Raw genomic sequence first — 47,130 nt, forward strand, 5'->3', positions numbered from 1 at the left:
GGTCGAGCCCCCGCCGCTGCCGTTTCGCAGCGGTGCTTTCGGTTCACGCCGGCCGACTCGCGGTCGTTCACACCGATGCGCATTCTCCTTTCTTCTCTGTTGCTGGCCGTGCTGCTCGCCGGCTGCAAGACCCCGACTGCACTGACCGCGCAAGCGATCGGCTGCAGCCGCACGGGCGTGGACATCGTCGACAGCGAGTTCAAGCGCCAGGGCTCCACCACCGCGTGGTGCGCGCGCTGCGAGGGCAAGGTGTACCAGTGCGTGACCACGCCGGCCCGTGACCGGGTCGAATGCCGCGAAGCCCGGCCCGGGAGCCCGTGCGGCTGACAGCGCTGCGTCATGCCCGACGACGCGCGTGTCCATCTGAGCTTCGCCCCGCTCGGCGACCGGGCGCTGCTGGTGGAGGTGGGCGAAGCGCTCGATCCTGTCGTCACCGCGCGGGTGCGCACCGTGGCGGCCCGCATCACGGCCCGGGCGCTTCGCGGTGTCACCGACGTCGTCCCCGCGTTCTGCTCGGTCGCCCTGCACTACGACCCGGGCGCGCTGCGCGACCGCTCCGGCGAGAAGACGCCCTACGACGCGCTGGTCGAGCAACTGCAGGAACTGCTGGCCGAGGTTGCCGACGCCGAACCGGTGGAAGGACGGTTGTTCGAAATCCCGGTCGTGTACGGCGGTGCGTTCGGCGAGGACCTTGCGCCGCTTGCGCAGGCGAGGGGCCTGGCGCCGGAACAGGTCGCCGAAATTCACTGCGCGCAGACCTATTCGGTGTACATGCTGGGCTTTGCGCCCGGATTCGGTTATCTGGGGCCGGTCGACGAGCGGCTGAGGCAGCCGCGCCGTGAGATGCCGCGCACGCGCGTGGTCGCGGGCAGCGTCGCGCTGGCCAACGCGTTCACCGGTATCTACCCGATGGAGCTGCCGGGTGGCTGGCACGTCATCGGCCGCACTCCGTGGCGCCTGTTCGATGTGGAGCGCAATCCGCCGGCACTGCTCGCCGCGGGCGATCGCGTGAGATTCGTTCCCATCACCCCGGCCGAGTTCGACGTCGCCGCAGCCAGGCAGCCATGGCGCTGAAGATTCTGCGCGCCGGAGTGCTGACGACGGTGCAGGACCTCGGCCGATCCGGCTATCAGCGCTTTGGCGTGCCGGTGTCGGGCGCGATGGATGCCTATTCGCTGCGCATCGCCAACGCGCTGGTGGGCAATGGCTCCGAGGCGGCCGGACTGGAGCTCACGCTGGAGGGCCCGGCGATCGAGTTCGACGAGGACAGCTTGTTCGCGGTGTGCGGCGCGGATCTCGCGCCGCGCGTGGCGGATCGTCCCGTGCCGATGTTCCGTCCGGTCTGGGTTCGCGCAGGCACGCGCGTGGAATTCGGTGCGGCGCGGGTCGGAAGCCGTGCCTACCTCGCGGTCGCGGGCGGCATCGACGTCGCCCCGGTACTGGGCAGCCGCTCCACGTACTTGCGCGCGAACCTGGGGGGCTTGGAAGGCCGGGCGCTCAAGCGCGGCGACCGCCTCGGCGTCGGAGTGCCCGAGGCGACGCTCTATCCGCGGTTGAAGGCGCAAGCGCTGGGCTCGCCCGGCGGCATGGCCGCAGCGCAGTGGGCAGTGCGCGCTCGTGCGGAAAAGCTGCAGCGCACGCCCCAGACGCTGCGCTTCGTGTCCGGCGGATACTGGGAGACGCTCCCCGCCGAAAGCCGCGCGCGTTTCACCGGCTCCGAATACCGCGTCGGCGCGGCCTCCGACCGGATGGGCTACCGTCTGGAAGGTGCGCAGATCGACAGTGGAGCACGCCGGGAAGTGCTGTCGGAGGCGGTTGCCTTCGGTACCATCCAGCTGCCGCCCGACGGCAATCCCATCGTGCTGATGGCCGATCGCCAGGTGACCGGCGGTTATCCGCGGCTGGGCGAAGTCGCCTCCGTCGACCTCGGCCTCGCGGCGCAGCTCAAGCCGGGCGACCGCGTGCGTTTCGAGAGGATTTCGCTGACCCAGGCGCAGCAGTTGTGGATGGCGCAGGAGCGCGCGTTCGCGGAGCTGTGCGAAGCGCTGCGCGGCCACGTGGATAATGCCTAGCAGCGTCGACCTCAACTGCGATCTGGGCGAAGACTCGAGCGCCGAAGGTCGCGCGCGCGAGGAGGCGGTGCTTGCATTCGTCAGCTCGATCAACGTCGCCTGCGGGCTGCACGCCGGAGACGCGCACGTGATGCGCCGGCTCATGCGCCTCGCGGCGCAGAAGGGCATCGCGGTGGGCGCGCACCCGTCGCTCGCCGATCGCGAGCATTTCGGCCGGCGCGAGCTTCCGGTGACTGCAGAGGAGGTCTACGAGCTGGTGATCTATCAGCTCGGTGCGGCGCAGGCGATCGCGCGCTCGGCCGGAACGCGGCTCGCCCACGTCAAGGCGCACGGCGCGCTGTACAACATGGCTGCGCGCGATGCCACGCTGGCACGGGCGATTGCCGAGGCGGTGCGGGACTTCGACGCGCGCCTGGTGATGTTCGGGCTCTCCGGCTCCAGCCTCATCGCGGCGGCCGAAGCGGCGGGGCTCAGGAGCGCTGCCGAAGTGTTCGCCGATCGGACTTACCAGGCCGACGGCAGCCTCACGCCGCGCTCGCGCCCCGACGCGCTGATCCACGACGAGGATGCCGCGGCGGCGCAGGTGCTGCAGATGATCGAACAGGGTACCGTCCGCGCGGTTGACGGGCGCACGGTGAAAGTGCGCGCAGACACCATCTGCATCCACGGCGACGCACCACAGGCTCCGGCGTTCGCGGCTCGGCTGCGGCGGGCGCTGGAGAGTCGCGGGGTGCAGGTCAGGCCGGTTGCGGCGATCCCTGCTTGAATTCTCCGGTCGCGGATCGCGGCGGCGCCCGCTCGGGCAGGCCATGGCCGCGATCCTCCGCTAGTCGCGCACCGCCTCGATGCCGATGGTTATCCGGACCTCGTCGCCGATGCCGGGCAGGTAGGCCGTCATCCCGAACTGGGAGCGCTTGAGGGTGGTCACGGCATTCGCGCCGCAGACGTGCTTCTTGTTGATCGGGTTCTGCCCGCAGTTGAAGTTGGTGATGGTCAGGCTCACGGGCAAGGTCTTGCCCAGGAGCGTCAGCTCTCCGTCTACACCGGCGAGCCTGTCACCCTCGAAGGTGAGCCGCGTGGACTTGTAGCTCATGGCCGGAAAGACAGCGACGTTGAAAAAGTCCTCTGCACGCAGATGCTCGTCGCGCTTGGCGTGGCCGGTATCGATCGAGGCGGTGTCGATGACGATCTCGATGCTGCCGGTCCCTGCGGTGCGGTCGAGCACGATCCGCCCCCGGGTGGAATCGAAGGTCCCGCGCATGTTGGAGAAACCCAGGTGGTTGATCTCGAAACCCGGATAGGTATGCGCGGGATCCACGGTGTAGGACTCGGGAGCCGCCAGTGCCGTGGTGGACAATGCCGCGGCAAAGCTGGCGGCGACGGCTGCTCTGTGCATCGGAAGCCTCCTTGCCTGAACTATCAGAGCGATAAGACGGCGCGGCTCAGCCGGCAGTTCCGGACTGGACGATGCGGAATCGCACCTGGACCTCGTCGGCCACGGTGTCGGTGTCGGACCAGACCCCTTCGCCGATCTTGAACTGCAGCCGCAGCAGCGTGAATCCGCCCTCGTAGGCGGTCGCTGTGCCGGATTTCTTCACCGTGAACGGGGCGGTGATGTCGCGCGTGATGCCCTTGATCGTGAGCTTGCCCTGCGCTTCGAAGCGGTCGGGGCCGAGCTGACGCACGCCGGTGGAGACGAACTTCGCCGTCGGAAAGGCCGCGAGATTGAACCATCCCTTCTTCTTCACCTCGCTGTCCGCCTCTTCGCTGCCGGTGTCGACGCTGCCCAGGTCGACCTCGATCTGCGCCTGCGAGGCGGCGAGGTTCTTCGGATCGAACCGGATCTGCGCGGTGAACTTGCGGAAGCGGCCCTCGACCGGGACGTTCATCTGGGTGGAAATGAAGACGATCTCGCTTCTGGCGTAATCGATCGTCTGGGCCTGGGCCAGCAGCGGCAATCCGGCCGCGGCCAAGCAAAGCAGCTCAAGCGGTCTCATGCCTCCGGTTCCTCTGCTTGACGACCGGCAGCATGCGAACCAGCACGTCGTCCCGGTCGGCGAAGTGATGCTTGAGCGCGGCGGCGACATGCAGTGCAACGATGGTCATCATCGTCATGTTCAGATAGAAGTGCACCGCCTTGAGGGCGTCCGCCGCGTCCTTGTTCTTGGAGATCAGATCCGGTATGGGCACCAGGCCCAGGTAGACCGTCTGGAAGCCCGATGCGGAGCTGAACAGCCAGCCGGAGACCGGAATGGCGAGCGTCAGAATGTAGAGCAGCGCGTGCGAAGCGTGAGCGGCGAGGCGCTGCCAGGCCGGCATCGGCGGCAGCGGCGGCGTGCGATGGGTCAGCCGCCAGATGATGCGCAGCACGACGAGCAGAAAGATCGTCACACCGATCCATTTGTGATACGAGTACAGCCTGAGCTTGAGCGGAGACAGCGGCAGGTCGTGCATGTACAGACCGAGCGCAAAGGTGCCGAAGATCGCTGCGGCGATCAACCAGTGCAGCACGATCGCGACCGTGGTGTAGCGGTTCATCGCGTCTGCTGCGCACCGGCGCGCGGAAGCAGCGCCTGGTTCGCTGTCCATTGCTGAAGCATCAACGTTGTCGGCTCGTCGGCCGCCAGATCGCCGCCTGCACTCAGGCGGGAGCGTTCCACCCTCGCCCTTGCGGGAGAGGGCGGCGCCGCGTGCCGGTCAGGGGAGATGGGCAGAACAAACTCAACCTGGTTGGGTTTCTCTGGAAATCGGCTTCAAGAACGAATTTCACCGGCCGGCGGTTGACTGTCAAGCCGGCCCGGGTGCCTTGACGGTATGGGTTCGTGCCGACACACTGCGCGGCCATGACAACTGCTGCTCTGCGCTTCGGCGCGCCCGCTGCGATGCTGGGGTTGTCGCGCTGCGCGCGGTGGATACATGGCTGAGCGCTCTTTGCCCGGTTCCGCGGGCGACGCGCGCCTGCGCGGTCGCATCCCCACAGGGGCCCCTGCTCCACGCTTCGGCGCGCTCATCATCGGCGACGAGATCCTGTCGGGGAAGCGGCAGGACCGGCATTTCGCCAAAGCGATCGAGATCCTCGGGCGGCGCGGCCTCACACTGTCGTGGAGTATGTATCTGCCGGACGAGCCGGACATGATCGCCGAGGTCCTCACCAGCACCATGGGGCGGCCGGACGTGGTGTTCTCGTTCGGCGGCATCGGCGCCACGCCCGATGATCACACCCGGCAGTGCGCGGCGAAAGCGGCCGGCGTCGCACTGGCCTTGCACCCCGATGCCAAACGCGAGATCGAAGCGCGCTTCGGTGCCGAGGCGTACCCCAAGCGCATCGAGATGGGCGTGTTTCCGGTGGGCAGCCGCATCATTCCCAATCCCTACAACCGCGTGCCCGGCTTCAGCTACCGGCGGCATCACTTTCTTCCGGGGTTCCCGGAGATGGCCTGGCCGATGATGGAATGGGTGCTGGATAACGAGTATCGCGAATTTCACCGCGCCACGCCGCCGGTCGACGTGGCGATCATCGTCAAGGACGCCGGCGAAAGCCAGTTGATCGATCTGATGAACGGCTGCATCGCCCGGTTCCCGGACGTGAAGCTCTTCAGCCTGCCTTCGTTCACCCCGGCCGGCCGCCGCATCGAACTGGGCGTGAAAGGCGAAGCGCGGCTCGCCAATGAAGCGCTCGACTATCTGAAGCAGGGCGTCACGAAGCTGGGATTCGGGTGGGAAGAGAGGGGTGAGGTCTGAGAGATGAGGCGAGACGCGTGGGGGTGCGCGTTTTCTCACCCGGTGACCCCAGCAGCGCGCTTGCGTCGTTTACATCGACATCATTCCGGGCGATGGAGGTTGCGATGAGCGCTTGGTTGTGGCTGGCGCGGCTGCTTGCGCCATTCCAGGTCGCGGCGGCGCCGGCCGTGGGCGCAGCCTCGCGGTGGTGGGGCGCCACGCCGGGTTCGAGCGGGCGACCGGAGCGCCTGAAGAGCTCGTCGTGATCTGCGACGCCAGCTACGAAACTCGGCGGCGCGCGGGGTGATTGCGTCGGTGCGGCGCCGAGCCGCGGCCCTTTCCCGCCGGCTTCCTGCCGGACCCTTCGCGCGGATGAACGGTTTGCGCCGTCGATGATGCGGCTCGCAATGGGTCGCGGCGTGGATGTCTCCGCTACACTGGGGCGCGTGCGGCAGGCGGATTCGGACGAGGCGCTCATGATGGCCTATCGCGACGGCGATGCCGGGGCGTTTGCCGTGCTCTACGCGCGCCATCGCGGCGGGCTCTACCGCTTCGTGCTGCGCCAGTGCGGCAGCCGCGCACTGGCCGATGAGCTGTTTCAGGACGTGTGGACCAACGTGATCGCGGCCCGCAGCCGCTATGCTCCGAGCGCGAAGTTCTCCACCTTTCTGTACCAGTGCGCGCGCAACCGCCTGATCGACCATTTCCGCTCGCAGGGGCGCAGGCTCGAAGATCCAGACGACCCCGATGATCCGGTGGATCCGCCGGCACCGGCCGCTGGCCAGCCGGAGCGGATGATCGAGCGCCGTCAGCTCGCCGCCCGGATTCTGGAAGGCGTCGAGGCTCTCCCGCCGGCGCAGCGCGAAGCCTTCCTGCTCCACGAAGAAGGCGGCCTCGCGCTCGAGGAGATCGCGCAACTCACCGGCGTGGGGCGCGAGACCGTCAAGAGCCGGCTGCGCTACGCGCTCGCGCGGCTCAGACAGAGCCTGGAGGACTGGTCATGAGCGAGCGACCCCGTGACGATGAGGGGCTCGAAGCGTTCCTCGCCCGGCGCTCTACGGTCTCGCAGGCGTACCGGGACGCGGCCCGGGAGGAGCCGGCCGCCGAGCTGGACGATGCCATCCTGGCGGCGTCGCGCCAAGCGGTCGGTACGCGCCCGGGCAGGGGGGGCTGGATTCGCCGCTGGAGCGCGCCGCTCGCGGCCGCGGCCGTGATCGTGCTGGCCGTGGCCGTGACGCTGAACCTGCGCGACCAGGCGGATCTGGTTCCGCGTCACGCGCCGCCGGCGTCCTCGCAACCGAGCCCACCGGTATCTTCGCAGCCTGCGCCAGGGATGGAGCCCGAATCCGGACTCCCCGGCGTACAGGGCCTGCGCGCGCCGCAGTCCCGCCTTGAAAAGAAGGCCGCGGCGCAGCGCGAAACGCAAGCTCCCGTTTCCGAAGGTTCGACCGCGGTCGAGCGCGATCGGGCGGGCGGTGTCGACGAGAATCGGACCGATATCTCCTCGCCGGCGGCGCCGATGCCCGATCTCGAGGGAAGCGCCCGCCCGGCCACGAGTCCGCCTTCGCCGGCTGCGACGGATGCAACGCGCGCTGGCGAGCGCCGAGTCGAGCCGCAGAACGCAAGTGGCGTGAGCGCCGAGAAGGCGCAAGCGCCGCCTGCGCTTTCAGCCGGACAGCCTGCACGCGAGGAGCAGGCGCGCTCGGACCTGCGTGAACCGTCCGCCGCGCCCGCGCGCTCTGCGACGACTGCCCCGCAGACCGTGTTGCGTCAAATCGAATCGCTCTACTCGCGCGGTGCAGACGAAGAGGGTGACCGGGCGTTGCGCGAGTTCTGCAAGCGCTTTCCGCAGCATCCCCTGTCGGGCCCGCTGCAGCAGCGGGCGGCGAAGCTCGGTCCACCCTGCGCAGCGCCGCGCTAGCCTTCACGCGGCGCCGGAGGCGGGCGAGCCGTTTACACGGCTCAACCGGACTTCAGCGCCAGCGTCAGGCCGTCGCCGATTGGTACGAGCGACAGAAAGATCCTCGAATCCGAGTGCAGATGACGGTTGAAAGCGCGGATCGCTTCGGTGTCCTCGTCGCGCTTGCGCCGATCCGCGACCGCTCCGTTCCACAGGGTGTTGTCCACCGCGATGAGCCCGCCCGGTCGCAGCAGGCGCAGTACGCGCTCGTAGTAGTTCAGGTAATTCACCTTGTCGGCGTCGATGAAGGCGTAGTCATAGGTTCCAGCCTCGCCTACGGTGAGCATCGCGTCCAGCGTCTGCAGCGCCGGCGCCAGCCGCAGCTCGATCTTGCGCTCGACGCCCGCCTCCTTCCAGTAGCGTCGCGCCACCGAGGTCCATTCCTCGCTCAGATCGCAGGCCACGAGGCGACCGTCGTGCGGCATGGCGAGCGCAACCGCGAGGCTCGAATAGCCGGTGAACACCCCGACTTCGAGCGCGCGCTTGACGCGCAGCATGCGAACCAGCAACTGAAGGAACTGCCCCTGTTCCGGAGCGATCTGCATGGTGGCCATCGGCAGCCGCGAGGTTTCCTCGCGCAGCCGCCGCAGGACGTCGGGCTCGCGCAGCGAGTGGTCGATCAGATAGCGATAGAGCTTGTCGGGGAGCGTGAAGGTTCTGGTGGACATCGGAGCATTTCCTGAGCGTTCAGCTTTTCGTCGAAGTCATCAAGCTACCAGAGAGTGCAGCGCGACGCGCCGCCCATCGCGCGGACGCAAGATTGGGAGTGGCCGCTGCTGGAATCGGGAGGCTCCTCGTTCGTCAGGGCGCTTCAGCGAAGCGCCGGTCTTGCAGCGCAATGGCGCGCGTCGCCGGCAGGCGCTCGCGCGACCATTGCGACACCACCCAGCGGAGCGCTTCCGCGGGAGTGCTCCGTTCCAGGTCTGCGGGCGGCCGCTGTCCGAGGAAAGCGGCGACCGCGCCGATGACTGCTGGCGCCTGTGCCGGATCGACGGGCCGGGCGCGTGCCTGCTTCGACAGCTTCCGGCCGCTGGCATCCAGCGCCACCGGCAGGTGCAGGTACCGTGGCGTGGGGACTCGGAGCAGGCGCTGGAGATAGATCTGCCGCGAGGTGGAATCGAGCAGGTCCGCACCCCGCACGACGTGATCGACGCCTTCCTCGGCGTCATCGACCACGCACGCAAGGTGATAGGCGTAGACGTGATCGGCCCGGTAGAGGACGAAATCACCGAACTCGCGGGCCAGGTGCCGTTCGATCCGTCCCTGCAGCAGGTCGTCGAATGCGATCGTCGTGTCCTCGACTCTGACGCGCAGCGCGCGCGCCGGGCGTCCCGGCGGCAAGCCGTCGCGGCAGGTGCCCGGGTAGACGGGACCTTCGCCGCCGGCCCGCGCGATCTCGGCAATCTCCTTGCGGCTGCAGGCACAGGGGAAGACCCGGCCGGCTTGGCGCAGCCGATGCAAGGCGGCGTGGTAGGCGTCGCTGCGCCGGCTCTGGAATACGACCGGACCGTCCCATTGCAGCGCGTGCGCTTCGAGGCAACGCAGAATCGCATCCACGGCTCCCCGCGCCGTGCGTGGCGGATCGAGATCATCGATGCGCAACTGCCAGCTGCCCCCGTGCGCGCGCGCGTCGCAATAACTCCCGATCGCGGCGATCATCGAGCCGAAATGCAGCGGCCCCGAAGGGCTCGGCGCGAATCTTCCGCGGTAACTCATACGGCGAGCGCCCACAAGCGAACAGACCGGGCGAACCTCATGGAGAACGACCAACCACCGAACTCACCGGGAAGTGCCGCAACGATTCCTTCAGCACCTCGCATTTCACAACGGCCCTGGTGTGCCCGCTCGCTGATGACGATGTCTGTTCGTTCAAGTGCGCGCAGGCTGAAGGCTCAGGAGTTTTCGGGCCGGGCCTGCCGCGCCAGAGCGACCAGGTGATCGCGGGCGTCCTGCGCGTTCTCGACTCGTGCGTCGAATTCGAAGCGCAGCAAAGCATGGTCGGCACGCAGGTCGAATCCGTCGCAGTCGATGCCGCACATTTGCGCGCTTCTTGCTTGGACGCCGTGGACATGGCGACAGTAGTCGAGCAGATTGTGAGCGTGGTCGGCGTTCATGTGCCGCAGAATGTCGGCTTCTGCCTCCGCGACCGGCAGCAGCGGCGCCAGCAAGCTCGCGCCGTCGATCCAGTGCAGGCTGCCGAAGCCGGCGATCAAGCGCGCCTGCCTGGGCTCGATGCAGAAGAATCGAAAACCGCCGATCGCCAGATGCTCGCGCCCCTCGGGAAGGATGCGCAGATACCGTTGCTGCACGCGTTCTTCCTCCACCTCCCGCGCGTCGCCCAGAACGGTCAGGCGCGGCTGCGACTGAAGGTCCGGCGTGAGCGGCGAAACGGTGAAGGACACCCGCGGGTCGCGCAGGATGTTCTGCGTGTGCTCCGCGAGATGGCTGATGAGGACGACGACGCGTCCCTGATGGTCGGTGCAGAACGGCAGCGCGGAGCCGTAGGGATAACCCTCCTGCCTGGCCGAATGGGTGGAGAGCACACCGGCATGGTGGCGTCGCAACAGCCTTCGCGCTTCGTCTCCCCGCGTCAGGGTGGATGCATCCATGCGCTAGCGCGCAAGCTTGAGCGCGATCTCGGCCAGCCGGCGGCCCAGCGCGATGCACAGCCTGCGTTCTTCGTCGCTCACCGGCAGATCGGCGTTGCGACCGGCGAGGTGGCTGACGCCATACGGAGTGCCGCCCGATCGGGTGGAGATCAGATCCGGCTCGGTGTAGGGCACGCCCACCATGATCATGCCGTGATGCATGAGCGGAAGCATCATCGACAGCAGCGTCGTCTCCTGACCGCCGTGCATCGACGCGGTGGAGGTGAAGACGCAGGCGGGTTTGCCGGCCAGCGCGCCGCGCAGCCAAAGTGCGCCGGTACCGTCCAGGAAGTATTTCAGTGCAGACGCCATGTTGCCGAAGCGCGTCGGGCTTCCGAGCGCGAGCCCGATGCACTGTTCGAGATCGGAATACTCGGCGTACGGAGCGCCGCTGTCTGGAATCGATGGTTCCACGGCCTCGGCCACGGTCGACACCCGGGGAACGGTGCGCAGCCGGGCCGTCGCACCAGGCACCTGCTCGACGCCGCGAGCCACATACTGCGCCATCTGCCGGATGGCGCCGGTCTGCGAGTAGTACAAGACAAGGATTTCGTTCACCAGGAAGCTCCGCCGTGTCTCAGCGCAAAGTATTATATGGCCGCCCTTCCGGGTTCCAGATGAAGCTCAGGCTCGGATCCGTCCGCGAGATCGTCGAGCAGTTCCGCTTGCTCGGCAACTTCATCTCGCTGGTCTATTGCCGTTTTCGCGACGAGCGCTGTTTCCAGCTGTGCGGCAGCCTGACTTTCACCACGCTGCTGGCGCTGGTGCCGCTGGTCACGATCGCGCTCACCGTCATGACCGCGTTTCCGGTGTTCGCCGACATCACCGCCCGGCTGCGCGAGTTCGCGCTGGAGAACTTCGTCCCGCGCGAATCGGGCCGCGTGGTCTCCACCTACGTCGAGCAGTTCTCGGAGAACGCCGGACGACTGACTGCTGCGGGCGTCACGCTGCTCGGGGCCGCGGCGATCATGCTGATGCTGACGATCGACCGCGCCTTCAACACGATCTGGCGGGTCAAGCGCCCGCGCCCCCTGGTGCAGCGCGTGCTGATCTACTGGTCGCTGCTGACGGTCGGCCCGCTGCTCATCGGAGCCAGCCTGACGTTGTGGTCGTGGCTGCTGACGTCCGCCGGAGCCGGCCGCCACATTCCCGAGCTCACGGTCGTGGTGCTCAGACTCGTCCCGCTGGTGCTGACGTCAGCGGCGTTCGGACTGCTCTATCGCCTGGTGCCCAACCGGCAGGTGTCCCTGCTGGACGCCACCGTGGGTGGCATCATCGCCGCCATGGCGTTCGAGGGCATGAAGCTCGGTTTCAGCGAATTCGTGCAGAACTTCGGCAACTACAAGCTCGTCTACGGCGCCTTCGCCAGTGTGCCGATCTTCCTCGTGTGGATCTATTCGTCCTGGGTGGTGGTGGTGTTCGCCGCGGTCATCACCGCCGTGCTCCCCTACTGGCGCACCGGAGGCGTCAAGAGTCCGGGGGCGCCCGGCAGCACGTTCGTCGACGCGCTGGAGATCCTGATGATGCTGGCGCGCGCGCACCGCGAAGGCGAGGTCAAGAACCTGCAGGAGCTGCGCACCGTGGTCAAGCTGTCGTGGGAAGAGATGGAGGCGATCCTCGACCGGCTGGTGGCGGCGGGCTGGGTCGCAAAGCTGCAAGGCAACGGCTGGGTGCTGGCGCGCGATGCCAGTCGCATCCATGTAATCGACGTCTATCGCAAATTCGTGCTCGACGAACGAGGCGCCAACGAAGCCACCGACGAGCCGCCGATCCGCAACCTGATCAGCAGGCTTGCGGAAAGCGCGGAGGATGTCGCCGACATGACGCTTGCGGAGCTGTTCTTCGGCCGCGAAGGCCGCGGGGCGGCGCGCGCGGCGTGACGAGCACGCTCGCCGCGGCCACACGCAGGCGAATCGCGAGAGCGAAACGCGAAGTCAGTGACTGCGCCTGGCTGCGCGCACCCTCCGCGTGGAGCCGACTCGCTCCAGAACCCGTGCGGTGAACCGGGCTACCAGATGACCTTCACCGGCGCAGTGGTCGCGCTCGGGCGCGACGCCGCGCGAGTCAACGTCGGCTGATCGGGGTCGTAGCGCCAGTTGCGCGCCAGCGCCCGGCGCACCTGTTCCGGGTATTTGCGCTGTCCCAGGCTCCCGTTGTAGCGCGCGAGCGCGCGCGACAGGTTTCCTTTCTCGATGTCGAGGTAGTGGCGCAGGATGGTGCAGCCGTAGCGCAAGTTGGTGCGCAAGTTGAACAGGTTGTGATCCTTCTCGCCGATCAGCTCGGTCCAGAACGGCATCACCTGCATGTAGCCGCGGGCGCCGGCGCGCGACACCGCGTACTTGCGAAAGCGGCTCTCCACTTCCATTACCGCCAGCACGAGTTGCGGATCGAGCCCGGCACGGGTGGCTTCGTAGTGCACGGTGGTCAGCAGATCCTTGCGCGCCTGCTCGTCCGGCACGTGGCGCTCCAGGCGAGTGGACATGTCGGCCAGCCAGACCGCGCCTTGCATCTCGTCCTGAAAGGCCAGACGCGGGCTGGCGTTGTCGGCCACCGACCGATGCAGTGCCGCGCGCACGCTGGCCGAGAGCGGTTCGTAACGCTGCTCGCCGGCATGGGCCTGCGCGCCCAACAGGCCCAGTCCGGCGAGCAAAGCGAGGTGCTTGGTCATACGAGCGATTTTAGGTGCGCGGCGACGCTTTGCAAATCGACGACCTGGGCTTTCTCGGCGGTGCGCGCCTGAACTTCCGCCTTGCCTTCCTTCAGCCCGCGCTCGCCCACCGTGACGCGATACGGCAACCCGATCAGCTCCAGGTCCGCGAACATCACGCCGGGACGCTCGCCGCGATCGTCGAGCAGAACTTCGAATCCAACCGCCTCGAGTTCGTCGTGCAACTGGTCCGCAGCCTCGCGCACGGCTTCGCTGCGCTCGTAACCGATCGGCGCAACCGCTACCTGGAATGGCGCCATCGGGAGCGGCCAGACGATGCCCCGGGCGTCGTTGCCCTGCTCGATGGCTGCCGCGACGATGCGCGAGACGCCGATTCCATAGCAGCCCATTTCCATGGGCCTCGCCACCCCCGTCTCGTCGAGAAACGTGGCCTGCATCGCTTCGGAATACTTCGTGCGCAGCTGGAAGACATGGCCGACCTCGATGCCACGGCAGATCTCCAGGCGACCCTTGCCGTCCGGCGAAGGATCGCCGGCGACCACGTCGCGGAGGTCGGCGACATGGATCGGCTCGGGCAGATCGCGCCCGAAATTGACGCCGACGAGGTGATAGCCGGCTTCGTTCGCCCCGCACACGAAGTCGCTCATCGCGGCGACCGACCGGTCGGCGATGACCTTGATGTTCTTCGGCAGGCCTACCGGTCCGATGTAGCCCGGCCGGCAGCCGATGCGCTCCTCGATTTCCCGGTCGCTGGCGAAGCGAAAGGGATTGAGCCCTGGAATCTTCGCCGTCTTCACCTCGTTCAACTGGTGATCCCCGCGCACGAGCAGCATGAACATCTCGTCGTCATGCATGACCGCGAGCGCCTTCACCGAGCGCGACAGCGGCAGCCCCAGCAGCGCCGTGACTTCCTCGCAGGTCGTCTTGCCCGGCGTAGGGACCTTCTCCATCTTCTGGCCGGGAGCGGCGCGCGGTCCGGGCGGCGCCAGCGCTTCGGCCAGCTCGACATTCGCCGCATAGTCCGAGGTCGGGCAGAAGGCGATCGCGTCCTCGCCCGAATCGGCGAGGACGTGGAATTCGTGCGAGCCGGTGCCGCCGATGGCCCCGGTGTCGGCGGCCACAGCGCGAAACTTCAGCCCCAGGCGCGTGAAGATGCGCGCATACGTGTCGTACATATTGCGGTACTCGCGCTGCAGGTCTTCGTAGCTGGCGTGGAAGGAGTACGCGTCCTTCATCAGAAATTCCCGGGCGCGCATCACGCCGAAGCGCGGCCGGATCTCGTCGCGAAACTTGGTCTGGATCTGGTAGAGGTTCAGGGGAAGCTGGCGATAGGAGCGGATCTCCTTGCGGGCGATGTCCGTGACGACTTCCTCGTGCGTCGGACCGAAGCAGAAATCGCGTTCGTGCCGGTCCTTGATCTTGAGCATCTGCGGTCCGAACTGCTCCCAGCGTCCCGTCTCCTGCCACAGCTCGGCCGGCTGCACCGCGGGCATCAGCAGCTCGATGGCGCCGGCGCGATTCATTTCCTCGCGCACGATGCTCTCCACCTTGCGCAGCACCCTCAGCCCGAGCGGCATCCAGGTATAGAGCCCGCTGCCCAGCTTCTTGATCAGCCCGGCGCGCAACATGAGCTTGTGGGAGACCAGTTCGGCTTCCGCCGGGGCCTCCTTGAGGGTCGACAAAAAGAACTGCGAAACGCGCATCTGCTCGCTCGGTTCCTGGAAAAGCCGCTATTCTACAGGCGTTTACACGCGAAAACGGCATGACGATCCGGCTCGGCAAGTGGCGCATCCATCGGCTGTTCGACCGCGACGCTCCGGTGGAGGTCAGCGAGCGCGACGGCGTTCGTTCCCTGCACCTGGGCACCTCGACCATCCAGAGTTCGATGAAGCTCAACGACCCGGTCGAGCTGGTGCTGTCCTACACCCGCACGATGATGGGCTTCCTGCTGTTCGATCCGCAGCCCCGGCACGTCGTGATGATCGGCCTGGGCGGAGGGTCGCTGGCCAAGTTCATCTACCACCGTCTGCCGGACGCACGCCTCACCGCGGTCGAAGCGAATCCGCGGGTCATATCGGTGGCCAGATCCCATTTTCATGTGCCCCCGGACGACGCGCGCCTGCAAGTGGTGCTGGCGCCCGGCGAGCAGTGGGTGGCCGGACGCAGCGAGCCGTGCGACGCGCTCCTCGTGGACGGTTACGACGGCACCACCCAGGCGGAGGGGCTTTCCACGGAGGACTTCTACATGGCCGCTCGCCGCTGCCTCGAGCCGGAAGGCATCCTGGTCGTCAATCTCTGGTCGAGCGACAAGCGCTTCGAGGCCTACCTGCAGCGTATCGAACGTTGCTTCGAAGCCTGCGTGTGTCTGCCGGCGGAGCGCCGCGGCAACGTGGTGGCCTTCGCTTTCTGCCGCCCGCCCCGGACTTTCCGTTGGTCGCAACTCATCCCGCGGGCCAAGGGCCTCCAGGCGCGCCTCGGACTGGAGTTCCCGCGCATGGTCGAGGCCCTCAAGGAACTCAATCCGCACGATGCCAAAGGCTTGATCTTCGGCCGCTCCGGAGCCTGATCGGGGCTGGGATCGCGGCGCCGCGGCGCCCGCCGTGGCATTCGGCTCGGGGGTTTCGTGGCCTCCGTTTCTGTGAAAAAATCGTGTCAGAGAGATTTCAGGGGTGGCTGACATGATCGACCGTGACGGCTATCGCCCCAACGTAGGAATCGTACTGTGCAACGCAAAAAACCAGGTCTTCTGGGGCAAACGGGTCAAAGAGCACGCGTGGCAGTTTCCACAGGGCGGGATCAAGACCGGAGAGAGCCCCGAGCAGGCGATGTACCGCGAGCTGCGCGAGGAGGTGGGCTTACAGCCCATGCACGTCAGGATCCTCGGGCGCACGCGCGACTGGTTGCGTTACGACGTGCCTCAGCACTGGGTGCGCCGTGAGCATCGCTCTTCCTACCGGGGGCAGAAGCAGATCTGGTTCTTGTTGCGCCTGATCGGGCGCGACTGCGATGTGTGCCTGCGGGCTTGTGGCAAGCCCGAGTTCGACGCTTGGCGCTGGCACGAGTACTGGGTGCCGCTCGACAGCGTGATCGAGTTCAAGCGCGACGTCTACAAGCAAGCGCTGACCGAGCTGGCCCGCTACCTCGACTTGAACGCGCCCAACACCTACGCCGCAGCCGAGGCCAGGGTGCAGCCCTGCAGGTCGTAGGCCGCACCCGGCTGCGCCCCGGTCAGGGTGTCGGAGACAGGCTGATCTCCGGCACGTCGGGCGCGAGCAACGGGTTGTCCAGTCCCATCAGGGCGATCAGTCGCTTGCCCCGCTCCGCCCAGGCATCGGCCGCGTCGCGCAGCATGTCCACCGCCGCACTGAACTCGTCGGGCTCGCTGCGCGCGAATCCCGAAAGATCGTCGAAGACGATCACCAGGCCGGCGGCCATCCGGTCTGCCAGGGCCGTGAAGCAGTCGTAGACCGCATCCCAGTTCTGCCCGACACGATCGGGGAAGTCCAGCGGGGCGGCGATCGCGGCCAGAAACGCCAGCTTGTCGCGGGCCTTGCGCGTTGCCATCCGTTCGAGATGAAGAGGCGCGCGAGCGGCCACGTTGGGAGGCACGGTACCGTGGGCGCGAAACCGAAAGACGCCGCCGGTCGTGCCCCCAAGAAGTTCAGAAAGCGTCATGGTCGATGGCCCAGAGCGTGTTAGCATACCGGCACCGGCAGGGCGGCTTCCCTCCCTTGGCCCCAGGCCGGAATACGATTTAAGTGCCTGAAAAAGTGTTCCTTGCGGGTCGTTGCAGGGCCGGGGTACCATTCGCTGCGTCAAGGGAGGATGTCATGGCCGAGCCGCGTCGAAGCAACTTCGACGTCACCAATCGGGTCGAGACCACGGACGTGAACGCGGTCAGCCACGAGGTCGGCCGCATCTTTCTCGATCTCTATCCCGATGCGTCGACCCAGCTCATCGATCGCTCCTTTGCCGACGTGGGGCGACTGTTCCGCGGGGAGTATCCGGGCTACCGCGCCTGCGACACCGAGTATCACAACCTCCAGCACACGCTTGACGTCACGCTCGCCATGGCGCGGCTCATGGACGGTTATGAGCGCGCCCGCGACCGCAGCGAGCCGATCGGGTCGCGCCTGTTCAGCTTCGGGGTGATCACCGCGCTGCTGCACGACATCGGCTACCTGCGCCGCGCCAACGACACGCGCCATCACTACGGGGCCGAATACACGCTGCGCCACGTGTCGCGCGGTGCGAAGTTCATCGAGCACTACATGGAAAAGCTGGGAATGGGCGATCTGGCTCCCGTCGCCAAGCAGATCGTGCACTTCACCGGTTACGAGCGACCGGTGCAGCACATCAGGGTTCCGAATCTGATGTTCCGCATGCTCGGCAACATGCTGGGAACCGCCGACATCATTGCGCAGATGGCCGACCGCTGTTACCTGGAGAAGTGCCGCGATCGTCTGTTTCCGGAATTCGTGGCCGGCGGACTGGCGGCCCGCGATCCGGCCGATCGGCGTCGCGGCGTACTGTTCCGCTCCAAGGAAGAGCTGCTCGAACGCACTCCCCATTTCTACCGGACCGCGACCGTGCGGCTGAAAGATCATCTCGGGGGTGCGTATCGGTACGTGCAGCGCCACTTCGGCGGCCAGAACCTTTACCTGGAAGAAATCGACAAGAACATCCACTACGCGGCGGCCGTGGCCGAACGGCGCGATCTGTCTCTGCTGCGCCGCAGGCCGCCGCCCACGCGCGTCGAAGAAGAAAGCAACGTCAAATTCTTCTAGCGCCCGCGCGCGCCTTCCTCCACCTGGAGGATGATCTTCCCGACGTGCGCGCTGGTTTCCATCAGCGCGTGCGCCTGGGCCGCCTGCTCCAGCGGAAATACGCTGTGCACGATGGCCTTGATCGCGCCATTCTCGATCAGGGGCCAGACCTTTTCCTCCAAGGCTTTCGCCACCGCCGCCTTGACGGACACCGGTCGGGGGCGCAGCGTCGAGCCGGTCAGCGTCAGCCTGCGGCGCAGGATGTCGGTCATGTCCAGCGTGGTCTTCGAGCCGCCCAGAAAGGCGATCAGCACCAGGCGTCCGTCGTCGGCCAGGCAGCTCAGTTCGCGCGGCACGTAGTCTCCCGCCACCATGTCGAGGATGACGTCCACCCCACGGCCGCCGGTCGCTTCCTTCACCACCTTCGCGAAATCCTCCGTGCGGTAGTTGATGCTGCGCTCCGCGCCGAGCGCTTCGCAGGCCCGGCACTTCTCGTCCGTTCCCGCGGTGGCGAAGACCCGATGACCGAATGCGCGCGCCATCTGGATCGCTGTCACGCCGATCCCGCTGGAGCCGCCCTGCACGAGCAAGGTCTCGCCCGGCGCCAGCCGGGCCCGGTCGAAGACGTTGATCCAGACCGTAAAGAAGGTCTCCGGAAGCCCTGCCGCCTCGATGAGCGTCAGGCCCTTTGGTACCGGCAGGCATTGTTCGGCGGGCGCGTTGACGTACTCGGCGTAGCCGCCGCCGGTGACCAGCGCGCAGACCCTGTCTGCGCTCTTCCAGCGCGTGACGCCTTCTCCGACGGCGACGACGGTGCCCGCGACTTCCAGGCCCGGAATATCCGAAGCGCCCGGCGGGGGAGCATAGAGCCCCTTTCGTTGCAGCACATCCGGGCGGTTGACGCCGGCAGCCGCCACCCTGATCAGCACTTCGCCGCGGCCCGCTCGCGGCACGGGGCGCTGCGCGACGCGCAGCACCTCCGGCGCTCCGGGCTTCTCGATTTCGATTGCACGCATCGTGTTTGCCATGATTCGCATGCTCTGCCTTGTGGTTTCTTGTCCGGGGCCGGCGGCGGCGCCGGGAGGCGCGCAGTTATAACACAGGCATTTGTGCGCACGCAGGCGATGCGGCATGATTTCGCCTCACAAGAAGAGGGGGGAGCATGGAATACCGCTATCTGGGCAGGAGCGGGCTGAAGGTCTCTGCGCTTTGCCTCGGCACGATGATGTTCGGCGATCGCACCGATGTGCAGGAGGCGCAGCGCATCGTCGACTCGGCGCGCGAAGCCGGCGTGAACTACATCGACACGGCCGATCAGTACGCGGCAGGCGCGTCCGAACGCATCGTCGGTCAGTTGCTGGCGGCCGATCGGCACAGCTGGGTGCTCGCCACCAAGGTCGGCAACCCGATGGGCAAGGGCCCCAACGAAGTCGGCCTGTCGCGCAAGTGGATCATGCAGGCCTGCGATGCAAGCCTGCAGCGTCTTCGCACCGACTACATCGACATCTACTACCTGCATCTGGACTATGCCGACATCCCGCTGGAGGAGATGGTCGGCTCGATGGGCGACCTCATCCGCGCCGGCAAGATCCGTTACTTCGGCGTCTCCAATTTCCGCGGCTGGCGCATTGCCGAGATCATGCATCTGTGCCGTGCGACCGGGGTGCCGAAACCGGTCGTGTGCCAGCCTTACTACAACGCCATGAACCGCCAACCGGAAGTGGAGATCCTGCCGGCCTGCCATTACTACGGCATCGGCGTTACGCCTTACAGTCCGATCGCCCGGGGCGTGCTCACCGGCAAGTACAAGCCCGGGCAGCCGCCGCCCGAGGACTCGCGTGCCGGGCGCAAGGACAAGCGCATGATGGAGACCGAGTTTCGCGAGGAGTCGCTGATCATCGCGCAGAGGTTCAAGGAGCACGCCGAAGGCAAGGGACTGACCTCCGGTCAGTTCGCCTTCGCCTGGGTGCTTTCCAATCGCATCGTGGACAGCGTCATCGGCGGGCCGCGCACGCTGGAGCAGTGGACCGAGTATTACGGCGCGCTGAACTACGTTCTCGACAGGGAAGACGAGGAATTCGTCGATTCGCTGGTGCGGCCCGGGCATCCTTCGACACCGGGATACAACGACCCTCGGTATCCCGTCACCGGCCGGTTGCCACGCTGCCTGAACTGAGAGCGAGCGGAACGCGACGATTTTTCGCGCCTTCGGGTCGTCGCGTTTCGCTCTTGCGATGTCTTGCTCTGCGACGAGAGCTAACGTATGGAAGGGAACAAAGTTGCACTTGTGACAGGAGGCTCGCGCGGAATCGGACGCGCGATCGTCGAGGCGCTGGCCGGACGCGGCTGCCGCGTGATGTTCACGTTCGCCAGCCGCGAAACGCAGGCGAAAGAAGTCGTCTCCACGGTCAGGAAGACCGGCGGGGAGGTGCGGGCGCTGCGCGCCGATGTGGCGGAGGCTTCGAGTGCGCAGGCGGCGGTGCGCGCCGTGCTGGAAGCATTCGGGCGAATCGATGTCCTGGTGAACAACGCCGGGACGCATCTGCCCGGAGTCGCGATCGCCGACACGCCCGTCGCTGAATGGGACCGTGTGCTGCGCACCAACCTGTACGGTCCGTTCCACCTGGTTCAGGCGGTGCTGCCACACATGCGCGGGCAACGTGGCGGAAACATCGTCAACATCTCCTCGAACGTTACGCAACGCTTTCCCGCCAACTACGGCGCATATACGGTCTCGAAGGTGGCGCTGGAGGCCTTCACGCGCATCCTTGCCAAGGAAGAGGGTCCGCACGGCATTCGCGTGCACGCCGTGGCGCCGGGGCCCATTCGCACCGACATGCTGCAGGAGGCGCTGAACACGATGGGAGCCGAGCGGGCGCAAGCGTTCCTGAAGTCCGTGCCGCTCGGGCGCGCCGGCGAGCCTCGCGAGATTGCCGAGGTGGTCGCTTTCCTGGTTTCGGATGCTGCAAGCTACATGACAGGCCAGGTTGTCTACGTCAACGGCGGCGGGCCGGGCGGCTAGCGCAGGGGAAAAGCGGTGCTCATCCGGGAGGAGGAGCCGGCGGATTTCGACGCCGTGCGCGAGCTGCTGCTCGTCGCCTTCGGACGCGATACCGAATCCCGCCTGGTGGAGCGACTGCGCGCGGCGGGCAAGGCATCGGTCTCCCTGGTCGCCGCCTCGCGCGGCCGGATTCTGGGATACGTGCTCTTTTCGCCGATCGTGGTCGACGACGGTCAGCGGGAAACATCGGCCTATGCACTGGCTCCCCTGGCCGTACTGCCGGCGTTCCAGCGCCTGGGCATCGGCAGTGCGCTGGTCAGCGCCGGCCTTTCCCGGTTACGCGAGCAGGGCGCCGAGCGCGTGCTCGTGGTGGGCGATGCGCGTTACTACGCGCGTTTCGGATTCGTGCAGGCGTCGCGCTTCGGAATCAAGTGTCCTTTCCCCGCACCCGATGAGGCCTTCCTGGCCATCGAACTGCAGCCCGGTGCATTCGCCGGCTGTGCCGGAATCGCCCGCTACGGGCACGAGTTCGACGATCTGGAGTGAGCACCCGCGGCGTTCCCGGACTCGAAATCCGAACGCCGAAGCGCAGACCGTATCCTCCCGGGCCCGCGCGTGGAGGCGTGGATCACGAAAATACCGGGAAGGGTTCGAACCTGCCGCGCAGCACCTGCGCGGAATCGGCGCCGAGCCAGCCTTCGATCACAGTGGCATAGACGCGGCGGAAGTCGGTGGTGAACACGAGATTGTCGCCTTCGTCCAGCGCTGTGAGGCTCGGCACCGACCCGTAGTGGCCGCCTTTGACACGCTTGCCGATGAGGTACATGTGGTTGGCGGTGCCGTGATCGGTGCCCAAGCTGGTATTCTCCGGCACGCGCCGACCGAACTCGGAAAAGACCAAGACGGTCACGTCGTCGGCGCGGCCGATGCGCTCGATGTCCTTCATGAAGCCGGCCACCGCATCGGAAACATAAGTCAGCAGGCGCCGGTGCAGATCCGATTGCTGCACGTGGGTGTCGAAGGCATTGTGCCGATACGAGGTGTAATACAGACGCGTGGGAAGCCCGGACGCGATCAGCGCGGCGATCTTCGGCAGGTCGACCGGCACGATGCCGTAGTCGACCGGAGTCTTGTATCGCGTCCATGCATCGCGCACCAGCTGCGAAGCCTCGCGGGCGCTCTTCGCGACTTCCTGGAGGTAACGGCGTGCCGCGTTGCCGGCCACCTCGACGTCGGGCACGCGGTCGAGCAGCGGTCGTGCCTGGTGCAATCCCTTGCGCGAGAAGCGTTCGGGTTCGTCGAACACCACCGGAACGTGGTTGCGCGCGCGCACCGCCAGCGACTGGGCTTCATCGATGTTGACGATGAAGTTGGGCGTGAGCGCAGGATCGATCGCGTCGGCCAACCGGCCGACCCAGCCGTACTCTTCGCCGCTGTTGGGCGCGCCGGTGTGCCAGTAGGCCATCGACGTGAAGTGCGAGAACGACGGCTGCGCGTAGCCGCACCCGTGCACGACCGCCATGCGGCCGTCCTTGAACAGGCGCTCGAATCCGGCCATTCCGGCATTGAAGCCGAAGCGCTCGTCGATTCTGTGCAGCTTCTCGGGACGGATGCCGATCTTCGGTCGATGGCGGTAATAGGCGTCGTCTGCGTAGGGCACCAGCGTGTTCAACCCGTCGTTGCCGCCCGACAGTTCCAGCACCACCAGGATGCGTCCGGATTCGGTGGTCGCGTGCGCCAGCCGCGAGAACAGCGCCGGCATCATCCCGCTCGCACCCGCGCCGATCCCGCACAGGCAGGCCTTCAGCGCCGCTCTGCGGGTCCAGGCTCTCTTTCCGTCGACTTCTTTCATGGATGTCTTTCCGCTGTTGACGTCCTCGCCATATGTGGAGCGGACGCTGTTCATCCCAGCTGATATTCGGGCAGCGAGAGGATCAAATGCAGCGTGGTCCTCAGCGCCTCCTCCATGTAGGTTTCCGCGCGCCCCAGATCATCGGTTCCGAGTTCTGTCTCGAGGAAACCCGCCAGTTGCCCGCGCGTTGCCGGGTCTACCGGCACTGAAAGGAAACGCGCCAGCAAGTAATCCACCGCCTGGGCGGCGGTCCGGCAGCCCGCTCTGCGCACCATTGCCGACAGGTCGAGCTGCGCAGTGTGACGCGGGATCGGCTTGACTTTCTGGATCGCCATCTGCCAGCCCCGGTAACTGGCGAGCCGGGTGTTGAATTCCTCGTCGCGGTCGGCCATCTGCATCGACATCGACGTGACTTCCTTCGAATCCGGCTGCGTTGCGGTCGTCACGTCCAGACCCATCGCGAGCTTGTCGTTGACCACGGCGATCTGGTAGTCGCTGCCCGGGTAGCGGTCCGGCGGAATGAAATTGATGTCCGGGAACACGGTGTCATAGATGAAATTGCCGCGCGCGAGCAGCAGCCCGGGCGTGATCCAGGCACGCCCGTGCGCCCAGCCGGCGACAGTGGGTGGGTAGAACAGCTTCTGACCGAGCGCCTCGGTGACTTCGTTGAAATCCGGCACGCCGGGGATCGTGGAAAGCCCCATCTTGCGGTAAGTGGAGACCACCAGCTCCACTGGCGGCTTGATGCGGGTGGCGACCGATGCCGGGCTGTAGAAATCCCGTGACAGGAAGATCGTCTCGAGCAGCGGGGCGATCTCGTAGCTCGCCTCGCGCAGCACGCTCCCCAGCTTCTTCTTCAGCGCCGGGCTCAGCTCTTCGCGCACGAAGTAACGGTAGATCTTGCCGGCCACGAACTCGGCGGTGACCGGCTGATCGAGGATCACGTCGATCACCTCCACCCCGTCGAACGGACCACGCCGGCCAAGGACTGTCTTCACGGAGTCGTCGTGCCTTTCCGGTATCACGACGAAATCGAGATCGATGAAATTCCAGCCGGTGAACGCCCGCGCGGCTTCCCGGATGTCCGTCTCGCTGTAGTTGCCCACGCCCATCGTGAACAGTTCCATGATCTCGCGCGCGAAGTTCTCGTTCGGTGCGCCTTTGACGTTCACGCCGGCGTCCAGAAACGCGAGCATCGCGGGATCCTGTGCGACTGCGATCAGCAGCTCGCGGAAATTGCCGGTCCCCTTCTCGCGGAACAGCTCGTTTTGCCTGAGCATCTTCCGATAGTCGCGCACCTTCTCCTCGCTGGTGGCGAAGTGCCCGTGCCAGAACAGCGCCATCTTCTCTTCCAGCGGGCGCTTCGTGATCAGCATCCGGTTGGCCCACCAGTAGGCGAGCCTGTGGGTCTCCAGACGGCTGGCGCGCAGCCAGTAGAAAAACCTGTTGGCCACCGGCTGCAGCCGCCGGTTGCCCGCCGGCTTGGCCTTGACCCCCAGCGCCTCGCCGGTCTGCCGGGCGAGGTCAGTGGCGGCGGGACGCGAGGGCGCGAAGGGCTCCAGGCCGGAATCGTGCACGCCGGAGTGCTCGAAGGCAGGGAGGTCGTCCGCGATCGACCCGGAATAGACCAGCCGCCGCACCGCTTCCCGTGGTGTCAGCGCCGCGAACTCCATGGTCTCCTCGGGCGTTGCGCCGAAGCCCGCGCGCTCCAACAAATGCGCGGCCCGCGCGGCGTTCCAGTCGGCGGCCGCGATGGGCGAAAGATCTTCCTTCCATTGGGCCGGACCGGCTGCTTGCGTGGCCGATGCCGGCGTTGCCAGGACGACAGAGGCGCTCACGAGAACAGCGGCGGGCAGGAGTCTCATCGTGTCATTTCCGGAAGCGCGGACACGAACGAATGTTAATTCCGTCGCTTGGCGCCCGCGTTCATGATTTTCATGAATTTTGCGCAGCGGTGCTGAACCGCGGGCAATCATGGAGGAGCAGCCCAAACGAGGACGGATGCGAACGGGAAAGCATGCCAGGATCGCTCCGCCACTCAATCGCGCGTGCGCTCGAGCAGCCTTTCCAGAGCGCTGCGCATGCTCTCGGGTATGGCAACCGGTTGACGCGTGGCGCGCTGCACGTACACATGGATGAAATGGCCTTGCGCTGCCGCGGCAGTGTCGTCGTTGCGGAACAATCCAATTTCGTAGCGAACGCTGCTCGTGCCGAGCCTCGCCACGCGCAGTCCCGCATGCACGAGGTCCGGAAAAGTGATCGGGGCGAAGTAGTTGCACTGCGTCTCCACCACCAGCCCGATCACCTGGCTGCGTTCGATGTCGAGCACGCCTTGCTCGATGAGATACTGGTTCACGACGGTGTCGAAGTAGGAATAGTAGACGACGTTGTTGACGTGGCCGTAGACGTCGTTGTCCATCCAGCGCGTGGGAATGCGCTGGAAGTGCAGGTAGGCGGAGCGCAGTTCGGGCGTGGGTCGGGTCATGGGCGGGTTGTCAATGGCTGCTCGCGGAATCGCTGGTGTCGGTCATGCGCCGCATGTGCTTCCAGTTCACCGCCAGCAGGCCAGCGGCGACGATGATCCCCATCCCGAGGAGCGACCCGCCGTCGGGAAAGTCCCGGAACACGAGATAGGCCAGGAGAGTCGACCATATGAGCTGCGAGTAGACAAAGGGCGCGAGCGTCGCGGGCGAGGCGTGGTCCATGGCACGGATCAGCAGGTGGTGTCCGTAGCCGCCGAACAGTCCGATACCGACCATGAACAGCACCTGAAGGGCGGTCGGCGTCTGCCATCCCAGGGGCAGTGCCAGGGTGGTGGCCGCGCCGCCCACCAGCGCGGTATAGAAGAGCGTGGTGTTGGGGTGCTCGCGCCCCGAGAGCTTGCGCGTGACGATCTGATAGACGCTGAAGAGAAGCGCGGTCACCAGCGGAAAGATCGCCGCCGGGGTAAACAGCGCCCCGCCGGGACGAACGATGACGAGCACGCCCGAGAAGCCGAGCACTACCGCCACCCACTGCCGGGCAGAGGCCCTCTCGCCCAGCATCCAGCCGGCGAGCAGAGTGGTCAGCACGGGACCGACGAAACTGATCGCGGCAGCCTCCGCCAGCGGCATGTGACGCAGGGCGAGGTAGAAGAATGTCGTGCTCGCCACCAGCAGCAGGCCGCGTGCGATCTGCAGCCCCGGCCGCGCGGTCTTGAGCAGCCGGATTCCCATTCGTGGCCAGAGCAGCAGCAGCATGAAGACCAGCTGTACCGTGTAGCGCGCCCACATCAGCCCCGGCATCGGGTAGGACTGGAGCATGTATTTCGCCAGCGTGTCCATCGACGAGAACATGAACACCGCCGACATCATCAAGCCGATGCCGCGCAATGTGCCACGGTGGTGCGCTTCGCTCGTCATCCGCGGTCACCGGAAGCCTTCGTCACGCAAGGCCCGGAAAAACGTCAAGAACCACGATGCGCGCATCGCTTTTTCCGTCTTCTTCGGGGCGGCGCGTCTGCAGGGGCTCGTTTCGGCTTCAACGCCGGCCAGGGAGCACGCCGCAGCCGGCGAAACGGGCATCGGCGCCCAGCGACTCCTCGATGCGCAGCAGCTCGTTCCACTTGGCCATGCGCTCGGAGCGCGAGAAAGAGCCGACCTTTAGCTGGCCGGCGTTCCATCCGGTCGCCAGATGCGCGATGGTGGTGTCCTCCGTCTCGCCCGAGCGCGCGGAAACGATGGTGGCGAAACCGGCTGCGCGTGCGGCTTCGAACGCCGCCCGTGTTTCGGTGACGGTGCCGGCCTGATTGGGCTTGATGAGCGCGGCATTGCAGGCCTTGGCTGCGGCGGCGCGCTCGATACGCGCGGCGTTGGTGACCAGGTAGTCATCGCCGATCACCTGCACCCGCCTGCCGACAGCGGCGGTGAGCCTGCGCATGCCCTCGGGATCATCCTCCGCGAGGGGGTCTTCCACCGACACGATGGCGTAGCGCTCGAGCCAGCGCAGCAGCATCTCGCACAGGCCGTCGCTGTCGAGTTCGCGCCGCTCCAGACCGAGCGCATAACGCCCGTTGCGCCCGAATTCGGAGGCGGCGATGTCCAGCGCGATGCCGATTTCCCTGCCGGGCGTGTAGCCGGCGGCTTCGATGGCGCGCGTGAGCACGGACAGCGCCTCTTCGTTGGAGTCGAACGCGGGCCAGTAGCCGCCCTCGTCGGCCACGCCTTGCAGCCGGCCCGCTTCGCGCATCAGATCCCCGGCCGCGCGGTAGACCTCTGCGGTCATCATCAGCGCCTCCGTGAAGCTCTTCGCGCCGAGCGCCATGACCATGAAATCCTGGATATCGACGCGCCGCCCAGCATGCGCCCCTCCGCCGAAGATCTGAATCTCCGGCAGGGGAAGGGTGACTTCGGCTCCCCCCGCCAGATACTTCCACAGCGGCATGCGGTGGGCGCCCGCGGCGGCATGCAGCACCGCCATCGAAGTCGCGATCATCGCGTTGCCGCCCAGGCGCGACTTGTCGGGCGTGCCGTCGAGCGCGATCAGCCGATCGTCGATCTGCGCCTGGCGCAGCGCGTCGCTGCCTTCGAGCGCACGGGCGATCTCCCCGTTGACATGAGCCACCGCCCTGGCCACACCCATGCCCGCGAGTGCGGTCCCGCCGTCGCGCAGATCCACTGCTTCATGCGTCCCGCGCGAGGCGCCGGCGGGGGCGATCGCGCGCCCGACCGCGCCGCCGGCGAGCCATACTTCGGCCTCGACAGTGGGGCGCCCGCGCGAGTCCCAAACCTGTCTGCCGCGCACTTTCGAGATGGTCGTGTCCGCCATGTGCTAGACCGTCAGCTCGATTCGATTGCCGTCGGGATCCAGAACCACGCTCTCGTAATAGCCGTCGCCGGTCACGCGCGGCCCGTCGATCAGCCGGTGGCCGTCCGCGCGCAGCCGTGCGCTCAGGGCGTCGACCGCTTCCCTGGATCCGAGCGACATCGAGACGTGAGCAAGGCCCACGCGCCGCTGCGCTCCGGCGTCGGCAAGCTGCGGCGCGTTCATCAGCTCGATGCGCGCGCCCGAACCGAGGGTCAGGAAATACGAGCGGAACTCGCGGCGCGGGTTGTAATAGCCGTCGTTTGCAATGGCGCCGAAATAGCGCTGATAGAAATCCTTGAGCCGTTCCAGGTCGCGCGTCCACAGCGCAACGTGCTCGATGCGGATCATCGCGACAGCTCCTCGCGCCAGACGGAGCGCAGCTCCGCCAGAACGTCGACCGGATGCAGCAGCAGGGCGATCGCAGTGCCTCGCACCTTGTCGCGATCCGATTCCTCGGTGATGTACTCGACCGGCGACTTGCCGTCCACCCGTCCGAGCAGCAGCCCGGGCAGCAGGTGCGCCGCGCGCGCTTCGATGTCCACGGCCGGCTCCCAGGTCGTTTGATTCAAGTAAGCGCGCGACAGCGCATCGAAGCATTCCAGGTAGCGAGTGGTCCACTGTGGACGCCACACGCACTTGAGCAGCAGGTGATTCAGACAGAAGGCGAGATCGAACGCCGGATCGCCGTACCAGGCGCACTCGGCGTCGAGGAAGACGGGACCGCGCGGACCCATCAGGATGTTCTTCGGGCTGACGTCGCCGTGCACCAGTGCGCGCTTGGTGGCCAGCGTGATACGCACCAGGCTCTCCAGCCGCTCGGCGCACCGCGGATGCTTCGCCGCAGTTGCGCGCAGATAGGGCTCGAGCCGGATCGGCAGGAAGATGTGGTCGGTGGCAAAGGCCCGCGCGATGTCGAGCCGGCCGGCAGTGCCGGCGTGGATCCGGCAGATGCGCCGCCCGACTTCCGATGCGGCGTGCGCGTCGATGATGCCGTCGCGCAGTTGCGTTTTCCAGACCGGGTAGTGCGCCGGCGGGAGAAATTCCATGGCGAACATGCCGGCCTGCGCGTCCTCGCCCAGAATGCGCGGGACGGCGTCGGGAACGATCGCGCCGGCCGTCTTCATCCACTGCGACTCGAAGCGGCTGCGTTCCACCGGCGCGCGCCAGTCCGCCCGGACCTTCAGCTTCGGCAATGCACGCTTGATGCAGACCGGTCCGCGCGCAAGATCCACGCGGTAGATATCGGACGAGACTCCGCCGGCCAGCGGCGTGACCGGCGGGTGCTCGGTCGGGGCGGCGAGACCCATGCGCACCAGCGCGGCGAGGTAGGGCTCGGTTTTCATTGTTCCTGGCGCACTTGGCTGCGGCCGGCTTTGGCCGCATCATTGCGCCCTTCAACGTGTACCGCTGCGCGAGAAGCGCGAAATTTAGCACACGAGATGAAGGCAGTCCTCGCACTGGACCAGGGCACCACCAGTTCCCGCGCCATCGTCTTCGATTCCGCGGCGCGTCCGCTGGGTGTCGCCCAGAAGGAATTCGCGCAGAAGTATCCGCAACCGGGTTGGGTCGAGCACGATCCCGAGGAGATCTGGGCGACACAGCTTGAAACCGCGCGCCAGGCGCTGCGCAGCGCGAAGCTCGACGCCGGCGACATCGTCGCCGTCGGCATCACCAATCAGCGCGAGACCACCGTCGTGTGGGATCGCCGCACCGGCGCGCCGATCTACAACGCGATCGTCTGGCAGGACCGGCGCACCGCCGGCCTGTGCGACCAGTTCCGTGCCCAGGGGGTCGATCCGCTCATCACGGGCCGCACGGGGCTGCTGCTCGACGCTTATTTCTCGGGCACCAAGCTGCGCTGGGTGCTCGATCACGTCGAAGGCGCGCGCGCGCGGGCGGAGCGGGGCGAACTGGCGTTCGGCACCATCGATGCCTGGCTTGTCTGGAAGCTCACCAACGGCCGCGTGCACGTGACCGACGCATCGAATGCCTCGCGAACGCTGCTGTTCAACATCCACACGAAGGACTGGGACGACAAGCTGCTGCAGCTGATGCGGGCGCCGCGCGCGGTTCTGCCCAAGGTCGTCGCCTCCAGCGGCGTTTGCGGGGAGACCGAGCCGCCGCTGTTCGGGCGCGCCATTCCCATCGCGGGGATCGCCGGCGACCAGCAGGCGGCGTTGTTCGGCCAGCAATGCTGGGCGCCGGGAATGGTGAAGAACACCTACGGCACCGGCTGCTTCATGCTCATGCAGACCGGCGAGCAGCCGGTGGACTCGAAGTCCAGGCTGCTGACTACGGTGGCGTGGAAGACGAGCGAGCGCATCGACTATGCGCTGGAAGGCAGCGTGTTCATCGCCGGGGCGGTGGTCCAGTGGCTGCGCGACGGCCTCGGACTCATTCGCAGTTCTGCGCAAGCCGACACGCTGGCCGCGAGCGTCCCCGACAGCGGGGGCGTTTACTTCGTCCCGGCCTTTGCCGGGCTGGGGGCGCCGCACTGGGACGCCTATGCGCGCGGCGCCATCGTCGGGCTCACGCGCGGAACCAGCGCCGCTCACATCGCGCGCGCGGCACTGGAGTCGATCGCGTTCCAGACCGCCGACGTGCTCGACGCGATGCGCGCGGACTCGGGGATCGAGATCTCCGAGCTGAGAGTGGACGGCGGTGCGAGCCGCAGCGATCTGCTGATGCAGTTCCAGGCCGACCTGCTTGGGGTGCCGGTACTGCGGCCGCGCGCCCATGAGAGCACCGCGTTGGGCGCGGCATACCTGGCGGGATTGGCCACCGGCTTCTGGCGCAACAGCGCCGAACTCGTGCCCCACTGGCAACTGGAGCGTCGCTTCGAGGCGACAATGTCCGCGCAGGAGCGCGAGGCGCGAAAGGCCGCGTGGCGCCGTGCGCTTGGGCGCGCGAAAGCCTGGGCGCAAGCGCCTTCCTAGCAGGCCGCGTGCGGCCTGCGAAAGATTTGACAAGCGGCTGATTCGATTAGTATTGTGGTTATCCCTCGGCAACGCAGCGCGCCCTCCGGGAGCAGGCGTCCGCTTGGCCAAGATCGCGATCTTCAACCAGAAGGGAGGCGTTGGAAAAACAACGACTTCCCTGAATCTGACCGCTGCACTGGCGCGCCGCGGCTACAACCCGTTGAGCATCGACCTGGATCCGCAGGCCCATTTGTCCTACGTGTGCGGAGCGACCGTGCAGCACTCGGAGGACTCGGTTTTCAGCTTCTACCAGCAGGTCAAGCCCTTGACTCAGCTGCTGCGTCCGGCGGCTGGTGGCTGGCTGGTGATTCCCGCCCATGTGGAGCTGTCCAAGGTCGATACCCAGTTCGGCAAGGGTCCGAACATTCTGAATCGGCTCAACAACGGCATCGTCAAGGAGAACCTGAACACCGGCCGGCCGATCGTGATCGACTGCTGCCCGATGCTCGGGGTGCTTTCGCTGTCGGCGATCTTCGCCTCCGATCGGGTGCTGGTGCCGGTGTCCGCGGACTATCTGGCGCTGCAGGGCGTGCACGCGGTGGAAAAGACGCTCAAGGCGCTCGAGCACGTCTTGAAGAGAAGAGTGCTGCGGCGCTATGTGATGACGCGCTTCGACGGCCGGCGCAAGATGGCCCACCAGATCTACGAGGAACTCAAGAAGCGCTGCGGCGAGGAGATCTGCGAAACCAGGATTTCCGAGAACGTGGCGCTGGCCGAAAGTCCGGCGGTGCACAAAGACGTCTTCACGCACGCCCCGGAAAGCAAAGGGGCGAGCGATTACGACGCGCTGGTCGACGAGCTGGTGCGCACCGGATTCATCGAGGAACGGGAACGAGCGGCCGCGGCGGCTTGACTTCCCGCCCCCTTGCGGGGCCGAGGCGCTTGCCGGAGTGGACCGCGGGCCGCGGAGGAGGTGTTCACCGCTGGCGCCAAGCGGGCGATTCGCGATGGCGGACGCTCTGTCGCCCTGGCGCCGTTGCGTGCCCCCGGATGCTGCGCTCGCGCGCGTCTACTTGCGATCGTCACCCTGGCGCGCAATCAGCGAGATGATGTTTTCCAGGTCGGGCGAGTCTTCCTTGGTCGGCGCCTGGATCGTCTTGCACTCCAGGATCTCGCAGTGCAGGTACATCTGCGCGATTTTGCGTTCGGCCTCGGCCTGGTCGCGCGCGTGCACGATCAGGTTGTCGACCGGCAGTCCGCTGCGCGTGCGGATCTTGAAGCCGAACTTCAGCATCGGGGTCGGAGCGAGCGCCATGACAGCGGATTCTAGTCTCTTGCCGTGCTCCCGACCACCCTGGCCGTGAATCGAAGCGCACTCGAGAGGCGCACAACGAAGCGCCCGGCACACCGGGAACACCAAAGTCACATCCGCGCCCGGAAACGAAGATTGAACCGGAATGGCTCGCTTGGAAGGCTTGGCCTCAGAATTGCGGCTTGAGACTGGCCCGGTAGCGCTGGAAGTTCCTCACGTAGTGCTCGGCGTTGCACAGCAGCCGCGCCACTTCCTCGTCGGTGAGCTGCCGCACGACCTTTCCAGGCATGCCCACCACCAGCGAACGGTCGGGGATCTCCTTGCCCTCTGTAATCAGGGTGTGCGCGCCGATCAGGCAGTGCTTGCCGATCCTGGCGTGATTGAGGATGGTGGCCTTGATTCCGATCAGGCTGCCCTCGCCGATGGTGCAGCCGTGCAACATCACCTGGTGGCCGACGGTGACGTTCCTTGCGATCGTGAGCTGTACCCCTTCGTCGGTATGCAGTACCGAGCCATCCTGCACGTTCGAGCCTTCGCCGATCGTGATCAGGTCGTTGTCGCCCCGGACCACGCTGTTGAACCACACGCTCGCGTTGTGCTCCAGCACCACCGAGCCGATCACGATCGCGTTGTCGGCGACCCAGTAATCGCCTTTCGTGACGAGGCGCCGTTCGCCCAGAGAGTAGATCATCGTTCGATCCAGGTCAGTGAAGTGGCCTGCCTGTCATTCTATCGAGATGTCCCGCGAGACCCGTCCTTCCAGGGCTAGAATAGGGTTCCGCAAGAGTAATCCGCGCGCCGCGCCGATGCCGGGCCGGGCAAGCGCAGGTGCCGCCGTTCATCGAGGAGGGGAGTCATGTCCGCTGTTACCGCAATCAAGGCCGCAGGGAGCACCGACATCGTGGGACTGCTCGGCAAGGAAGCCGACGCGCTGCTCGGCCACGTGTGCAAGACCATTCCGAAGGAGTCGCTGCATCTGCCCGGGCCGGACTTCGTCGATCGCGTCGTTGCCGGAAGCGACCGCAGCCCGTCCGTGATGCGGGCTTTGCAGCAGATGTTCAACCAGGGGCGGCTGGCCGGTACCGGCTATCTGTCGATCCTGCCGGTCGACCAGGGCATCGAGCACAGCGCCGGCGCGTCGTTCGCCAAGAACCCCGCGATGTTCGATCCGGAGAACATCGTGAAGCTCGCGATCGAGGGCGGTTGCAATGCGGTCGCGTCCACCCTTGGCGTGCTGGGTGCCTGCGCGCGGAAGTACGCGCACAAGATTCCGTTCCTGCTCAAGTTCAACCACAACGAGTTTCTGACGTATCCCAACAAGTACGACCAGATTTTCTTCGCCGACATCCGTCAGGCAAAGGAGATGGGTGCGGTCGCGGTGGGCGCGACGATCTACTTCGGCTCGCCCGAGTCTTCGCGCCAGATCATCGAGGTGAGCCAGGCGTTTCGCGTGGCGCACGAGCTGGGCATGGCGACGGTGTTGTGGTGCTATCTGCGCAATCCCGCGTTCAAGAAAGACAAGGACTATCACCTGGCGGCGGACTTGACCGGCCAGGCCAACCATCTCGGCGTCACCATCGAGGCCGACATCATCAAGCAGAAGCTCCCGGAGAATAACGGCGGCTACAACGTCCTCAGTAGCAAGGACAATCCGTACGGCAAGACCGACAAGCGGGTGTACAGCGAACTGACCAGCGAGCATCCGATCGACCTCACGCGCTATCAGGTGGCCAACTGCTACATGGGCCGGGCGGGTCTGATCAACTCGGGCGGTCCCTCGGGAGAGAATGACCTTGTGGAGGCGGTGCGCACCGCGGTGATCAACAAGCGCGCCGGCGGCATGGGTCTGATTTCCGGGCGCAAGGCCTTCCAGCGGCCGATGAAGGAGGGCGTGGCCCTGCTGAACGCGATTCAGGACGTCTACCTGTCCAAGGACGTGACCATTGCCTGAGGGCGATCTTCCCCAGTCGGCGAGAAGCCCCGGATTTCCGGGGCTTTTTGTTTCCGGTGCGCAAGCGTCACCCGCAGCCGCCACTGCGTCTGGCAGTCTCGTGTGCCGAGTGACAGCGAGGCTTCGCGGCTGCACGGCCGGCAGCCTGCCGCGGATGCCGGCCGGACATGGCTCGCGATCGCCGGAGAGTTGCTGCTTTGCCGCATCGATTGCGCCCCTTGACCCTCTGTTTTCACAGGCTTACGCTGGCTTCGCTCGACCAAGAGCGCAAATCAAAAGGGAGGCGGCGTTGCAGGCCCCTGTGAGCCGCCTCAACATGATGTCGATAACACTGGAGGAGGCGCCTGATGGAGTTCAACATCCTGAAGCACTTCAAGGGGATCGAAAACATCCCCAAAGACCCGTTCGATGCCGACGGAATGGGGACCGCGTTCTTCATGTCCGGGAACATGGGCCCGAAGATTTCGGAGCGCATGGACGCGCACGCCGCGAAGGCGAAAATGCCGAGACGGCAGTTCCTGAAATCGGGCCTCGCCTTCTCGGCCGCGATGGTGGCGGCCAACGAGGTCACCGGAATGAAGTTCTTCGAGGTGCCCGAGGCGGCTGCGCATGACCTCGAAGCCAACAAGGAGCTGATGGCCGCGCGCGCGGGCAGCACCGACTTCATCGTCGACGTGCACACGCACGTCTGTACGCGCCCCGAGCACTATGTGCTCGGCGTCAACACCACGGAGCGCGGCATGTGGTTCGTGGACCTGCTGGACAACCTCGGCAAGGCAATGGGGTTGCCGAACGGCACGCGGGACATGAACGTCGACAACTACGGCAAGCTGATCCTGCAGGAAAGCGATACCACGGTCGGCATCTTCAATCCCTTCGGCTTCCGCGAGGACTACGGCGGGAAGGACATGATCCCGATCGAGTATCAGGTGCAGGTACGCGAGCGCTGGCCCAACAGCACGCTGATGCTGGCCGGGGGGCTCACGCCGAATCAGGGCATGCGCGAGACGCTGGACCGGCTGCAGATGTACGTCGAGAAATACAAGATCTCGGGCCTGAAGCTCTATACCTTCGACTCGACCAAGCAGAAGGGCTGGTGGTTCGACGACGAGAAGAAGGCCTACCCGATTTGGGAAGCCTGTCGCAAGCTCGGCGTGAAGAACATCGGCTGCCACAAGGGCATTCCCTTCGGCCAGTTCTACGCGCGCTATGCACACGTGGAAGATTTCGACGCCGCCGCGGACGATTTTCTGGACCTGAACTTCATCGCCTACCACTCGGCCTGGCCGTATCACCAGGAGCTGGCGGCGCTCAAGGGCTTCAAGCCGCAGCGCAAGAATCTCTACTGCGAGATCGGCTCGACCTTCGCGGCGACGGTGACCAGCCGTCCGCTGGAGTGCGCGCACGTACTCGGCACGCTGATTCGCGACATCGGCGAAGACTATGTGCTCTGGGGAACGGATTCGCTGCTCTGGGGCAACCCGCAGTGGCAGATCGACGCGTTCCGCAACTTCCAGATCCCCGACCAGCTGGTCGAAGGCCACGGCTATCCCAAGCTCACGCCCGAGATCAAGCGCAAGATCTTTGGCGAGAACGCGGCACGCATCTGGGGCATCGACAAGAAGAAGGCCATGCAGGCGAAGGCCGAGATCAAGCGGACCGCAGTGGCCTGAGGCACCGACGGGCGGGGCGGGAGGGGACGCCGCCGGCCCGCCCGGCGCGAACACAAGAGGTAAAGCGATGCCGCTCTACGAATATGCCTGTGACAGTTGCCGGGTCATCTACCAGGCTTGGCATGGCATGAACGATCCCAAACCGGAGCGCTGCCCGCGCTGTACCGGGGGGTTGCGCCGCGTGTACAGCGCGCCGCGGGTCAGCAACGGCTACACCAGCCCGAGCCAGGCAAAGTACGCCAGGATCTCGGAGTCCGAAGAGATCGCACGAGAAGCCGAGCTGCAGAAGGTCTACCAGACGCTGTGGCTTCCCGACCAGGTCAAGCACAGCCCTTGGGACGAGCACTGAATTCGATCGTACCCCGACCTCGCGAACGGCCCCCACGAGGGGCCGTTTTTCTTGGCCCACTCGAACTGTCAATCCCCGCTTTTCTTGCGCAGACCCGCTTCTATCATAGGGTCGTCGGTCGCAGCGCGCAGAGGAGATCGCCATGAATCCAGTCCCCGAAAATTTCTCGCAAGCCCTGGCCGGCCTGATGGAAGTCGAGAAGCGCATCATCGATCTGGCCACCCGCAATCATCTCCACGGGCTGCGCTTCGAATGGAACGACGAAGCGGACTTCGGCCATATGGCCGACCCGGTCCCGGTCGTCATCTACCGATCAGACGGGAAGATGGTCGAGGCCGAGTTCTCGCTCTCGGAAATGGCCGGCTATCTCGGCGGTTCGCGCGCCGCCACCGAGGCCAAGATCGAGCACATCCTCGACGAGCTGATGTCCGACCGGCAGCCCACCGGCGAGTGACAGGCCGGTCAGGCCGCCGGGAGCCGCGCGGCGAAGCGCGGATAGGTTTCCGCGATTTCCTTGCGAATGATGCCGCGGATGGCGCGGAGCGTTTCGGCATCGGGTGCCGAAGTCGTCGCGACCGGGGATGCGCAATCGAACTCGAAACCGGTGTTGTCGCGAACTTCTTCCAGGGTGTGGCCCGGATGCACGCTCTGCAGCCGGAAGCGTCGGCGGGCGCGATCGAAAGAGAACAGCGCCAGGCTGGTAAGCAGAGCGCAGGGCCCGCCCGGACGGTACACACCGGCTTCGCTCACCCCCGGCGCGCTGATGAAATCGACCTTGGGCACCAGGACGCGCCGGGTGTGCTCCTCGCGAAACAGGATGACGCGCGGCACCACGTAATACAGATAAGCGGAACCGAAAGAGCCGGGCCAGCGCACCACACTGGCGGGATATCCTCCTGTACCCACCAGGTTGATGCTGCCCTGGCCATCGATCTGGCCGCCGCCCAGGAAGAACGCATCGATGCGGCCTTGCGCCGCGAGATCGAACAGCTCGACGCCGCCGTTGGTGAAGGCGTTGTGCCTGAGCGAGCCCAGGATCGACACGTGCAGCGCGCCCCTCGAGTGCAGCCGTGCGAGCAGCGCTCCCGCGCCTGGGATCGGAGAGGATGCGCCCACGGCGACGTGGCGGCAGCCTTCCAGCAACCGCGCCACGATCGCGATCAGGAGCTCGGTGAGGGTAGGGCTCACGCCACGGCCCGCGCCTGTCCCATCCACTCGTCCAGGAAGCGCTCGAATCCGTCCCTGGTACGGGACAGATCGACATAACGCGCCAGCGCTGCGTCGTCGTCCGGGTAGAGATCCCACAGCCCCAGCGGCCAGGCACCGCGCCGGGCTTCCGCGAGGCCCGAAACATAGATCGCCGGCAGCACACTGCCCGCGCGCGCGGCGTCTTCCAGCAGGTTGTCGTTCGTGATCTGCTCCACGCTCACCAGCGTGCACCGCGCGGCGTGCGCCATCGTCATCAACTCGCGCTGGCGTGCCACGAACACGTTGCCGAAACGGTCGCCCAGCGGCGCGTGAAACAGGGCGAAGTCCGGACGCAGCGCGGGCAATACCACGATCGGGTCGCCCGTCGAGAACGGGTTGTCGATGACCTTCCAGTCTGCGCGATGCGCGAGCACATCGCTGCCGATCAGCCCGCGCAACGGCATGAACGGCAGCCCTTTCTCACCGGCCTGCAGCGCGGCGTAGATGGCCGGGCAGGTTGCGTCCTTGATCCGGATCGCCCCGCTGCGCACGGCCTCGATGAACCGTGGCGCCGCGCCGAACTCGCCCAGTGTGATCGCGGAGGTCTCCAGCGTGCGCACCGCGCCGGCGCCGATCAGGATGTCCGCCTGAATGCCGCCGGTCGGCACGCACAGCAGGTGAAGATCGCGAACGCGGCGACGCACCAGTTCGCGGGTCGCGGCCATCGCCACGCCGGAGCCGTCCTTGGGAACGGCGAGCAGCGCACCATCCGGAATACGGGCGACCAGCGCTTCCAGAGACACAATCGGGTTGCGGGTCATGCCATCACGCTAGCAAATGCTCTCTGTCTGCGCAACGGCGCGGAAGAACCCGTAGCCGCGCAGGACGCGCCGGACAAGGGCGAAGAGCGAAAGAGCGATAGCGAACCACGGTTAGCGTCCAGGGAGATTTGTCTTGCGGCTGGCGCTGGCCACCCGATCTGTGCCGTGTCCCCCGTTGCCTCGCGGGTCATAATCTGGGTACTCGAGAAAGGGGAATGACGATGGCTGACCTGGACGCGGTGAAAGCGCAGCAGCAGAAGACCTGGGCGAGCGGAGACTTCGCGATGATCGCCTGGAATACGGTCTTTCCCGGCGAGCTGCTGTGCGAAGCGGCGGAGCTGCGCGCCGGCCAGAGGGTTCTGGACGTGGCGACCGGCAGCGGCAACGTGGCGCTGTCCGCGGCGCGGCGCCATTGCGAGGCCGTCGGCGTGGACTACGTGCCCGCACTGATCGAGCGCGCGCGTGAGCGCGCGGCGGCTGAACGGCTGCCCGCGCGTTTCGACGTCGGCGACTGCGAGCAGCTGCCGTACCCGGATGAATCGTTCGATGTCGTGCTGTCGCTGTACGGCGCGATGTTCGCGCCGCGCCAGGAGAAGGCGGCCGACGAGCTGCTGCGCGTGTGCCGGCGGGGCGGCCGCATCGGCATGGGCAACTGGACGCCCGATGGATTCTGGGGCCAGGCCTTCGCGCTGATGGCCAAGTACCTGCCTCCTGCGGCCGGCGTGCGGGCTGCGCCCGAATGGGGGACGCAGGCCCGGCTGGAGGAACTGTTCGCCGGGCGCATATCCTCCATGAAGATCGTACGGCGCAGTGCGCTGTTCCGCTATCGCGACAGCCGCCACTGGATCGACGTTTTCAGCCGCCATTTCGGGCCGATCATCCGCGTGCAAGAAGCACTCGATGGCGCGCGCCGCGCGCAATTCCTGGCAGAACTCCGCGACATGCTCGAGCGTTTCAATCGCTCCGCCGACGATACGCTCGTGGTGTCTGCAGACTACCTCGAAGTGGTGATGCTCAAGCGCTGAGCCGGGCGTCGCCGCCCCTTCTCCATGGTCGAGTTACCATTGGGTTGCCGGCGATATGCCGGAGCCCACCCCGGAGGATCGTCACAGTGGACATTCGCGATGGTTTGGTCGGAGCGATCGGCAACACGCCGCTGATCCGGCTGCGCAGAGTCTCCGAGCTGACCGGGTGCACCATCCTTGGCAAGGCGGAATTCCTGAATCCGGGGGGCTCGGTGAAAGACCGCGCCGCGCTCTATATGGTGCTCGACGCGGAGCAGCGCGGCGAGCTTCGTCCGGGTGGCGTCATCGTCGAGGGCACTGCCGGCAACACGGGAATCGGCCTTGCCCTGGTGGGCAACGCGCGCGGTTATCGCACGATCATCGTCATTCCGGATACCCAGAGCCAGGAGAAGAAGGACATGCTGCGGCTGTGCGGAGCGCAGCTGCGCGAAGTTCCGGCGGTGCCGTATTCCGACCCGAACAACTATGTGCACGTCGCGCAGCGGCTGGCGCAGGAACTCGCGAAGTCGGAGCCCAAGGGCGTACTCTACGCCAATCAGTGGGACAACGTGTCCAACCGCGACGGGCACTACCGGTCCACCGGCCCGGAGATCTGGAACCAGACCGACGGTCGCGTCGACGCCTTCGTTTGCGCGATCGGTACCGGCGGTACGCTGGCCGGCGTGGGCCGCTACCTGAAGGAGAAAAGGCGCGACGTGGTGATCGCCGCCGCCGATCCGATGGGCGCATCGATGTACCACTGGTTCAAGCATGGCGAACTGAAAAGGGAGGGCAGCTCCATCGTCGAAGGCATCGGTCAGGGACGGGTGACGAAGAACATCGAGGACGCGCCGGTGGACGACGCCTACCAGATTCCCGACGCGGAAGCGCTCGAGATCCTGTTCGACCTGCTCGCGCACGAGGGCCTGTGCCTGGGCGGGTCGAGCGGGATCAACGTCGCGGGCGCGATCCGTCTGGCCAAGGACCTCGGACCCGGACACACCGTCGTCACCGTGCTGTGCGATCCGGGCACCCGCTATCTGTCCAAGCTGTATAACCCGTCGTTCCTGCGCGAAAAGGGTCTGCCGGTGCCCGGGTGGCTCGAGCGCTGACCGGGCGCGAAAGGTTAGGGTCTGCATGACTTCCAGGCTGTTCACTCCGCTTGCGCTGCGCGCCGTCGAACTCTCCAACCGCATCGTGGTGTCGCCGATGTGCCAGTACATGGCCGAAGACGGTTCCGCCAACGACTGGCATCTCATGCACCTCGGCCAGTTCGCGATGGGCGCCGCGGCCCTGGTGATGACCGAGGCGACGCACGTGTCCCGGGCGGGGCGCATTTCCCACCGCTGCCTGGGCTTGTACCGCGATGACAACGAAGTCCAGCTCAAGCGCGTCGTCGATTTCTGCCGGCGCTATGGCGTCGCCAGGCTGGGCATCCAGCTGGCGCATGCCGGGCGCAAAGGCTCGGCACACACGCCCGCCGAGGGCGGAAAGCCGCTGCGTCCGGAGGAAGACGCGTGGACCACGCTCGCTCCCTCCGCACTGCCCTTCGGCCCTGGCTGGCACGTGCCGGAGGCACTCACGCGGGACGGGCTGCGCGAAGTGAAGCGGCAATTCGTGGACGCCGCACGGCGGGCCGCACGCATCGGTTTCGACGTGGCCGAGCTGCACGCGGGACACGGTTACCTGCTGCATGAGTTCCTCTCGCCGATCTCCAACCACCGCGACGACGAATACGGCGGCTCCACCGCCGGCCGCATCCGTTTTCCTCTGGAGGTCTTCGAGGCGGTGCGCGGGCTCTGGCCGCAGGACCGTCCGCTGGGAGTGCGCGTCTCGGCGACCGACTGGATCGAAGGCGGCTGGACGCCGGAGGAGACGGTGATATTCGCGCGCGAGCTCAAGGCGCTGGGCTGCGATTTCCTCGACGTGACTTCGGGCCAGCTCGATCCGCGCCAGCAGATTGCGTTCGCGCCCGGCTACAACGTGCCGTTCGCCGAACGGGTCAGAAAGGAGACCGGCATGACGGTGATGGCCGTGGGCATGATCACCCGCCCGAAACAGGCCGAGGAGATCGTATCGGGCGGCAGAGCCGATCTGGTAGCGATCGCTCGCGGCATGATGGACGACCCGCGCTGGGCATGGCATGCCGCGCGCGAGCTGGGCGCCGAGACCGCCTACGCGCCCAACTACATGCGCTGCCACCCTTCCGTCTGGAAACCCTGAGTCTGAACCACGGAAGACACGGTGTGCTCCGTGATTCGGCTTTCGATCCTCGGATGATCCGGCCTTGCGAAGACTCCGACTTCGAGGCGATCTACCAGATCGTCAACGACGCCGCGCAGGCCTACGAGGGCGTGATTCCCGCCGACTGCTGGAGGACGCCTTACATGCTGCGCGCCGACCTGCGACACGAGATCGATACCGGCGTGAATTTCTGGGGTTGGGAGGACAACGGTGCACTCTCGGGAGTGATGGGCATTCAGCCGGTCCTGGACGTGATGCTGATCCGTCACGCCTACGTGCGCAGTGCGCTCCGTGGTCGCGGCATCGGCGGGAAGCTCTTGCGCCATCTCGTCCAGCTCGGACAGCGGCCCTTGCTGGTGGGAACCTGGGCCGCCGCGAGCTGGGCCATCCGGTTCTACGAAAAGCACGGGTTTCGCCTGGTCTTGCCCGAAGAGAAGGACCGGCTGCTCAGGAAATACTGGTCGATTTCCGAACGGCAAATCGAGACTTCCGTAGTTCTCGTGCGCTGAGGATTTGGGTTGCCCTGTTCCGGCGACCCGGTGAGCGGCGGGCCCGGACGAAAGGCGCTGTCTCCGGCCGGGCGAGCCACGGGATCATCGCGCCCTGCTCAGCGCTTCCTGGGATCGTCCGACGGATCCACGAAGGTCGTGCCGGTCGGGCCCACGGCGGTGCACGCGGCTACGACTGCTTCGTCGCGCGTCTGCGCGAAGTGATTCATCCCGGCAGGCTCGGTGTAGTGGCTGCCCGGAGGCAATACGGTGAGTTGCGACTCGTCGTGCACTGCACCGTAGGCGAAATACCACGTACCGGACAACACGAGGCAGGACCGCTCGTCCGGATGGGAGTGCGGCGGAATCTTTGTGTGCGGCGGCAGCCGCACCATCATCGTGTAGAGCCCCGGCGCCCGCGCGTCGCCGGCGATGACCACCGTCTGCAGTCCGCGCTGCATCGCGGTGCCTTCCTGGACGGCGGACTCCGCCGGCCAGGGAATTCGATCGGCGGGCGTCATTTGCGCGCGCAGTCCTCCGGCCGAAGCGGGCGATGGACCCGAAAGTCCCGCAGCGGCTGCACAAACCGCTGTGGCCAGCGTGAAACGAACGATGGTTCCCTTCATGGTTGCCTCCCCCCGGCGTCGACGTCGAACGCCCTTAGAATGCTCACCGACTTCTGAACGCGCTACTCTTACACGATATGCGAGAAACCGCTTCCGTCAAGCTCGATCCGCCCGCCGCACAATCGATCATCGACCGCAAGTGGGACGAAGACATCGTCATCCGCCTGATCGACTACATCCGCATTCCGTGCAAGTCGCCGCACTTCGATCCGGACTGGAGGAAACACGGGCACATCGAAACGGCGGCGCAGCTCGCGCTCGAATGGTGCAGGAATCAGCCGATCGCGAAGATGCAGGTCGAGATCGTGCGGCTGGAGGACCGCACTCCGGTGCTGTTCTTCGAGATCGCAGGAAGCGCGCCGGGCACCGTCCTGATGTACGGTCACCTGGACAAGCAGCCGGAGATGGTCGGCTGGCGCGACGGATTCGGGCCGTGGATTCCGGTCATTCACGATGGCAGGCTCTACGGCCGCGGGAGCGCCGACGACGGCTACGCGGTATTCGCTTCGCTTGCGGCGATCGAAGCGCTGCAGCGGCTGGGTCGGGCGCATGCCCGTATCGTGGGCATCATCGAATGCTGCGAGGAGAGCGGCAGTCATGACCTGCCGGCGTATCTGGATGCGCTGGCCGAGCGCATCGGCAGGCCGGATCTGGTGATCGGCCTGGATTCCGGTTGCGGCAACTACGATCAGCTCTGGGTGACCACCTCGCTGCGCGGGATCGCCGCGGGCACGCTCACCGTGGAGGTGCTCACCGAGGGCGTGCACTCGGGAGACGCCAGCGGAATCGTGCCCTCGTCGTTGCGCATCGCCCGGCAGCTCCTCGACCGGCTGGAGGACTCGAGCACCGGCCGCATTCTTCCGCAGGCGTTCCACTGCGACATTCCCGCCGAACGGATCGAGCAGGCCCGGGTCGCGGGGAGAATCCTCGGCGAATCGGTCTGGAAGAAGTTTCCCTTCGCCGGAAGCACCCGACCGATGGCGCGCGAACCGGCCGAGGCGATCCTGAACCGCACCTGGCGGCCGTTCCTGTCGGTGGTCGGTGCGGACTTTATTCCGCCGATCAAGGACGCCGGCAATGTCCTGCGGCCGAAGACCGCACTGAAACTCTCGTTGCGCATTCCGCCGCTCACCGACGGTCAGCGCGCCACCGAGGATCTCAAGCGCATTCTCGAAACGGATCCTCCGGAAGGCGCGCTCGTGCGCTTCGAGCCCGACCAGGGCGCGACCGGCTGGAATGCGCCGGCCAGCGCGCCTTGGCTCGGATCGGCGGCCGATGCCGCGTCCAGGGCGTTCTACGGCAGGCCCGCGGCCATGATGGGCGAAGGCGGCACGATTCCCTTCATGGCCATGCTCGGCCGTCGGTTTCCCGACGCGCAGTTCCTCATTACCGGAGTGCTCGGCCCGCACTCCAATGCACACGGGCCGAACGAGTTCCTGCACCTGGGTTACGCCAAGAAGCTCACGGCCTGCGTGGCGCAGGTGATCGCCGCGCACGCGCAGCGTTCGGAAATCTGAAGAAGCCGACGCAACGCTCGACGACCGGAGGAGCGTACGCCGCGATCGACAATCACGAGGTGCTCATCAGGAAAAGGACCATGCGCCCGCCAAAGTGCGCTTATCCGCCGATCGCCGCGGCATCGCGCAGGAACTGCGCGCACAACTCGGTGAGCGCTGCCCCCCGACGCTCGCAGTACGGATGGCCGCCGGGCCCGCCGGTCCAGGCATGGCCCAAGTCTTTGACTTCGATGCGGCGCAGCCATAGTTTGCCGCCGGTGCGAAAGTCGGTGACGGCCAAGCCCCTGGACGCCGCAACCGCATCGCCTGCTTGCGCGCGAATTCCTGCGCGACGCAGCGATTCCAGTGCCTGCGCCAGAAGCTGCTCGGCGCAGCGCGGATGGACCACCGGGTCGTCCAGGCCGTGGATGATGGCCAGCGGTGCGCATGCCCGGTGCACTGCACCGAGCGCGAGCAGTGGACCGAACGTCAGGCCGCGCCGCAGAACGCTCTGCGGACTCTGCATGCCGTGGGTACCCAGCAGCGGCGGGGCCGCCACTGTGACCACCGCGCGAAAGCGATCCGGGCGGTGAAAGGCCAGCAGCGCCGCCAATGCGCCGCCGGCGGAAAGGCCGACCGCCGCAACCGCGTCGGGGTCCACGTGCACGCGTGCAGCCACGTCGTCGAGCATCGCCGTGACGACCTCCAGCTCGCCCTGACCGCGCTGGGCCCACGGGTGAAACCAGTTCCAGCAGCGGAACACGTTCGCCAGTCGCCGTTGATCCGGACAGAGCAGGCGCATACGCGCCTTGTCGGCCAATCGCGTCCAGCCCGCCGCATGGGCGAATCCCAGCGCGCGCTGCTTGCAGCCATGGAGCACCACGATCAGCGGGGCGCTCTCGCCGTCGGCCAGCCCTGCAGGCACATACAGGCCGTAGTTCCAGGCGCGGACCGATAGCTGGCCGAGATGGAACCGAACGCCCGGCACTTCGACCCGGCCGCGCCGCCACTGCCTGCGCCATAGCCCGAGCCGCACCAGCACCCAGGTGTGCAGGCGGTTCAGCGTGCTCATCATGACCTGAACCTAGCACATGATCTTCGTGGCGGTATCGAGTCTGCGCTCCCGACAAAGTTGACATCTGGTTAGCAAATACGAATAATTCGCATTACTGTTAAGCAAATAACCGGAGGAGCCCCGCTGCTTTCCCAACGCGGTCGCGCTGGCGACTCGCGCTGCACGCCGCACCGCACGGGCATCGAACGATGGGTTTCGTGCACAACTGGCCGTTTCCACACTCCGGGCCTGCATTTGCGCTGGTCGCGGGTGCGCATGTGGTCATCGCGATGATGCTGGTTCACTCGCTCGGCGGGTCACGGCCGGTCGCCCAGGCAGCGTTGATGGTGCACCTCATCCAGCCGGAGCGACAGATCGCACAACGCGCGCAAGCCGCGCATCCTCCGCCGGCGCGGCCTCGCATCGAGCCGTACGGGCCGCCTGAGCCGCTTGCGCGATCCGACGTGCCCGTGCGCGATTCCGGGCCGGCTGGCGACGTTCGCCTCGGGCCGCCCGCGATCGGGCCGGTTGCCGTTCGGACGACACCGCCGGAGCCAATTCGAGAGGTCGCTGAGCAGCCGCTCGCGTTCCCGACCGAACCGCCCGTGCCGCCGCAGGCCGCGGCACCGGTACAGCCGCTGGCGGCGATCGAGGAACCGTCCGCGCCGCGCCACGACCTCGCGCCCGTGCGAGCCGGCACGAACCCCCCCGCGCCGTCCGTGCGTTCGATGGGCATGCCGGCGGTACCGGCATTGCCCGAGCCCTCACTGGACATCGCAGCGCCCGAAGCGCCGCAAGCCCCGTCTGCACCGGCGCTGCGTGCTGCGAGCGAGATTCGCTTCGAACCCGCGCGCGCCACCGCGAATCCGGAAGCCCTGTCGCCGAGCTTGCCGGCTATTCCCGCGCCGTCCGTTGTCGCGCCGCCTTCTTCGCCGCTGCCGCCGCAAGCGGCGTCTGCGCCAGACATCGAGTTCACGCCCGAACTGGTGCGGGCGAACTATCTTCGCAATCCCAAGCCGGTCTACCCGTCCCTGTCGAGGCACCTTGGCGAGCAGGGCACGGTCCTGCTGCGCGTGTTGGTCACTGCGCGCGGCGAGCCGGTGCAGGTGCAGCTCAAGAGCTCTTCTGGCTATTCGCGTCTGGACCGCGCCGCGCTCGACGCCGTGAGGCGATGGCTGTTCGTTCCAGCAAAACGCGGCGACGACATCGTGGACGCCTGGGTCATCGTGCCCATCGAGTTCTCCATCAAAAATTGACTTCATGCCGCAACAGCATCTCTACGGGTTCGCATCCCTTCTCTCCCAGGCCGACGCAGTGGGCGTGGCGGTGCTCGCCATACTGCTCCTGATGTCGATCGCGAGCTGGTACTTCATCTTGCTGAAGGCGATGCTGAACGCGCGCATGAAGCGCCGCGCGTGCGGCTTCCTCAAGCACTTCTGGAGCGCGCCGTCCCTGGAATCGGTCACCACTCGGCTGTCGCAACGCCCGCCGCAGGACCCGTTCGCGCGCCTTGCCGCCGCCGGGCTCGAGGCGATGGGGCACTTCCGCAGATCGGCCCCTGTCGGACTTATCGAAGGCGGCGGACAGGGCGAGTTCGTCACCCGCGCGATCCGGCGCGCCATCACGCGCGAGATGGCGGCGCTCGAGTCGGGACTCACCGTGCTTGCATCGGTGGGCAGCACCGCACCCTTCGTCGGTCTGTTCGGCACGGTCTGGGGCATCTACCACGCCCTGATCGCGATCGGCACGAGCGGCACGGCCTCGCTCGACGCCGTGGCCGGTCCGGTGGGCGAAGCGCTGATCATGACGGCGGCCGGACTCGCGGTCGCGATCCCCGCGGTACTGGCGTACAACTTCTTTGTGAGAGGAAACCGCGTAGTGCTGGCCGAACTGGACGGATTCGCGCACGATCTGCACGCGTTTCTCACCACCGGGTCCAAGCTAGACAGCGGCGCACGCGGCGCGCCGCCCGCCGGGCGGGCCGAACCGGCCGAAGCGAGGGTGGCCTGATGGCTTTCGGCGGATTCAGCGACAGCGATTCGGGCCGGCCGATGGCGGAGATCAACATGATTCCGCTCATCGACGTCATGCTGGTGCTGCTGATCATCTTCATCGTCACCACGCCGCTGCTCACGCACTCGATCCGCATCGATCTGCCCGAGGCGAGTACGCGAGTCAATGTCGAAAAGCCCGAAACGGTGACACTGTCCATCGACTCGGACGGGCAATTGTTCTGGAACGACGCGCCGATCACGCGGGATGCCATGCATGCCAGGCTCACAGAGGCGGCCCGGCAGGATCCGCAGCCGGAGCTGCATCTGCGCGCCGACAAGACCACGCAGTACCAGCGATTGGCCGAAGTGATGGCCGCGGCGCAGACCGCCGGCCTTGCGAAGATCGGATTCATCACGGAGCCGGTGGGCAGATGAACGACAGGCCGCAATCCGCGGCGTCGCCGGGCGATCGCGGCGCGA

53 protein-coding genes are annotated in these 47,130 nt (G+C 66.4%); 29 read left to right on the forward strand and 24 right to left on the reverse strand.

Annotated features, from left to right (window positions below):
- Positions 1-75 precede the first annotated feature (75 nt).
- Genes VNM24_12735 through VNM24_12750 form a run of 4 tightly spaced genes read left to right on the forward strand, consistent with a single transcriptional unit; the run spans position 76 to position 2,838 of the window.
- Positions 76-327: a hypothetical protein gene (locus VNM24_12735; protein HWQ39444.1), complete on the forward strand. Its 252-nt coding sequence runs from the start codon at positions 76-78 to the stop codon at positions 325-327.
- Positions 328-339: 12 nt separating this feature from the next.
- Positions 340-1,074, forward strand: a complete 735-nt coding sequence (pxpB, locus tag VNM24_12740) for a 5-oxoprolinase subunit PxpB (GenBank protein HWQ39445.1) — start codon at positions 340-342, stop codon at positions 1,072-1,074.
- The gene (locus VNM24_12745) at positions 1,065-2,072 is read left to right on the forward strand and encodes a biotin-dependent carboxyltransferase family protein (protein HWQ39446.1); all 1,008 of its coding nucleotides are present in this window, start codon (positions 1,065-1,067) and stop codon (positions 2,070-2,072) included. The genes pxpB and VNM24_12745 overlap by 10 nt, the downstream gene beginning before the upstream one ends.
- On the forward strand, positions 2,065-2,838 hold the full coding sequence (locus VNM24_12750) for a 5-oxoprolinase subunit PxpA (protein HWQ39447.1): 774 nt from the start codon (positions 2,065-2,067) through the stop codon (positions 2,836-2,838). Before VNM24_12745 ends, VNM24_12750 begins: the two co-directional genes overlap by 8 nt.
- 60 nt (positions 2,839-2,898) lie before the next feature.
- On the opposite strand, the gene VNM24_12755 is transcribed toward VNM24_12750, so the two are convergent.
- Genes VNM24_12755 through VNM24_12765 form a run of 3 tightly spaced genes read right to left on the reverse strand, consistent with a single transcriptional unit; the run spans position 2,899 to position 4,610 of the window.
- Complete coding sequence (locus VNM24_12755; GenBank protein HWQ39448.1) at positions 2,899-3,468, reverse strand: YceI family protein; 570 nt, start codon at positions 3,466-3,468, stop codon at positions 2,899-2,901.
- A gap of 46 nt (positions 3,469-3,514) precedes the next feature.
- Positions 3,515-4,069, reverse strand: a complete 555-nt coding sequence (locus VNM24_12760) for a YceI family protein (protein ID HWQ39449.1) — start codon at positions 4,067-4,069, stop codon at positions 3,515-3,517.
- A complete protein-coding gene (locus VNM24_12765; protein HWQ39450.1) occupies positions 4,056-4,610 on the reverse strand; it encodes a cytochrome b in 555 nt (184 codons plus the stop codon). Before VNM24_12765 ends, VNM24_12760 begins: the two co-directional genes overlap by 14 nt.
- Before the next feature lie 378 nt (positions 4,611-4,988).
- Between VNM24_12765 and VNM24_12770 the strand changes: the two genes are divergently transcribed.
- The 4 genes from VNM24_12770 to VNM24_12785 all read left to right on the forward strand — a co-directional run bounded on the left by VNM24_12770 (position 4,989) and on the right by VNM24_12785 (position 7,713).
- A complete protein-coding gene (locus VNM24_12770; protein ID HWQ39451.1) occupies positions 4,989-5,813 on the forward strand; it encodes a molybdopterin-binding protein in 825 nt (274 codons plus the stop codon).
- A gap of 104 nt (positions 5,814-5,917) precedes the next feature.
- On the forward strand, positions 5,918-6,058 hold the full coding sequence (locus VNM24_12775) for a hypothetical protein (protein ID HWQ39452.1): 141 nt from the start codon (positions 5,918-5,920) through the stop codon (positions 6,056-6,058).
- Positions 6,059-6,184: 126 nt separating this feature from the next.
- On the forward strand, positions 6,185-6,796 hold the full coding sequence (locus VNM24_12780; GenBank protein HWQ39453.1) for an RNA polymerase sigma factor: 612 nt from the start codon (positions 6,185-6,187) through the stop codon (positions 6,794-6,796).
- The gene (locus tag VNM24_12785; protein ID HWQ39454.1) at positions 6,793-7,713 is read left to right on the forward strand and encodes a hypothetical protein; all 921 of its coding nucleotides are present in this window, start codon (positions 6,793-6,795) and stop codon (positions 7,711-7,713) included. Before VNM24_12780 ends, VNM24_12785 begins: the two co-directional genes overlap by 4 nt.
- 41 nt (positions 7,714-7,754) lie before the next feature.
- Here VNM24_12785 and VNM24_12790 read toward each other — a convergent pair whose 3' ends face one another.
- The 4 genes from VNM24_12790 to wrbA all read right to left on the reverse strand — a co-directional run bounded on the left by VNM24_12790 (position 7,755) and on the right by wrbA (position 10,958).
- Entirely contained in the window at positions 7,755-8,420 is a 666-nt protein-coding gene (locus tag VNM24_12790; GenBank protein HWQ39455.1) for a class I SAM-dependent methyltransferase, read from the reverse strand.
- A 133-nt stretch (positions 8,421-8,553) separates the two neighbouring features.
- The gene (gene gluQRS, locus VNM24_12795; GenBank protein ID HWQ39456.1) at positions 8,554-9,468 is read right to left on the reverse strand and encodes a tRNA glutamyl-Q(34) synthetase GluQRS; all 915 of its coding nucleotides are present in this window, start codon (positions 9,466-9,468) and stop codon (positions 8,554-8,556) included.
- Between the two features lie 176 nt (positions 9,469-9,644).
- The gene (locus tag VNM24_12800; GenBank protein ID HWQ39457.1) at positions 9,645-10,361 is read right to left on the reverse strand and encodes a DUF2470 domain-containing protein; all 717 of its coding nucleotides are present in this window, start codon (positions 10,359-10,361) and stop codon (positions 9,645-9,647) included.
- A gap of 3 nt (positions 10,362-10,364) precedes the next feature.
- The gene (wrbA, locus tag VNM24_12805) at positions 10,365-10,958 is read right to left on the reverse strand and encodes an NAD(P)H:quinone oxidoreductase (GenBank protein ID HWQ39458.1); all 594 of its coding nucleotides are present in this window, start codon (positions 10,956-10,958) and stop codon (positions 10,365-10,367) included.
- A 59-nt stretch (positions 10,959-11,017) separates the two neighbouring features.
- Between wrbA and VNM24_12810 the strand changes: the two genes are divergently transcribed.
- On the forward strand, positions 11,018-12,280 hold the full coding sequence (locus VNM24_12810; GenBank protein ID HWQ39459.1) for a YihY family inner membrane protein: 1,263 nt from the start codon (positions 11,018-11,020) through the stop codon (positions 12,278-12,280).
- Positions 12,281-12,408: 128 nt separating this feature from the next.
- Here VNM24_12810 and VNM24_12815 read toward each other — a convergent pair whose 3' ends face one another.
- Both VNM24_12815 and VNM24_12820 read right to left on the reverse strand, forming a co-directional pair.
- Positions 12,409-13,068, reverse strand: a complete 660-nt coding sequence (locus VNM24_12815) for a transglycosylase SLT domain-containing protein (GenBank protein HWQ39460.1) — start codon at positions 13,066-13,068, stop codon at positions 12,409-12,411.
- Positions 13,065-14,771: a proline--tRNA ligase gene (locus tag VNM24_12820; protein HWQ39461.1), complete on the reverse strand. Its 1,707-nt coding sequence runs from the start codon at positions 14,769-14,771 to the stop codon at positions 13,065-13,067. Before VNM24_12820 ends, VNM24_12815 begins: the two co-directional genes overlap by 4 nt.
- Before the next feature lie 59 nt (positions 14,772-14,830).
- On the opposite strand from VNM24_12820, the gene VNM24_12825 reads away from it, so the two are divergent.
- Positions 14,831-15,634 carry a polyamine aminopropyltransferase gene (locus VNM24_12825; protein ID HWQ39462.1) on the forward strand — a complete coding sequence of 268 codons (804 nt, stop codon included), beginning with the start codon at positions 14,831-14,833 and terminating at the stop codon, positions 15,632-15,634.
- A gap of 112 nt (positions 15,635-15,746) precedes the next feature.
- Complete coding sequence (locus VNM24_12830) at positions 15,747-16,274, forward strand: RNA pyrophosphohydrolase (protein ID HWQ39463.1); 528 nt, start codon at positions 15,747-15,749, stop codon at positions 16,272-16,274.
- A gap of 22 nt (positions 16,275-16,296) precedes the next feature.
- Here the strand turns inward: VNM24_12830 and VNM24_12835 are convergent, their stop codons facing one another.
- A complete protein-coding gene (locus tag VNM24_12835) occupies positions 16,297-16,632 on the reverse strand; it encodes a barstar family protein (protein HWQ39464.1) in 336 nt (111 codons plus the stop codon).
- 266 nt (positions 16,633-16,898) lie between these two features.
- Here VNM24_12835 and VNM24_12840 point away from each other — a divergent pair, with 266 nt between their 5' ends.
- Positions 16,899-17,855, forward strand: coding sequence for a hypothetical protein (locus tag VNM24_12840; protein ID HWQ39465.1), 957 nt, complete (start codon positions 16,899-16,901; stop codon positions 17,853-17,855).
- On the opposite strand, the gene VNM24_12845 is transcribed toward VNM24_12840, so the two are convergent.
- Positions 17,852-18,850, reverse strand: coding sequence for an NAD(P)H-quinone oxidoreductase (locus tag VNM24_12845; GenBank protein ID HWQ39466.1), 999 nt, complete (start codon positions 18,848-18,850; stop codon positions 17,852-17,854). The genes VNM24_12840 and VNM24_12845 overlap by 4 nt on opposite strands.
- 146 nt (positions 18,851-18,996) lie before the next feature.
- Between VNM24_12845 and VNM24_12850 the strand changes: the two genes are divergently transcribed.
- From VNM24_12850 to VNM24_12860, 3 genes are all read left to right on the forward strand, one after another.
- Positions 18,997-20,010, forward strand: coding sequence for an aldo/keto reductase (locus tag VNM24_12850; GenBank protein HWQ39467.1), 1,014 nt, complete (start codon positions 18,997-18,999; stop codon positions 20,008-20,010).
- An 87-nt stretch (positions 20,011-20,097) separates the two neighbouring features.
- A complete protein-coding gene (locus tag VNM24_12855; protein ID HWQ39468.1) occupies positions 20,098-20,856 on the forward strand; it encodes a 3-oxoacyl-ACP reductase family protein in 759 nt (252 codons plus the stop codon).
- Positions 20,857-20,871: 15 nt separating this feature from the next.
- Positions 20,872-21,381, forward strand: coding sequence for an N-acetyltransferase (locus tag VNM24_12860; protein ID HWQ39469.1), 510 nt, complete (start codon positions 20,872-20,874; stop codon positions 21,379-21,381).
- A gap of 82 nt (positions 21,382-21,463) precedes the next feature.
- Here the strand turns inward: VNM24_12860 and VNM24_12865 are convergent, their stop codons facing one another.
- The 7 genes from VNM24_12865 to VNM24_12895 all read right to left on the reverse strand — a co-directional run bounded on the left by VNM24_12865 (position 21,464) and on the right by VNM24_12895 (position 28,875).
- A complete protein-coding gene (locus VNM24_12865; GenBank protein HWQ39470.1) occupies positions 21,464-22,687 on the reverse strand; it encodes a DUF1501 domain-containing protein in 1,224 nt (407 codons plus the stop codon).
- A gap of 50 nt (positions 22,688-22,737) precedes the next feature.
- Positions 22,738-24,552, reverse strand: coding sequence for a DUF1800 domain-containing protein (locus tag VNM24_12870; protein HWQ39471.1), 1,815 nt, complete (start codon positions 24,550-24,552; stop codon positions 22,738-22,740).
- Between the two features lie 173 nt (positions 24,553-24,725).
- The gene (locus tag VNM24_12875; protein HWQ39472.1) at positions 24,726-25,172 is read right to left on the reverse strand and encodes a thioesterase family protein; all 447 of its coding nucleotides are present in this window, start codon (positions 25,170-25,172) and stop codon (positions 24,726-24,728) included.
- 10 nt (positions 25,173-25,182) lie between these two features.
- Positions 25,183-26,088, reverse strand: a complete 906-nt coding sequence (locus VNM24_12880) for a DMT family transporter (GenBank protein HWQ39473.1) — start codon at positions 26,086-26,088, stop codon at positions 25,183-25,185.
- Between the two features lie 118 nt (positions 26,089-26,206).
- Entirely contained in the window at positions 26,207-27,493 is a 1,287-nt protein-coding gene (eno, locus tag VNM24_12885; GenBank protein ID HWQ39474.1) for a phosphopyruvate hydratase, read from the reverse strand.
- A gap of 3 nt (positions 27,494-27,496) precedes the next feature.
- On the reverse strand, positions 27,497-27,880 hold the full coding sequence (locus VNM24_12890) for a VOC family protein (protein ID HWQ39475.1): 384 nt from the start codon (positions 27,878-27,880) through the stop codon (positions 27,497-27,499).
- The gene (locus VNM24_12895) at positions 27,877-28,875 is read right to left on the reverse strand and encodes an aminoglycoside phosphotransferase family protein (protein HWQ39476.1); all 999 of its coding nucleotides are present in this window, start codon (positions 28,873-28,875) and stop codon (positions 27,877-27,879) included. The genes VNM24_12890 and VNM24_12895 overlap by 4 nt, the downstream gene beginning before the upstream one ends.
- A 96-nt stretch (positions 28,876-28,971) precedes the next feature.
- Here VNM24_12895 and glpK point away from each other — a divergent pair, with 96 nt between their 5' ends.
- Together glpK and VNM24_12905 are read left to right on the forward strand one after the other, a co-directional pair.
- Positions 28,972-30,468, forward strand: a complete 1,497-nt coding sequence (gene glpK, locus VNM24_12900; GenBank protein ID HWQ39477.1) for a glycerol kinase GlpK — start codon at positions 28,972-28,974, stop codon at positions 30,466-30,468.
- Between the two features lie 103 nt (positions 30,469-30,571).
- Positions 30,572-31,363, forward strand: coding sequence for a ParA family protein (locus VNM24_12905; protein ID HWQ39478.1), 792 nt, complete (start codon positions 30,572-30,574; stop codon positions 31,361-31,363).
- Positions 31,364-31,519: 156 nt separating this feature from the next.
- Here VNM24_12905 and VNM24_12910 read toward each other — a convergent pair whose 3' ends face one another.
- A complete protein-coding gene (locus VNM24_12910; GenBank protein ID HWQ39479.1) occupies positions 31,520-31,765 on the reverse strand; it encodes a hypothetical protein in 246 nt (81 codons plus the stop codon).
- 166 nt (positions 31,766-31,931) lie between these two features.
- Positions 31,932-32,453 carry a gamma carbonic anhydrase family protein gene (locus VNM24_12915; GenBank protein ID HWQ39480.1) on the reverse strand — a complete coding sequence of 174 codons (522 nt, stop codon included), beginning with the start codon at positions 32,451-32,453 and terminating at the stop codon, positions 31,932-31,934.
- A gap of 165 nt (positions 32,454-32,618) precedes the next feature.
- Between VNM24_12915 and VNM24_12920 the strand changes: the two genes are divergently transcribed.
- The 4 genes from VNM24_12920 (at position 32,619) to VNM24_12935 (ending at position 36,189) form a co-directional block, all read left to right on the forward strand.
- Positions 32,619-33,713 (forward strand): class I fructose-bisphosphate aldolase, encoded by a 1,095-nt coding sequence (locus tag VNM24_12920; protein ID HWQ39481.1) that lies wholly within the window; start codon positions 32,619-32,621, stop codon positions 33,711-33,713.
- A gap of 347 nt (positions 33,714-34,060) precedes the next feature.
- Complete coding sequence (locus VNM24_12925; protein ID HWQ39482.1) at positions 34,061-35,386, forward strand: amidohydrolase family protein; 1,326 nt, start codon at positions 34,061-34,063, stop codon at positions 35,384-35,386.
- A 67-nt stretch (positions 35,387-35,453) separates the two neighbouring features.
- Complete coding sequence (locus VNM24_12930; protein ID HWQ39483.1) at positions 35,454-35,735, forward strand: zinc ribbon domain-containing protein; 282 nt, start codon at positions 35,454-35,456, stop codon at positions 35,733-35,735.
- A 142-nt stretch (positions 35,736-35,877) separates the two neighbouring features.
- Entirely contained in the window at positions 35,878-36,189 is a 312-nt protein-coding gene (locus VNM24_12935; GenBank protein ID HWQ39484.1) for a hypothetical protein, read from the forward strand.
- An 8-nt stretch (positions 36,190-36,197) separates the two neighbouring features.
- On the opposite strand, the gene VNM24_12940 is transcribed toward VNM24_12935, so the two are convergent.
- Both VNM24_12940 and VNM24_12945 read right to left on the reverse strand, forming a co-directional pair.
- The gene (locus VNM24_12940) at positions 36,198-36,923 is read right to left on the reverse strand and encodes a CoA-transferase (protein ID HWQ39485.1); all 726 of its coding nucleotides are present in this window, start codon (positions 36,921-36,923) and stop codon (positions 36,198-36,200) included.
- On the reverse strand, positions 36,920-37,744 hold the full coding sequence (locus tag VNM24_12945) for a CoA-transferase (GenBank protein HWQ39486.1): 825 nt from the start codon (positions 37,742-37,744) through the stop codon (positions 36,920-36,922). Before VNM24_12945 ends, VNM24_12940 begins: the two co-directional genes overlap by 4 nt.
- 221 nt (positions 37,745-37,965) lie before the next feature.
- Between VNM24_12945 and VNM24_12950 the strand changes: the two genes are divergently transcribed.
- The 4 genes from VNM24_12950 to VNM24_12965 all read left to right on the forward strand — a co-directional run bounded on the left by VNM24_12950 (position 37,966) and on the right by VNM24_12965 (position 41,501).
- Positions 37,966-38,769 carry a class I SAM-dependent methyltransferase gene (locus VNM24_12950; protein HWQ39487.1) on the forward strand — a complete coding sequence of 268 codons (804 nt, stop codon included), beginning with the start codon at positions 37,966-37,968 and terminating at the stop codon, positions 38,767-38,769.
- Positions 38,770-38,855: 86 nt separating this feature from the next.
- Positions 38,856-39,860 (forward strand): cysteine synthase A, encoded by a 1,005-nt coding sequence (locus VNM24_12955; protein ID HWQ39488.1) that lies wholly within the window; start codon positions 38,856-38,858, stop codon positions 39,858-39,860.
- 25 nt (positions 39,861-39,885) lie between these two features.
- Positions 39,886-40,971 (forward strand): NADH:flavin oxidoreductase/NADH oxidase, encoded by a 1,086-nt coding sequence (locus VNM24_12960; protein HWQ39489.1) that lies wholly within the window; start codon positions 39,886-39,888, stop codon positions 40,969-40,971.
- Between the two features lie 53 nt (positions 40,972-41,024).
- Entirely contained in the window at positions 41,025-41,501 is a 477-nt protein-coding gene (locus VNM24_12965; GenBank protein ID HWQ39490.1) for a GNAT family N-acetyltransferase, read from the forward strand.
- Between the two features lie 98 nt (positions 41,502-41,599).
- Here VNM24_12965 and VNM24_12970 read toward each other — a convergent pair whose 3' ends face one another.
- A complete protein-coding gene (locus VNM24_12970) occupies positions 41,600-42,106 on the reverse strand; it encodes a cupin domain-containing protein (GenBank protein HWQ39491.1) in 507 nt (168 codons plus the stop codon).
- Positions 42,107-42,183: 77 nt separating this feature from the next.
- Here VNM24_12970 and VNM24_12975 point away from each other — a divergent pair, with 77 nt between their 5' ends.
- Positions 42,184-43,623, forward strand: a complete 1,440-nt coding sequence (locus VNM24_12975; protein HWQ39492.1) for a M20 family metallopeptidase — start codon at positions 42,184-42,186, stop codon at positions 43,621-43,623.
- 100 nt (positions 43,624-43,723) lie between these two features.
- Here VNM24_12975 and VNM24_12980 read toward each other — a convergent pair whose 3' ends face one another.
- On the reverse strand, positions 43,724-44,677 hold the full coding sequence (locus VNM24_12980; protein HWQ39493.1) for a PHB depolymerase family esterase: 954 nt from the start codon (positions 44,675-44,677) through the stop codon (positions 43,724-43,726).
- Between the two features lie 443 nt (positions 44,678-45,120).
- On the opposite strand from VNM24_12980, the gene VNM24_12985 reads away from it, so the two are divergent.
- From VNM24_12985 to VNM24_12995, 3 genes are read left to right on the forward strand one after another with little or no spacing between them, the layout of a single operon-like run.
- A complete protein-coding gene (locus VNM24_12985) occupies positions 45,121-45,912 on the forward strand; it encodes a TonB family protein (protein ID HWQ39494.1) in 792 nt (263 codons plus the stop codon).
- 4 nt (positions 45,913-45,916) lie between these two features.
- On the forward strand, positions 45,917-46,666 hold the full coding sequence (locus VNM24_12990) for a MotA/TolQ/ExbB proton channel family protein (protein ID HWQ39495.1): 750 nt from the start codon (positions 45,917-45,919) through the stop codon (positions 46,664-46,666).
- Positions 46,666-47,085, forward strand: coding sequence for a biopolymer transporter ExbD (locus VNM24_12995; GenBank protein HWQ39496.1), 420 nt, complete (start codon positions 46,666-46,668; stop codon positions 47,083-47,085). Before VNM24_12990 ends, VNM24_12995 begins: the two co-directional genes overlap by 1 nt.
- Positions 47,086-47,130: the final 45 nt, after the last annotated feature.

It is taken from the genome of Burkholderiales bacterium, from assembly GCA_035560005.1.
Classification (GTDB): Bacteria; Pseudomonadota; Gammaproteobacteria; order Burkholderiales; family Eutrophovitaceae; genus DASRFY01.

Bases quoted from the DNA above. Each gene is read 5' to 3' on its own strand.
- VNM24_12770 (HWQ39451.1), top strand. From the start codon at position 4,989: ATGGCTGAGCGCTCTTTGCCCGGTTCCGCGGGCGACGCGCGCCTGCGC.
- VNM24_12825 (HWQ39462.1), top strand. From the start codon at position 14,831: ATGACGATCCGGCTCGGCAAGTGGCGCATCCATCGGCTGTTCGACCGC.
- VNM24_12930 (HWQ39483.1), top strand. From the start codon at position 35,454: ATGCCGCTCTACGAATATGCCTGTGACAGTTGCCGGGTCATCTACCAG.
- VNM24_12840 (HWQ39465.1), top strand. From the start codon at position 16,899: ATGGCCGAGCCGCGTCGAAGCAACTTCGACGTCACCAATCGGGTCGAG.
- VNM24_12895 (HWQ39476.1), bottom strand. From the start codon at position 28,875: ATGAAAACCGAGCCCTACCTCGCCGCGCTGGTGCGCATGGGTCTCGCC.
- VNM24_12855 (HWQ39468.1), top strand. From the start codon at position 20,098: ATGGAAGGGAACAAAGTTGCACTTGTGACAGGAGGCTCGCGCGGAATC.
- VNM24_12920 (HWQ39481.1), top strand. From the start codon at position 32,619: ATGTCCGCTGTTACCGCAATCAAGGCCGCAGGGAGCACCGACATCGTG.
- eno (HWQ39474.1), bottom strand. From the start codon at position 27,493: ATGGCGGACACGACCATCTCGAAAGTGCGCGGCAGACAGGTTTGGGAC.
- VNM24_12980 (HWQ39493.1), bottom strand. From the start codon at position 44,677: ATGATGAGCACGCTGAACCGCCTGCACACCTGGGTGCTGGTGCGGCTC.
- VNM24_12830 (HWQ39463.1), top strand. From the start codon at position 15,747: ATGATCGACCGTGACGGCTATCGCCCCAACGTAGGAATCGTACTGTGC.
- VNM24_12995 (HWQ39496.1), top strand. From the start codon at position 46,666: ATGGCTTTCGGCGGATTCAGCGACAGCGATTCGGGCCGGCCGATGGCG.
- VNM24_12750 (HWQ39447.1), top strand. From the start codon at position 2,065: ATGCCTAGCAGCGTCGACCTCAACTGCGATCTGGGCGAAGACTCGAGC.
- VNM24_12785 (HWQ39454.1), top strand. From the start codon at position 6,793: ATGAGCGAGCGACCCCGTGACGATGAGGGGCTCGAAGCGTTCCTCGCC.
- VNM24_12745 (HWQ39446.1), top strand. From the start codon at position 1,065: ATGGCGCTGAAGATTCTGCGCGCCGGAGTGCTGACGACGGTGCAGGAC.
- VNM24_12990 (HWQ39495.1), top strand. From the start codon at position 45,917: ATGCCGCAACAGCATCTCTACGGGTTCGCATCCCTTCTCTCCCAGGCC.
- VNM24_12815 (HWQ39460.1), bottom strand. From the start codon at position 13,068: ATGACCAAGCACCTCGCTTTGCTCGCCGGACTGGGCCTGTTGGGCGCG.
- VNM24_12820 (HWQ39461.1), bottom strand. From the start codon at position 14,771: ATGCGCGTTTCGCAGTTCTTTTTGTCGACCCTCAAGGAGGCCCCGGCG.
- VNM24_12835 (HWQ39464.1), bottom strand. From the start codon at position 16,632: ATGGCAACGCGCAAGGCCCGCGACAAGCTGGCGTTTCTGGCCGCGATC.
- VNM24_12875 (HWQ39472.1), bottom strand. From the start codon at position 25,172: ATGACCCGACCCACGCCCGAACTGCGCTCCGCCTACCTGCACTTCCAG.
- VNM24_12925 (HWQ39482.1), top strand. From the start codon at position 34,061: ATGGAGTTCAACATCCTGAAGCACTTCAAGGGGATCGAAAACATCCCC.
- VNM24_12865 (HWQ39470.1), bottom strand. From the start codon at position 22,687: ATGAAAGAAGTCGACGGAAAGAGAGCCTGGACCCGCAGAGCGGCGCTG.
- VNM24_12880 (HWQ39473.1), bottom strand. From the start codon at position 26,088: ATGACGAGCGAAGCGCACCACCGTGGCACATTGCGCGGCATCGGCTTG.
- glpK (HWQ39477.1), top strand. From the start codon at position 28,972: ATGAAGGCAGTCCTCGCACTGGACCAGGGCACCACCAGTTCCCGCGCC.
- VNM24_12755 (HWQ39448.1), bottom strand. From the start codon at position 3,468: ATGCACAGAGCAGCCGTCGCCGCCAGCTTTGCCGCGGCATTGTCCACC.
- VNM24_12960 (HWQ39489.1), top strand. From the start codon at position 39,886: ATGACTTCCAGGCTGTTCACTCCGCTTGCGCTGCGCGCCGTCGAACTC.
- VNM24_12965 (HWQ39490.1), top strand. From the start codon at position 41,025: ATGATCCGGCCTTGCGAAGACTCCGACTTCGAGGCGATCTACCAGATC.
- pxpB (HWQ39445.1), top strand. From the start codon at position 340: ATGCCCGACGACGCGCGTGTCCATCTGAGCTTCGCCCCGCTCGGCGAC.
- VNM24_12760 (HWQ39449.1), bottom strand. From the start codon at position 4,069: ATGAGACCGCTTGAGCTGCTTTGCTTGGCCGCGGCCGGATTGCCGCTG.
- VNM24_12800 (HWQ39457.1), bottom strand. From the start codon at position 10,361: ATGGATGCATCCACCCTGACGCGGGGAGACGAAGCGCGAAGGCTGTTG.
- VNM24_12910 (HWQ39479.1), bottom strand. From the start codon at position 31,765: ATGGCGCTCGCTCCGACCCCGATGCTGAAGTTCGGCTTCAAGATCCGC.
- VNM24_12790 (HWQ39455.1), bottom strand. From the start codon at position 8,420: ATGTCCACCAGAACCTTCACGCTCCCCGACAAGCTCTATCGCTATCTG.
- VNM24_12810 (HWQ39459.1), top strand. From the start codon at position 11,018: ATGAAGCTCAGGCTCGGATCCGTCCGCGAGATCGTCGAGCAGTTCCGC.
- VNM24_12850 (HWQ39467.1), top strand. From the start codon at position 18,997: ATGGAATACCGCTATCTGGGCAGGAGCGGGCTGAAGGTCTCTGCGCTT.
- VNM24_12765 (HWQ39450.1), bottom strand. From the start codon at position 4,610: ATGAACCGCTACACCACGGTCGCGATCGTGCTGCACTGGTTGATCGCC.
- VNM24_12970 (HWQ39491.1), bottom strand. From the start codon at position 42,106: ATGAAGGGAACCATCGTTCGTTTCACGCTGGCCACAGCGGTTTGTGCA.
- gluQRS (HWQ39456.1), bottom strand. From the start codon at position 9,468: ATGAGTTACCGCGGAAGATTCGCGCCGAGCCCTTCGGGGCCGCTGCAT.
- VNM24_12950 (HWQ39487.1), top strand. From the start codon at position 37,966: ATGGCTGACCTGGACGCGGTGAAAGCGCAGCAGCAGAAGACCTGGGCG.
- VNM24_12945 (HWQ39486.1), bottom strand. From the start codon at position 37,744: ATGACCCGCAACCCGATTGTGTCTCTGGAAGCGCTGGTCGCCCGTATT.
- VNM24_12975 (HWQ39492.1), top strand. From the start codon at position 42,184: ATGCGAGAAACCGCTTCCGTCAAGCTCGATCCGCCCGCCGCACAATCG.
- VNM24_12915 (HWQ39480.1), bottom strand. From the start codon at position 32,453: ATGATCTACTCTCTGGGCGAACGGCGCCTCGTCACGAAAGGCGATTAC.
- VNM24_12870 (HWQ39471.1), bottom strand. From the start codon at position 24,552: ATGAGACTCCTGCCCGCCGCTGTTCTCGTGAGCGCCTCTGTCGTCCTG.
- VNM24_12775 (HWQ39452.1), top strand. From the start codon at position 5,918: ATGAGCGCTTGGTTGTGGCTGGCGCGGCTGCTTGCGCCATTCCAGGTC.
- VNM24_12845 (HWQ39466.1), bottom strand. From the start codon at position 18,850: ATGCGTGCAATCGAAATCGAGAAGCCCGGAGCGCCGGAGGTGCTGCGC.
- VNM24_12890 (HWQ39475.1), bottom strand. From the start codon at position 27,880: ATGATCCGCATCGAGCACGTTGCGCTGTGGACGCGCGACCTGGAACGG.
- VNM24_12935 (HWQ39484.1), top strand. From the start codon at position 35,878: ATGAATCCAGTCCCCGAAAATTTCTCGCAAGCCCTGGCCGGCCTGATG.
- VNM24_12780 (HWQ39453.1), top strand. From the start codon at position 6,185: ATGATGCGGCTCGCAATGGGTCGCGGCGTGGATGTCTCCGCTACACTG.
- VNM24_12735 (HWQ39444.1), top strand. From the start codon at position 76: ATGCGCATTCTCCTTTCTTCTCTGTTGCTGGCCGTGCTGCTCGCCGGC.